This window comes from Corallococcus sp. CA047B, from assembly GCF_003612065.1.
Classification (GTDB): Bacteria; Myxococcota; Myxococcia; order Myxococcales; family Myxococcaceae; genus Corallococcus; species Corallococcus praedator.
The window spans coordinates 1-53,994 of the sequence record NZ_RAWD01000021.1 but is presented as its reverse complement, the minus strand read 5'-3'; the positions used below and the strand labels follow the sequence as shown (position 1 = coordinate 53,994).

The window sequence follows — 53,994 nt, the reverse complement described above, 5'->3', positions numbered from 1 at the left end:
GCATGGCTCCAGGAGGGGGCGGGGAGGGGGGCTCCCGAAGGGCCGGAGCCCGGCCGGACCTCCAGGCGCTGCTTGCAAGCTGCAAGGAAAGACCGCCCGTGATAGTTGGCCTCGGATCATGGCCAACGAGCTAGAGCGGGAGGTCGCACGGCGACGTACCTTCGCCATCATCTCCCACCCCGACGCGGGAAAGACAACCCTGACGGAGAAGCTGCTGCTCTACGGCGGCGCCATCCACCTGGCCGGCAGCGTCAAGGCCAAGCGGGCGCGGCGGCACGCGACCAGTGACTGGATGGAGCTGGAGAAGGAGCGTGGCATCTCCGTCACGTCGTCGGTGCTCCAGTTCACCTACCGCGACCACGCGGTGAACCTGCTGGACACCCCGGGCCACCAGGACTTCTCCGAGGACACCTACCGCACGCTCTCCGCCGCCGACGCGGCGGTAATGCTCATCGATGCGGCCAAGGGCGTCGAGCCGCAGACCAAGAAGCTCTTCAAGGTCTGCCGCATGCGCGGCATCCCCATCTTCACCTTCGTCAACAAGCTGGACCGCTACGGCCGCGAACCGCTGGAGCTGATGAACGAGCTGGAGCAGGTGCTCGGCATCCGCTCCTACCCGATGAACTGGCCCATCGGCATGGGGCCGGAGTTCCGGGGCGTCTACGACCGGCAGGCGCGCGTGGTGCACGTGTTCTCCGCCGAAGGCTCGCACGGCGAGTCTGAAGTGGCTGAGCGCTCGGTGTCCATCGACTCGCCGGACATCCTCAACTTCCTCTCCGAGTCGGAGCTGGCGAAGCTCAACGAGGACATCGAGCTGCTCGACATCGGCGGTGACGCGTTCACCCGCGAGAAGTCGGACTCCGGGCAACTGACGCCCATGTTCTTCGGCAGCGCGATGACGAACTTCGGCGTGCGGCCCTTCCTGGACGCGTTCCTGGACCTGGCGCCCGCGCCTTCCGCGCGCCTCACCACCACGGGCGAGCGCGAGCCGACGAACCCCAAGTTCGCGGGCTTCGTCTTCAAGATCCAGGCGAACATGGACCCCGCGCACCGCGACCGCATCGCGTTCATGCGCGTGGTGAGCGGCCGCTACGTCAAGGGCATGAACGCGTTCCACTCGCGCCTGGGCAAGGAGGTGCGGCTCGCCAAGCCCAGCCAGTTCATGGCCGCCGAGCGCACCTCCATCGAGGACGCGTGGCCAGGGGACGTCATCGGCCTGTTCGACCCGGGCCAGTACCGCATCGGTGACACGCTGGCCGAAGGCGCCACGGACGTGTCCTTCGAGGGCGTGCCGCGCTTCAGCCCGGAGTTCTTCGCCGTGGTGCGCTCCAAGGATCCGCTGCGCCGCAAGCAGATGGAGAAGGGCCTGGAGCAGCTGTCCGAAGAGGGCACGGTGCAGATCTTCCAGCAGCTGAGCATGGGCATGAAGGACCCCATCGTCGGCGTGGTGGGCGCGCTCCAGTTCGAAGTGCTGCAGTACCGACTGGAGCACGAGTACGGCGCGCGCATCGCGCTGGACCGGCTGCCCTTCAGCCACGCGCGCTGGGTGGTGGGTGCGAACTTCGACCCGCGCTCGTTCGACTGGGAAGGCAACCGGCAGACGGTGCAGGACCGCGACGGGCTGCCCCTGGTGCTCTTCCGCGACGACTGGGCGCTCCAGCACGCCGAGGACAAGCACCCGGAGCTGAAGTTCCTGGCCGAGGCGCCGATGATCCGCGCCACGACCCCGGTCGCCACCGGAAGCTAGCGCCGGCCCGGGGCAGGGAGGCGGCAGCGTGCGCCTCCCACCGCCCCGGAAGGCAGCCGGCTACTTGTGCGGCACCACGGTGCCGCCCCGGAAGGCGGAGTCGCGTAGCACGAGGCCGTCCTGCTTGAAGAGGCGCGCGGCCTTGGGGCCGACGAAGAAGTCCTTCGGGTCGCCTCGGCGGAAGGTCTTCTTGATGAACTCCTCCACCTCCAGGTAGAGGCGGCGGAACTTGTCCGGGGCCGCGTCGCGCCGGCCCGTCTGGGACGTCACCTCCAGCTCCACCCACATCTGGCCGCTGAGCAGCTCGCCCTCTTCGTTGCGGCGCGAGCGCCCGATGAAGATGACGGGCGAGCGCACCTCGTCGATGCGCCACGAGCCCTTGTCCGGCCCGCGCTTCACCTTGTCCACCAGCGCGGGGCCGATGTCACTGGCCACGAGGTACAGGTCCTCCTCCGGCAGGTGGGGGACGTTTTCCATGCTGGCGCGGAAGGGCTTCCAGTCCGCGGGAACGCGCCGGGGGTAGACCTCCAGCACGTGACGCTCCAGGAAACGGAAGAAGGCGACCTCATCGTCGGGTGCCATGAAGAATTGGAGGATGTTGGCCATCGCGGCGTCCTCATACCCTGGAAGCACGTTAGAAACACAGCCATGGACACCTGGCTGCGAACCCGGATGCACGAGCTGTGTGACTTGCACGGCGTCATCAACCTGGCCTCCTGGGACCGGGAGGTGTACCTGCCCGCCAAGGCCGCCACCGCCCGCGCCTGGCAACTTTCCACCCTCCAGGCCCTCCACCACGAGCGGCTGGTGGACCCGCGCCTGGGCGAAGCGCTGGCCCGCGCCAGCGAGCCGGGCCCTTCCTCCCAGGCCCTGACGCCCGACGAGCAGGCCATGGTGCGCGTGCTCACCCACGACCGGGAGCGCGCGGTGCGGCTGCCCGCCCGGCTGGTGACCGCGCTGGCCCAGGCCCAGGGCGCCGGCATCCAGGCCTGGCGCGAGGCCCGCGAGGCGAAGCGCTTCGCCCACTTCCAGCCCGCGCTGGAGACGCTGCTGGCCCTCAGGCGCGAACAGGCGGACGCGCAGGGCCACGACGGCGAGCGCTACAACGCGCTGCTGGAAGGCTTCGAGCCCGGCATGCGCGTCCAGCGCCTCACGCCGGTGCTCACCGCGCTGCGCGACGCGCTCATCCCCATGGTGGCCGCGCTCGCGCAGACCCGGCGGCCCGCGCCCGCGTTCCTCGACGGGCGCGCCTACGACACCCAGACGCAGTGGCGCTTCACGATGCGGCTGTTGGAGGCGGTGGGCTTCGACCTGGAGGCGGGCCGCCAGGACGTCAGCATCCACCCGTTCACCAACAGCCTGAACGCGCACGACGTGCGGCTCACCACGCGCCTGGACGCGGCGCACCCCATGTCCGCGCTCTTCGGCACGCTCCACGAGGCGGGCCACGGCCTGTACGAACAGGGCTTCGCCCCGGAGCTGTCGCGCACGCCGCTGGCGTCGGTGCCCTCCATGGGCCTGCACGAGTCCCAGTCCCGCCTGTGGGAGAACCTGGTGGGCCGCGGCCGTGCCTTCTGGGCGCACCACTTCCCGGCGCTGAAGGAGGCCTTCCCGAAAGAGCTCGCGGACGTGGACCTGGACGGCTTCCACGCGGGCATCAACCACGTGGCGCCCTCCCTCATCCGCGTGGAGGCGGACGAGGTGACGTACAACCTGCACATCGTCCTGCGCTACGAGCTGGAGCTGGCGCTCTTCCGGGACGAACTGCCCGCGTCGGAGCTGCCGTCCGCGTGGAACGAGCGCATGCGGCGCTACCTGGGCCTCACGCCCCCGGACGACACGCAGGGCGTGTTGCAGGACATCCACTGGGCCTGGGGCGAGCTGGGCTACTTCCCGACGTACGCGCTGGGCAACCTCTACGCCGCGTCACTGCACGCCGCGGCCCGGCGCGCGCTGCCGGAATTGGACGCGCACCTCGCCCGGGGAGATGCGTCTTCGCTGCGCGGGTGGCTGCGGGCCCAGGTGCACTCGCACGGCTTCCGGCTGCCCGCCGAGGAGCGCGTGCGGGCCGTCACCGGTGAAGGGCTGACGGATCGCGACTTCCTCTCATACCTGCGCGCCAAGTACGGCGCGCTCCATGGCGTCACGCTCTAACGGGGCCTGTCCCGCTCAGGCGGCGAACACCAGCGGCCGGCACGCGCGCGCCAGGTGCAGCGCGTCCCGCGCGAGCGTGTTGGAGGCGGGATCCTCCGCCTCCAGCCACGCGGCGCGAGCCACCTGGCTGCCCAGCTCGAAGCACAGGCTCGCGGTGCGCCGCGACAGCCGGCTCTCCTTCTGGAGGGCCCGGATGTTGAGCTCGCACAGCTCCGCGCACTGGCGCAGCAGCCGCACCGCTTCCGCGTCCGCCGGAAGGCCCTGGGCCTTCAGCCGTGCCATGCCCTCCTCGCAGGAGGTCTGGCACTGCAGGCTCGCGGCGATGCACCGGGAAACCTCTGTACGCGCCCCACCTGCCCTGGCTCCCAACATGACCACGCCCTCCCTGGGTGAGGCGACAAAGGTACGCATGCTCGCTGTGCCGGCAACCTGCACCCCGGGTCCAGATGGGGCTTGAACACCTGCTTCCGGGGGGCCTGGACACGGGGCGCCATGGGGATCCCCAGGAATCTCGCGCGATTCGCCCGGGCCCGTCTTTTCGTGCCGGGAAACGTCAGCTTCCCAGCACAGGGTAGGGCGCGAGCAGCGCCACGAGTTTTTCACCGTAGAGCCGCACGCGCTTCTCCCCGAAGTACGGCAGTTGGGACAGCGCTTCCGTGTTCGCGGGCGGCTGGGAGGCGAGCGCGTCCATCAGCGGGTTGGTGAGGATCACGCTGGGCGTCACCTTGCGCGCCGTGGCCTGGTCGATGCGGAAGGCCTTGAGGGCATCCTCGCGCTTGCGCCGGTGGGGGTCGCGCGGACCCTTGGGCTCGCGGTCCAGGTCCAGCTCACCCCGGGCGGCCTTCTCCTGCTGCTCGCGGATGAGGGTGAGGATGGCGTCGCCGTGCGCCCGCACCACGGCGCCGCGTACGCCGGCCGCGCGCGCCAGGTCCTTGTGGGTGTTGGGCTGCTTCAGCGCCAGGTCCGTGATGGCCATGTTGGACAGCATCCGGCCCATGGGCACGTTGTCCTTCTCCGCCCACTCCAGCCGCTGCTTGTGCAGCCCCTGCGCGATGGCGTGCGCCAGCGCGTACTGCGTCGAGGACAGGCCGCTGCGCGACAGCTTGGGCTTGTACTCGGCGCCGGTCTCCGGACGGGCCGCGGCCTCGTCGCACATGCGCGCGCAGTCCAGCAGCACCTCTTCCAGGATGTCCGCCTCGCGGCACGCGTCGCGCACCTGGCGGCCCAGCTCGCACAGGTAGCGCACGTCGTTGGCGATGTAGTCGCGCATGCCCGGGGGCAGGGGGCGCAGGGAGAAGTCGGACTGCTGGTGCTCCTTGGGCAGCTCGACGCCCAGCTTCTCCCGGGCCAGGTCCGCCAGCCCCACCTTGGGCCAGCCCAGCAGCGTCACCGCGCGGTGCGTGTCGAAGAGGCCGCGCACTCGCACGCCTGCTTCGGCGAGGAACTGGAGGTCGCCCTGCGCGGCGTGGAAGAACTTGGTGCGCTCCGGGTCCGCCATCAGGGGGACGAGCAGGCGCGGGTCCACGCCTGGCTGGAGCGTGTCGAAGAGGAAGATGTCAGCGTCGGTGCCCAACTGGAGGAAGCACAGCCGGGCGCGGAAGGCGTGCATCGCGTCCGCCTCCAGGTCCACCGCCAGTTCGGGCGCGGATTCGAGCACTCGCGTGGCCGCCTCCGCGCCGGCTGCGTCCACCACATCCAGGGCACCTTGAGGGAAGGTCGGCATCGCGGGGAGCAGGCTAGCGGACCGGCCCGCCCCTTTGACGTGTTTTTTCCCGAACCGCCGCTAGGATGGCCCCGCCGATGAACGACGCCCAACGCCTGGAAAAGAGCCTGCTTGGCCACATGGGCCGAGCCATCGCGGACTTCCGCCTCATCGAGGCGGGGGACCGCATCATGGTGGGCGTGTCGGGGGGCAAGGACTCCTACACGATGCTCCACCTGCTGCGAGAGCTGCAGCGGCGAGCCCCCGTGAAGTTCGACCTCCTCGCCGTGAACCTCGACCAGGGACACCCGGGATTCCCCGGTCACATCCTGGAGGGCTACTTCGAGCGCGAGGGGTACGCCTACAAGATGCTGAAGGAGGACACCTACAGCATCGTGTTGGAGAAGACGCCGCCGGGGAAGACGCAGTGCTCGGTCTGTTCGCGGCTGCGCCGGGGCATCCTCTACAACGCCGCCGTGCACCTGGGCTGCAACAAGATCGCCCTGGGGCACCACCGCGACGACCTCATCCACACGATGCTCCTGAACATGTTCTTCGCCGGGAGCCTGAAGGCGATGCCGCCGCTCCTGAAGAGCGACGACGGGCGCAACGTGGTCATCCGGCCGCTGTGCTACGCGCCGGAGAAGGAGATCATCCAGTTCGCGGCGGCGAAGGCGTTTCCCATCATCCCCTGCGACCTGTGCGGTTCGCAGGAGAACCTGCAGCGCAAGCGGATGCAGAAGCTGGTGGAGGACCTGGGCAAGGAGATCCCCAACGTCCGCCAGAGCCTGCTCAACGCGATGTCGAACGTGCGGCCCACGCATCTGTTGGACAAGACCCTGAACCCGGACCCGCTGAACGCGAATGAAGAGGGCCCCGTGGTTCCCCCCCCCACCGACGACACGCAAGGGAGCGCCAGTCCATGGCTCGAGACCAGGCAATAAAGACGCGCAAGGAGCGCAACGCGGCGCTGGTGGAGGCGATGCTGCTGGCCGCGATGGCCGACGGCAGCGTGTCCCAGCGCGAGATGCAGACGCTGCTGGCGCGCGTGCTGGAGCGCCCGGAGTTCGAGGGCACGCAGGCGGGTGAATTGAACCTGCTGGTGGAGTCCAGCGCGGTGCGGCTGGCGGAGGCGCGCAACCTGGAAGAGGTGCTCGCGTCCCTGCGGCGGCGGCTGCCGGACCACAAGAACCGGATGCTGGCGTTCGGGCTGGCGGCGGCGGTGGCGCTGGCGGATCAGCGGGCCACGCGCTCGGAGCTGGGGCTCTTGAAGACGTTCCAGGCGGCGCTGGGCATCTCCGAGGACGAGGTGGCGCAGATCATCGACGTCATCGAGCAGGGCGGCAGCCTGTCCGAGGCGCTCGGCGAGCCCCTGGAGCGGCTGTTCGCGGAGGTGATGGTGCTGGTGCTGGCGGCGGACGGCCAGCTCAAGGAGGCGGAGGCCCGGGCGATGGTGGAGAGCTTCGCGGCGGATCCGCTCTTCCAGAACGTGAGCCCGGAGCGGGCGCAGGGCTTCGTCAGCGAGTCGGTGGCGGCGCTGGCGTCGGACGGCCTGCCGCAGCGACTGCACGTGCTGGCGCACGGGCTGGCCACGCACTCGCAGCGGATGAAGGCGTACCAGCTGGCCACGAAGATCGCCCACGCGTCCGGGAGGACGAGTCACGCGGAGCAGCGGCTCTTGGACCTGCTCCAGGCGACGTTCGGTCTGGCGGACGATGAAGTGGCGCGGTTGGACCAGCAGGGGTAAGCAGGGAGTGGCATGACCCCGCACGTCCCCTCCGGTTCACGGCACTCCTTCCGTTTCGGCCTGCCGCCGTCGCTGGGCAGTGAGACGGCGCGCGAGCGCGCGGAACGGCTCGCATCCTTCCTCCAGCGCGCGCTGGGCAAGCTCGTGGAGGTGGGAGTCGCCACCAGCTACGAGACGCTCGCCAAGGACCTGCTGTCCGGGCGGGCGGATGCCGCCTGGGCGCCGCCCTTCGTGTGTGCGCGCATGGAGGCCATGGGGGTGCGGGTGCTGGCGCGCGGGGTGCGTCGGGGCATGTCCAGCTACCGCTCCGCGCTGGTGGGGCGGGCGGGCTCCGGGCTGACGCTGGAGAAGCTCAAGGGCGCCAAGGCGGCGTGGGTGGACCGCGATTCGGTGGCGGGCTACCTGCTGCCCAGCGCGTACCTGAAGACGCAGGGGCTGGAGCCGTCGCGGGCCTTCGTGTCGCAGCAGTTCACGGGCTCGTACCAGGGCGCGCTGGAGGCGGTGCTGGAGGGCAGGGCGGAGGTGACGAGCGTGTTCTGTCCGCCGGCCTCCACCGGGCTGACGTTCGCCACGGGCGTGGAGGACGTGCTGGGCAAGGGGATGGGTTCGCGCTTCGAGCTGCTGGCCTACACGGACGAGGCGCCCAACGACGGCGTGCCGGTGGCCATGGGGTTGCCGGCGCCGCTGGTGGCCTCGCTGGAGTCGGCGTTGCTGGGGTTGCCGGCCACGCCGGACGGTCAGGCGCTCTTGCGCGACATCTTCAACGCGGAGCGCTTCGAGGTCGCCCCGCGCATGGGATACCGCGCGCTGTACCGCGTGGCGCTGGCGAGCCTGTAGGCGCGGCGTTTCCGCAGCCGGCGGGGCAGGGCGCTCATGATGCGCCCGGGCCTACTTGTCTGAATCGGGGCCGTTGCCGCGCGTGGGGCGCCGGGCATTGGAGACGGAGCCCTCGGAGGAACGGGCGCCCTTCGCGGGCGCCTTGCCTCCGACGGAGTCCTCCGCCGCACGCACCGGCTTCGAGGCGGAACGGCTGTCGGCGGCACCTTCCAGCGCGCGCACCGGCTTCGAAGCGGACCGGCTGCCAGGGGCGCTCTCCGGAGCACGCACGGGCTTCGCGGTCGGCCTGAACTCCACGGGCCCTTCCGACGCCGGCTTCTCTCCCGTCCGGCCTGCGTCCTCGTCACCCCGAACGGGGCGCGTGTCCGCGTGGCTCAGGCCGGTGTTCTCCCGGGTGCGCACCGGCCGCGCTTCGGGACGGCTCAGGCCGGAGTTCTCCTTCGTGCGCACCGGCCGCTCCGGCGGACGGGCCACCCCGGCGTCCTCCGGCGAGGCCGCGGCCTTCGTCGACGACTGACTCACGGCGGACGGCTCCGGCGGAGGCGGCGGCTTCGCGGGCGCCTTGCCCTGGGCCGGCGGCGTCCCCGTCACCTTCGGGGCCGGGGCGCCCGGCCGGGCCATCAGGCGCGGGTCGAAGTAGATCATCGTCGGCTCGGCCGCGAAGCGCTCCTCCTCCAGCTCCTCCGCGTACACGTCGCGCATGAACGCGGCCAGGTGCGCGCTGGTGCCGTGCAGCTTCTCCTGCTGGAGGAACTCCTCCAGCGCCAGCTGCAGCTCGCCCGCGGTGGAGAACCGGTCGTCGCGCTTGCGCGCCAGCGCCTTGAACACGATGGCGTCCAGCGACTTGGGAATGCCCGGCACCGCCTCCGACGGCGGGACGATTTTAAAGCCCACCACCGCCTTGAGCGTGGCCATCTCCGACTCACGCTTGAACAGGCGCCCGTTGGTCAAGAGCTCGTAGAACACCGTCCCCAGCCCGAACACGTCCGAGCGCGCATCCAGCGGCTCGCCCCGCGCCTGCTCCGGGGACATGTACGCGTGCTTGCCCTTGATGGTGCCCACCACCGTCTGGGACAGCTTGCCCTGCGCCTTCGCCACGCCGAAGTCGATGAGCTTCACGCCGCCGTTGAAGCCCACGAGCACGTTCTGCGGCGACACGTCCCGGTGGATCAGCGACAGCTTGCGGCCGGACGGACTGCGCGCGTTGTGCGCCGCGTCCAGCCCCGCCGCCGCCTCCGCGATGATGCGACAGCGCAGGCCCAGCGGGAACCCTCCCGGGTGCGCCGACGCGCGCGGCACCAGCGACCCCAGCGGCTCGCCGTGCACGTACTCCATGGCGATGTAGTACTGCCCGTCCACATCCCCCATCTCGTAGATCTGCGCGATGTTCGGATGGTTCAAGAGCGCCGCGATGCGCGCCTCGTCCAGGAACATCTGGAGGAACTCGTCGTCCTCCGACAGGTGGGGCAACAGCCGCTTCACCACCAGCAGCTTCTGGAAGCCCACCGGCCCCTTCTGCCGGGCAAGGTAGACGGCCCCCATGCCGCCGGTGGCCAGCTTGCGCAGCAATTCATAGCGGCCGAACGTTTCCACTCCGACCGTGACGATAGCCGCGCCCGCGCGGATCTCAAAAGTCCGTCACCCCGGAAAACGCGAACCGGGCCGGTCCCCTTGGGAACCGGCCCGGCCGCGCTGCGTCACGAGTCTTCGCGAACCCCCTACGGCGTCGGGGCGCAGATGCTGCGGTAGCGGATCTCCACGGACTGACCCGGGGTAGGCACCGAGCCCTCGTTGAAGATGACCGCGTTGCGGCCCGCGTCGTACAGCCACTGGTTGCTGGGGATGACGCGGCCGTTCACGCGCACGCTCAGCTCCGCGGTGCCGTCCGGCTGGGCGGTGAGGGTGAAGTCGGCCTGCGGCTCACCGGCCTGCTGGATGATGGGGTCCAGGAACCCCCGGTAGTCGCCCTCGCAGATGGAGCCCACCGAACCGCCGGTGCCCTTCGCGACGGCGGCGAAGCGGTCCGCGCTGGCGCCGGCGGTGGTGCACGCGGTGCTGGTGGGGATGAGCGCGTGCAGGTTGCTGCGCTGGGACATGCCCGTGCCCTTCAGCGTCTGGAGGAACTGGATGTAGCTGTCCGGCTCGAAGCCCGAGTGGTCGTCCTCGTCCGCCAGCACCACCACGGCCATGCGGGCCGCGGCGCGGGTGAAGCCCAGGTTGCCGTCGTTGGGCTGCGCGGTGCGCACGTCGTCGGCCTGCTCGGACAGCGGAGCGGACAGGCCCTGGCGCATCGTCTCCAGGCCCTGCACCAGGTTGTGGCAGAGGCCCACGCCCAGGTTGGACTGGATGGTGGGGGCCGCGTTGGCGCTGGTGCCGGACACGACGCGGGCCCGGCTGCCGTCCACCGGGAAGAGGCGACCGGCCTCACCGCCGTTGGCGCCGCCGCCGCACACGCCCGTGCGCTGCACGAGGCCGGTGCTGGTGACGCCCACGCGCACGTCCACGTTCAGCTCCTTGGCGCGCTCCAGCCAGCCGGGAATCGCGGCCTTCAGGCGCTGCTGGTAGGTGTCCATGGTGGTGGTGTTGGAGACCACGAAGAGCACGTCCAGCTGGCTGTCGGTGCCCTGCGTGAAGCGGTCCACCTGGATGCCCTCGTGGTTGGTCTCCGCGAGCAGCGGGACGAGGAAGCCGTTGGGCTCCGTGTCCGCCCGCAGGTACATGGGGCTGAAGTGCTGGCCCAGCACGTTGCGGGCGTAGTTGACCTCCATCTCGAAGCCCTGGCCCGGCGCCAGCGTGACGGGCGCGGTGACGGGCGTCATCAGGGAGAACTGGTTGCTCGTGCCGTTGCCGATGACGGCGTCCGCCACGGTGAGCGGCTCGCTGCAGCGGTTGGAGATGAACGTCTTGCGAGGCTTCGCGGCGCAGTCGTAGCGGATGGGCCCGAAGTCCACGAAGGACGGCGTGGCCACCAGGCAGGACGCCTGCGACACGGCGTGGATGGGCAGCGTCACCGTGGGGAACGCGGGGTTGTTCACCGTGAGCTGGAGCTCGCCGTTGAACTCACCGCCCGTGGTGGGCGCCCGGAAGGAGATCATCGAGCTGAAGGCCGTGTCGTAGAGCACCACGCCGCCGGTGATGGGACCGCCGGGCATGGTGAACACGCCGCCGCCGTCGTTGGACAGGTGCACGTTCTTGATGGCGCACTCGGCCCGGCCGGGGTTGCGGAAGTAGAAGCCCAGCACCGCGCCGCGGCCCGGCGCCACGTTGGCGAACTCCAGGGACGGCTGGGGCAACAGCTCATACACGCAGGGGCCGCTCGCACGGGCGCGGCCCGTGAGGGTGATGGCGCGCTCGGGCGTGAACAGGTCGTTGGACTGCACGTAGAGCGTGGCGGTGAAGGGCCCTTCCGTCTTGGGCTCGAAGTAGACCTTCAGCTCCAGCGCGTCGTCGCCCGGGGCAATCTGGAGGCCGTTGGCCTCCAGCGCGGGCCACGTGCCGCCCTTCCACGGGTAGTTCTGCGTGCCGCGCGTGGGCGTGGCCACGGCGAACTGCACCGCGTCGCCGTCGGCGCGCACGCCGGTGAAGGTGAGCGGGCCGTTGGTGCCGGCGTTGGTGATGCGGATGACCTGCTCCACCTTGCCGCCCACCGGCAGCTCGCCGAAGTCGAGCGCCACCGGGGCCACGGCCAGCGTGGGCCGGCCACCCCGAGCGTCCAGCATCACGCGCGCCTCACGCGCCTTGTCGGACGCGTACGCCACGGTGAGGTTGCCCACGTTGGGGCCGGAGAAGCGCGCGGCGAACTCCATCCGCATCTCCACCACCTCGCCCGGCTGCACCGTGGAGCCCTCGGGCTTGGACAGGGGCGAGAAGGCGCGGTCGCTGGTGGCCAGCGTGGAGATGGTGACGGGGCGCCAGGTGATGTTGCGCGCCCGGGTGAAGGACTCGGTGCGCTCGTGCACCGGGATTTCGTCGAAGGGCACCGGCGCCGGGTCGAACGCGAAGGCGCTCGCCACGGAGTTGCCCTTCAGGTCCACCACGGACGGGGTGCACGTCTCGCACGAGACGACTTCCAGGCGGGCGCCCATCTGCCCCAGCGCGCGCGGCAGGTACTTCGTGCGGATGACCTGGGTGGTGTTGGGCGGCACCGTGATGGTGTCCGGCGTGAACGGATCCGCCTGGTCGCCCGCGACCTTCAGCGTCAGGGGCAGGTCCACCGGGTTGGTGACGGTGACCTCCAGCACGCGGTCGCTGTCCACCTCCAGCGTCTCGTAGTCCAGCACCGGCGGGTACACGCCAATGGGCGTGGGCGTGCCCAGGCCGCGCACGGGGAGCTGGTGGGTGGAGCCCACGTTGGCGTCCGTCGTCACGCGCAGCGTCTCTTCCACGGCGCCTTCGGCCAGCGGGTGGAAGCGCACCTTCACCACGTGCGACTCGCCCGGCGGCACGCGGCCGCCGCCTTCGGTCAGCTCCACTTGATAGGACGGATTGTCGCCCAGCCCCAGCGCCTCCAGCGCGGAGAACGGCACGTAGCCCACGTTGCGGATGCGCACCTCGCGCTCACGCCATTCGCCCACCGGCACCTCTCCGAAGTCGAGCGCCTCCATGTCCAGCACCGCGGTGGCCTGCACCCCGCGCGTCTGGTCTTCTTCGTGACACGCCAGCGTCCCCGCGACCAGCGACGCCAACAGGACGAACCGACCCCTCCACCCCATCACCATTGTCCGCTCCCCACCCTTCCCCACCACACGCACACGGATGCCCGGGACACGTGATCCATCTCGGGCTGGCTCTAATCAAGTCTCGTGCCGTCGCGGGGCCGGAGGGGGCGCCCACCTGAAATCAAGGACTTGGCGCGGGCCTTGGCGGCCAAGTGAGCGCTGGAGGGAACCAGGGTGCCCTGGAGGGTGAAAGGTTTTTCCCGACCTTTTGCCAACCCTCACCCCCATCTTTTCAGGGGGGATACCGGACGTTTCCCGCGACGAAGGTCGCGATCGCATCGGCCACGGCCTGCGGCTGCTCCAGGTGGACGTGGTGGCCGCCCTGGAAAACCTGGGGAGGGCCCACCAGGGTGCGCAACGCGTCCAGGCGCCCCTGGAGGAGGGGCGGGGAAGGGGACAGGCCGTCGCTCCCACGCAGGACCTGGACGGGGCAGGTGACGGCGGCCTCCAGGGCCAGCCACTGGTCCTCGTCGAAGCCCTGGCCGAAGCGGCGGCGGTGGCGCGGATCGAAGGTGAAGGCCTGCTCGCCCTCGGGCGTGGGGTGGGTGCCGTGGCGGGCAAAGAGCAGGGCCGCGTCCGGGGACAGGGTGGGGTTCGCCTGGCGCAGGCGCTCCGCGGCGGCCTCCACGGTGGGGTAGCGCTTGCGGTTGGGTGGGCGGCGCGCGTCGTCCAGGAAGCCGCGCAGCCGCTGCACGGCCCCCTCCGGGGGACCGCCGGAGGGGCCCAGGCTCTCGATGAGGGTCAGGCTCTGGATGCGCTCGTGGCGCGCGGCGGCGTACGCCAGCGCGACGATGCCGCCCAGCGAGTGCCCCACGAGGTGCACGGAGGGCAGGGCCAGCCCGTCCAGGGTGGCCTCCACGTCCAGCAGGTGGTCGCTGAGGTGGTAGGCGGCGCCGGGCCCCACGTGGCCGCTCTCCCCCATGCCCCGGAAGTCGAGCAGCACCGTGCGCCAGTCGTTGGGCAGGTGTTCGCAGAGCGGGTCGAAGCTGTGCGAGTGGTCCAGCCAGCCGTGGAGGAACAGGACGGCGGTCGTTCCGCCCGGGTGGCGCTGGCGCACGTGCAGCGGCAGGCCCTCGGCATCCAGGGTGAATGATTCGAAGGGGGCGGTGGGCATGAGAGCTCCTCATGCCCGTGTGTCAGCAACGGGGTGTGGGCCTCAAGGGGCCGCGCGTCCGCCCATGCGAGGTTGCCGAGCCCGTCAAGGCCGGGCGCGGCCGTGCGACAACGCTGGGTCGGCTCGGACCAGGGCGGCGCGCATGGCCGCCCGTGGCGCGAACTCAGATGGCGGTGGTGGACGACGCGGCGGGGCGCGGCGGGCCCCCCGAATCCGGACGGCCGAGCACCAGCGCCAGCTGCCGGGCCTGGCTCTCCGTGGCGCAGCGGTACTCCTGGACCTTGCCGTTGGGCCGTTCAATCCGAATCACCCAGACGTCATTCTCCTTGGTCACCACAGGCGCTTGGGACATTGCTTCCCTCCTTGCCCGGACAGAAAGCATCCTTCGTGCCGACACCTGGGCTTGAGCCAAATGCCTGATTTCCGGCCGTCTCCCCGTCTGGCGGCGGAACGAGTGACAAAATTCGTTCAGCGAGCCGACAATTTTCGGGCGTCCGGGTCGCACTCCTTGCGTAGCCCCGCAGGGCAATCCGAAGTCGTTGGAATGACAAACATGCTTCAGGCCGGGTCAGGCCACTCCCAGGCGGAGCGGTAGCCGCCGTCCGTCTGGGTGCCTTCGATGAAGCGCGCGTAGAACGCGTGGCTGCTCAGGGTGGCGGAGTCGCCCACGACGAACAGGTGCCGGCGAGCGCGGGTGAGCGCGACGTTCATGCGACGCAGGTCGTTGAGGAAGCCCAACTGCCCCTCGCTGTTGGAGCGGGTGAGGCTGACCAGGATGGCGTCCTTCTCCCGGCCCTGGAACGCGTCCACCGTGTCCACCTCCACCTCCGGGTGGACGGCCTCCAGCGCCTCGCGAAGCTGGCGGGCCTGGGCGCTGTACGGGGCGATGACGGCCACCTCGCGTGGGGACAGGCCCAGCGCCAGCAACTGGCGCACGCGGGCGACCACGTAGTCCGCTTCACCCGGGTTGAAGAGGCTGTGCGTGGTGGGCTCCACCTCCTCGTCGAAGCCCTTGCCCGCCGTGTCCAGGAAGAGCACCGGCGGGGCGTCCACCTCCGCTCCGGGCGTCAGCACCTCCCCGAGCGTGCGCTCCGCCACGGACGGGTGGGCGCGCAATTCGTCGGCGTACATCTCCCGGGAGGGGAAGGCCATGATGGTGGCGTTCATCCGGTACTGCTCGCGCAGCATGCGCTTCACGTCGTCGCCGTGGTCCTTGAGCAGCCGCTCGAAGAGGCTCACGCCCAGGCCCGCCTTGGACGCCTCCTGCGACAGCACGGTGGGCGGCAACTGCTGCGGATCTCCAGCGAGCACCACCTTCGGCGCGCGCAGGAAGCCCAGCAGGGCCAGGGGTTCGGTGGCCTGCGTGGCTTCGTCCAACAGGGCCCGGTCGAACTCCTCGCCGGCGAGGATGCCGGAGCCCAGGCTCGCGAGCGTGACGCACACCACGTCCGAGCGCGCGAGCACCGCCCTCACGGCCTTCTTCTCCAGCTTGCGCGCCTCATCCATCAGGTCCTTCGCCTCCGCCGTGGAGGAGCGGGCGTTGGAGAAGCGCTCGCGGCTGCGGCCCTGGCTGCGCTGGCGGCGCGCGTAGCCGAACAGGTCGAAGGCTTCATCGAACAGGTCACGGCTGATGATGCGGTCCGGGTGCTCCTCCACCACGATGTCCAGCGTGTGCTCCTGGAGCCGCGCGGCGACGCGGGCCGGGTGGCCCACGCGGATGGCCCTCAGGCCCTTCTCCAGACACAGCTCCAGCAGGTGATCCACGGCGGCGTTGCTGGCCGCGGTGCACAACAGGCGCTCCCCGCGCGCGACGGCCTGCGCCGCCACCTCCGCGAGCACGGTGGACTTGCCGGTGCCGGGCGGGCCGTGGACCAGGAAGAAGTCCTCCGCGGCCAGCGCGCGCTTCGTGGCGTCGAGCTGCTCCGGGTTGAGCGGGCGGCTCGGCGTGAAGTCCTTCGTGTTGTCGAAGCGCGGGGGCTCGTTGCCCAGCAGCACCTCGCGCTTGTGTCGCTCGGCGCCCTTGTCCAGGGCCTTCACGCGCTGGAGGCCCGCGCGCACGCGCTCATACGTGATGTCGTTGGGGACGACGTCCAGGCGCAAGAGCCCTTCGGAGATGTACGCGGGCGGGTCGCGGTCGAACGCGAGCTGGATGCGGGTGGAGGAGGCGCGCGACACGAGCGCCTTCGCCGGGTCCTTCACCTCCGCGCGGCGGGGCAGCACCGCCACGAAGTCGCCGTTGGACAGGCGCGTGGGCAGGCGTCCCCGGTCCGCGCGGGCGAGCGTGAGGAGGATGCGGCCGCCCAGGCCCACCTCCTCCTCGACGGTCTCCAGGTCCAGCACCGACAGGCCCTGCTCCTCGCGCTCACGCAGGGACAGCCCCTGCGCGAACGCGGCGGTGCGGGCCTTCTCGGCCTCGCGCTCCTGGGCGAGGAGCGAACCGAGCTTGTCGAAGAACGAGACGTCACGGGCCATGGGGCAGGTCATGCCACCACAGGCGCCCCGGCGGCCAGCGTGCCGTCACGGCCCGTGTCGGGCAGGGGCCCCTACTGGCAGGCGTACGTGTACGAGGAGGGGGTGCTCCAGGTGCCGTCCGCGTTGATGAGGCGCACGGTGTAGCCGCTCGTCGGGTAGGTGGTGCCCCAGCAGTCGCGGGCGCGCACGTCGTTGCGGAACGCGGTGCCCAGGCTCCAGTTGCCCACGCGGCGCTGCTTCTCGTACGCGGCCACGCGGTCCACGGCCTCCGCCCAGGTGGCGTCCGCGGCGAGCACGTCCCGGCGCTTCTCCAGGAACTTCTGGAGCCAGGCGTTCTCCGTGATGCCGTTGTAGCCAATCACCGGCGCCACCTGCCCGCTGTTGCCCAGGGCCGTGTTGGCGCTGCGGATGATGGCCTTCACGCCGCTCTCGCCGTGGTTGATGGCCGCGTCGTACAGCGCCGCCTTGGTGAGCGCCTGGGTGAAGCCCCAGCGCGTGGCCTCGTTCATGATGGGCGTGTAGTAGAGCGCGTCGCTCACCTGGTCCTGGCACTGCTTGAAGTCCGCCTGCGTCGCGACGGTGTTGAAGCTGGCCGCCCAGTCCGCCGTCCAGTTGCCCACCGCGTCCAGCTCCGCCGTGGAGGCCTGGTCCTGGCCGGTGGACAGGAAGCGGTTGTTGATGACGTTGAGCGCGGACCAGTACTTCGCGAGGCGGTTGCCATTGGCCTCGGTGCGCAGCGCCCGGTAGCACTGCACGACCTGGATGGCGTCGCCGGTGCCGGTGCAGAAGCCCGCGCGCCCGTTGGTGTAGCCGCGCCCGTCCTGGATGTTCTCCGAGTAGGCGTAGTTGAGCGTGGGCGTGTCGTTCTCCCAGATGCTCGTCAGGGCCTCCGCGACCTTCTTCTGGTTCGCGGTGAGGCCGGAGCCGCCCGGGGACGTGGTGCCGCAGCTGTCGGACTGGACCTTCACGTTGGCCGCGGTGAACGACGTGTTGGAGGTGGTGGAGTAGTAGAACGTGTGCGACGCATTCACCGCCACCGTCAGCGCGGAGGTCCGCGTGAAGGTGCACGTGCGGTTCGACTGCGTATGCGTCCAGCCGGGTTGATCATCGTCACACGTCACGCCCGACGGCACGTCGATGGAGATTTGAGGATTGGCGATGGCCACCGTGCCCGTGTTCTTGAACACGAGCGTGCCCCAGTAGTCCGCGCCCACGTACGTGTTCGTGGTGACCGAGTGCGTGCACGCGCCCAGCGCCTGCTCCACCGCGGCCGGTGCACCTCCGGCGTCGACTTCCTCCGCCGCACCACAGCCGACGGCCAGCGCCGCCAGCCCCGTGAGGACGAACAACCGACGGGCTCCACCCTGTGAACGCTTCGCTTCCATGTGCCTGCTCCCTGTCGTGGACGGTGAAGGCCGGTCGTGAGGCCGCATCCCCGCGAAAGCTGGAATATTGGAATTTACTGCAAAGTCCAAGTCCTCCCTGTGCGCGGGAACGCGAAGGCCGCGCCTACCCTGGCGCAGGCGCCGGAGCGTCCGGCAGCGGCAGCACCCGCCACAGTTGGGGCTTGTCGTACTGGGGCGGAATCATCCCCAGGGGCCAGCCGTCCGCGGTGAGCTCCGCGTACTGGTAGCCGCGTCCCCCGAAGGGGATGCGGGTGCCGGTGCCGGGCAGGCCCACGCCGATGGCCGCGTGCGCCAGCGCATCCGAGTACAGCATCACCGCGTCCACGCCCACCTGCCGCAGCAGCATCAGCGCCAGGACCGCCTTGGAGTCGCAGTCGCCGCGGTCCTGCGCGGGCACCAGCCCCGGCGGGACGATGCCGAACGGTTCGTCCCCGGGCAGCTCGTAGCGGATGCGGCGCACGAAGCCGAGGATGAGCTCGGTGGCCTGCGCCGCGTCCAGGTCGCGCTCGCGGATGGAGACGGCGAAGCGCTCGCCCAGCACGCGCACCGGCTCCGCGTTGCTGTGCATCAGCTCCGCGTAGATGCAGCGCATGTCCGTGCCGCACCCTGGCGGCGCCACGTACGTGAAGCGCTCCGGGCCCATGGAGCGGTAGCGCAGCCGCACGCTGTAGTCGCGGTGCGCCTCTTCCAGCCCGCGCTCCACCGACTCGCCCAGGCCATAGGCCACCAGTTGCCGCGCGGGCGCGAGCCCCTCCACGCGCCAGTCATACGCATGGGCCCGGTCCGGGGGCGTGTCCTCCGGCACCAGCACCGTGCCCAGGTCCAGCGTGGCCTCCACCGGGGCGCCCGTGCCTGCTTCCGTCGGCGCGGGCGCCGCGAGCCGGCCCGCCTTGCGCAGCTCCACGCGCCACACGGCGGTGATCAGCACCGCGCCCACCAGCGCCAACACCCACCATCGGATCCAGGAGCGCGGGGCCATGCGAACTCAGGCGGGCGCGCGCAGCATGCCGGTGGGAAGCTGCGGGAAGGGGATGAGGCCGTTGAGCGTGGCCTGCAGGCCGGGCGCGGTGAGCAGGGCGATGACGAGCAGGAAGGCGCACAGGATGAGCGCCGCGGCGATGTTGCCCTTGCGCACCTCCGCCAGCTCATCGATGCCCGGCGTCATCCGGTCGAACAGCCGCACGCCCAGCGCGAGCACCGCCACGCCCACCGCCAGCGACAGCGCGACGTGCACGAGCGACAGGCCCATCAACTGGAGCACCGCGATGGGCGGCACGGGCGGGTTCTGCACCGCGATGTCCACCGCGTCCCCGGTGGCCTTCAGCGCGTGCTGCACGAGCAGGCCCAGCGACACGAGGCTCGTCGCGTGCACCAGCCCCGCGGCCACGTTGCCCTGGCGCAGCTCCTCCACCGGGTGGCTGTCCAGCAGGCGGCCAAGGCCATGCATTCCCAGGCCGATGCCGAGCGCGGCCACGAGGCCACCGAAGACGACCTTCACGAGTCCGACGACGAAGAGGGTGAGGTCCATGGGGCGTGCGAGGGACTGTAGCGGAAGTCCCCCCCGCCGCCATGCCGGATGCTCACGCGTCGTGCTCGGTGCCCTTCTTCCGGCGGCTGAGCGTCCAGCCAAGGAGGAGCAGCGCCGCCCAGCCCGCGCCTGACGCCGGCCCGCTGCCCACGGAGCACCCCAGGCTGCGCGACATGTCCGACGTCGGGTCGTACTCCACGGCGACGTGGAAGTTGCACAGCGCCGCGTTGCCGGCCCGGTCCAGGGCGGTCACCTGCACCGAGTGCATCCCCGGCGCCAGCGGCGTCCCAAGCTCCGGGGTGTAGAGGATCTCCGCCGGGGACACGGTGTCCTCGGCGGTGGCCAGCGGGTAGTCGGCGCGGGTGCCGGACATCACGGCGGTCTTGAGCGTGACGTCCTCCGGGCAGGTGAGGGCGGGCGGCCGGGAGTCGCGCACCTTCACCTGGATTTCACACGCGCGGCTGTTGCCCGCCTCATCGGTGCGGGTGAGCTGCACGCGGGTGATGCCCAGGGGGAACAGGTCGCCGGGCGAGTGCGTGCGGGAGGTGGTCGTCCGCGCGGAGACGTTGTCGCTGGCGTCAGCCTCCGGCCACCACGCGCGCGCGCCGTCAGGCCCTTCGGCCTCCACGCGCACCTCGGACACCTTGCACGCGGCCGCGGGCGGCTGGCCGTCGCGCACGGTGACGGGGAAGGCGCAGGTGGACGTGTTGCCCACGCGGTCGCGGGCCGTCATCGTCACCAGCGTCGTGCCCACGGGCAGGGTGCTGCCGTTCTCCGGGATGACGGAGGTGATGACGTCGCCGCCCGACTCCTCCGTCACCGTGAAGGGCGGGTAGTACACCGTGGCGCCCTGGGACGAACGGGTGTTGACGATGAGCTCCGACGGGCAGCCCTGGATGGTGGGCGGCGTCAGGTCGGCCACGGTGACGTCCATGGCGCACGCGGCGACGCGACCCTGCGCGTCCTCGGCCTCGTAGTAGACGCCGAAGCCCATGGGCATGGACAGCGGTGTGCCCTCGGGATGGCTGGTGCGCACCGTCAGGGGCGCCTGTCCGCCGGTGAGCGTGGGCACCGGGAGGTGCATCTCCGTGCCCTGCGCATGCGTGGCGGGCACGTCCAGGTGGGCCGGGCAGTCCCGGAAGGCGGGCGCCGTGGCGTCGCGGTCCAGCCGCCACAGCGACAGGCCCTGGAAGTTGCTGTCATCCGGCACCAGCAGCGAGTCCCCGAAGGACACCACCGTCGACGGTGAGTAGGTCCGGCTCGACGGCACGCGGGCCAGGCGGTACGTGCCCTGGGCGGTGCCGTCGGTGCGCCACAACTCCGCGCCCCACTCATTCGGGGCGCGGTAGAAGACGAGCTCATCCCCCCAGGCGGCGAGGAAGCTCGGCACCCTCTGCTGACCCGCGTCCTCCAGCGGGACGACCGTGGTCTTCTCCGCCGTGCCGTCCGTCATCCACAACTGGCGGCCGGAGCCCGTGCCCTGGGTGAGGTAGTAGACGCGCGCGCCCGCACGGACGAGCGTGACCGTCCCGGTGATGTCCCTGGGAAGCGCCTTCACCGGCAGGGTGCCCGCTTCGGTGCCGTCCGTGCGCCAGAGGTCCACCTGCTGGCCGTCCTGCGCGAGGAACAGCAGGGTGTCACCCAGCGCGGTGAACTGGCTCAACGCCGGCTCGAAGCGGCCCGCGACGAGGTCGCTCACCAGGGCGGTGCCCTTCTCCGTCCCGTCCGTCTTCCACAGGGCCCGGCCGTGCTGGACGTCGTCCACGGTGAAGAAGCAGGTGGAGCCCATCGCGGTGATGGCGCTGGGATTCGAGGACCCTACGCCGGGATGGATGTCGCGCACGCGCCAGGTGCCCGCTTCGGTGCCATCCGTGCGCCACAGCTCGCGGCCCTCGGGACCGGCGGCGCTGAAGAGCATGGCGTCGCCACACCGCCCCAGGATGGAAGGGAAGGAACCCTGGGGGCCGGGCAGCACGTCCTTGATGCGCACGGTGCCCGCTTCGGTGCCGTCCGACTTCCAGATCTCGCTGTCGCCCTCGCTGCCCTCCGCGACGAACAGCACGGAGTCGCCGAAGGCGACGGGCAGGTTGGGCGAGCGCACGCCGCTGGCCACCCCCGGTTGGATGTCGCGCACGACGTGGGTGCCCTGGGCGGTGCCGTCGCTCGTCCACAACTCGCGGCCGCTGGCCGAGTAGCTCCAGGCGGAGAAGAACAGGCGGCCGGGCACCGCGGCCAACGTCATAGGGTCCATGACGGCGGAGGCCGGCACCAGGTCCTGCACGGAGCGCGTGCCCTGGGCGGTGCCATCCGTCGCCCACAGCGTCAGGGGCCGGTGCTCGTAGGACTCCACGCGCGGGCCGGTGAAGAAATAGAGCTGCCCGTTCAGGAGGGCCCGGGGCTGGGACTCGAAGTTCGTGACCAGGCTGGAGAAGACGTTCTCGTCCGGCAGCTTCGACAGCTGACGCACGCTCACCGAATCCGGGCCGTCACCCGCCGCCAGCGCGGGGCCGCCGACCGCCACCAGTGCCAACGCCGAAAGCCACGCACGACCGCTGACAGTCATCATCCCGACCCCTCCCCGCCACAACGCCCGTGACACCGACTGCTTGGCGACCGCCGTCCGGTGGATCCACGCGGGACCCGCCTGACGTCACCCACACTGGGTGCGCACCGTCCGCACGGTCCGGCGGATCCACAACCCGGGGGCCGGCTGACTGTTCGCAAGCCATCGCTGGGAAGCGGTGTCACACCTGTTTCATGTGTTCACCACCGGCCGGCCGGGCCCGGATTCCCATTCGCTGAGACTGGCAACTGTCGCGCCCTGGAATCCCCCGGTAGAGTCCGCTCTGACGCATGGCGTCGTGCGTCTTCGGGTACGAGACAAGGTGCACCATGAGACAGCTTCAGGTCCGAGGCCTCTTCGAAGGGTATGGCATCGCGCCGGGCACCTGGGACGAGCTGTTGGGCACCGGGGAGTCACCGCGCGAGGACGTGCTGCGGCTGTTGGAGCGACTGGGCGCGCGCACTCCGGCGGAGTTCTCGCGGATGCAGGCGCTGGCGGAGCGGGCGCTGATGAACCAGGGCGTGACGTTCTCCGTGTACGCGGATCAACGGGGCACGGAGCGCATCTTCCCCTTCTGCCTCATCCCCCGGCTGGTGTCGGCCTCCGACTGGGAGCACGTGGAGCGCGGGCTGGAGCAGCGCGTGCGCGCGCTGGGCCTGTTCCTGGATGACATCTACGGCGAGCAGCGCATCTTCGCCGGGCGGCCGGAGCTGCGGGACATGGTGCTGGGCACGCCGCAGTACCTGCCGAAGCTGCGGGGCGTGCGGCCCGCGGGTGGGGTGCGCATCCACATCGCGGGCATCGACCTCATCCGCGACGGGCAGGGCACCTTCCGGGTGCTGGAGGACAACCTGCGCACGCCCTCGGGCGTGTCGTACGTGCTGGAGGGCCGCGTGCTCTCCAAGCGCGTGCTGCCGGAGGTGCTGGAGCGCACGCGGGTGCGGCGCGTGGACCACTACCCGGCGAAGCTCGCGGAGACGCTGCGCGCGTCGTCCCCGGAGGACCCGGAGCGCTCCACCGCGGTGGTGCTGACGCCGGGCCCGTACAACTCCGCCTACTTCGAGCACAGCTTCCTCGCGCGCACCATGGGCGTGGAGCTGGTGCACGGCGCGGACCTCTTCGTGGACGACGACCGCGTCTGGCTGCGCACCACGCGCGGGCCCAAGCGCGTGCACGTCATCTACCGGAGAATCGACGACGCGTTCATCGACCCGGAGGCCTTCCGGCCCGACAGCATGCTGGGCGTGAGGGGCCTCTTGCGCGCCTGGGCGGCGGGCAACGTGGCGCTGGCCAACGCGCCGGGCAACGGCGTGGCGGATGACAAGGCGGTGTACGCGTTCGTGCCGGAGTTCATCCGCTTCTACCTGAACGAGACGCCCATCCTGGAGCAGGTGCCCACGTACGTGTGCGCGCGGGAGGCCGACCGCCGCTACGTGCTGGACCACCTGGAGGAGCTGGTGGTGAAGGCGGTGGACGAGGCGGGCGGCTACGGCATGTTGATGGGACCGCAGTCCACGAAGGAGGAGCGGGAGGACTTCCGCCAGCGCATCCTCGCGCAGCCCCGGCGCTACATCGCGCAGCCGCGCGTGGAGCTGTCCACCTGTCCCACGTGGGACGCGGCCTCCGGGACGGTCGTCGCCCGGCGGGTGGACCTGCGTCCGTACATCCTCACCACGCCGCAGGGTCCGTGGGTGCTGCCGGGCGGCTTGAGCCGCGTGGCGCTGCGCGCGGGCTCCTACGTGGTCAACTCCAGCCAGGGTGGCGGTTCCAAGGACACCTGGGTCCAGAAGGAGGATGCATGATTGCCCGCATCGCGGAGCACTGCTTCTGGTTGGGGCGCTACCTGGAGCGGCTGGAGAGCGTCGCGCGGGTGTTGCAGATGACGGATCAGCTCGCGCTGGACGCGGACCTGCCGGCGGACCAGTGCTGGGTGCCGGCGCTGGCCATCTTCGGGGAGCGGTCCACCTTCGCGGGGAAGCACGGCGTGAAGGCCGAGTCCGACGGCGAGGCGGTGCAGCACTTCCTCACCTGGGAGCAGGACAACGGCTCCAGCCTGGTGCACACGGTGCTGGCGGCGCGCGACAACGCGCGCACCATCCGCGAGGTGGTCAGCCGCGAGTGCTGGGAGGTGACGAACGAGCTGTACCACTTCCTCACCGGCGAGACGGGCCGGGCGGAGTACGCCGCGTCGCGCTTCGGCTTCTACCAGCACATCCGGCGCATGGTGCAGCTGTGCCTGGGCCTCTTGGACAGCACCATGCTGCACGACACGCCCCAGGAGTTCGTCTGGCTGGGCGTGATGCTGGAGCGGGCGGGGCAGACGTCGCGTCTGCTGGACGTGCACCACCACGTCTTCAGCGAGATGAAGCACGGGCACCGGGTGGTGGAGACGGCGCTGTGGCTGTCGCTCTTGCGCGCGTGCTCCGGCTTCGAGCCCTTCATGAAGAGCCACCAGGGCCGGGTGACTGGCGACGCGGTGGCGGCGTTCCTGCTGTTCGAGCCGCGCTTCCCGCGCTCGGTGCGCTTCTGCCTGGAGTCCGCGTACCGCTATCTGGGGCACCTGTGCCCGGTGGTGGCGAAGGGGCAGCCAGGAGAGGAGTGCCTGTCCCGGCTGGTGCCCCTGGTGGAACAGCTGACGCCCCAGTCCCTGGCGGGCGAGGGTGACGCGGTGCACGCCCTGCTCACGCGCATGGTGGAGGGCACGGACGCGCTGTGCACGCTGATCTCCCGCGATTTTTTCGGACGGGCCCCCGTGCAGGTGGGCACCCAGGAGATGGCCGGGTAGAGTCCGCGCCCATGTTGAACCTGCTCGCGCTGTCCTTCGAGGGAGAGCTCGCCCCCGGTCTGGACCTGCGCTGCCTTGCCCCCGGACGCAAGCCGCCGGACGGCTGGGGCGTGGGCTACTACCCGGGCGGCGAGTTCGCGGCCACGGTGTTGAAGGAAGCCGCGCCCCAACTGCACAGCACCCGCAGCGAGCTGGTGCGCACGTGGGATCCGCTGGAGTCCTCGCTGATGCTGCTGCACCTGCGCACGGCGACGTGGGGGCCCATCACGGAGGCCAACACGCAGCCGTTCTGCCGCAGCGCCTGGGGCCGGGACTGGCTGCTCGCGCACAGCGGCAGCCTGGAGCAGCGGCTGAAGATGCCCGTCGGCGCGCGCTTCGAACCGGTGGGCTCCACGGACTCGGAGACGCTGTTCTGCCGCTTCCTGGACTGGATGCAGGACCAGGGCTGGCGAAGCCTGGGAGAGGTGGACGCGTTCCGGCTGCGCGCGTGGCTGGAGGAGCTGAACCAGCTGGGGCCGTTGACGCTGGTGGTGTCGGACGGCCGGGACCTGCTGCTCTACGCGGACTGCACCGGCGCGACGCAGGGCTGGGTGTGGCAGGTGTCGCCGCCCTACGAGCGGCTGGTGCTGGGCGACGAGGACGTGGAGTTGGATCTCACGCGCCGCGGGGCCAAGAGCCGCAAGGGCGTCATCGTCGCCACGCAGCCCTTGGACTCGCGCACGGACGTGCCGGCGAACTGGACGCAGCTCACGCCGGGAGGCCTGGTGCTGGTGCGCCAGGGGGCCATCCGCGTGGAGGCGCTGCCGCCGGGGGCGCAGGGCACGGTGGCGCCCGCGATGGCGGCGGAGTTCGAGGCGCGAAGCCGCCTGCGCCGTCCGCCGGAGACGCCGGTGCGGGTGATGGACGTGGTGCACCGCACCGTCTACCGCTACCAGAACCCGGTGGAGCGCAGCTCGCACCTGTTGCGGCTGACGCCCCTGCATGACCGGCTCCAGTCGCTCCTGTCGCACGACGTGACGCTGTCGGCGGGTGTGACGCGCTCGGAGTACGAGGACGTCTTCGGCAACCGGGTGCGCCGGGCGATGGTGGACATGCCCTACACGGAGCTGGTGATGGAGGCCCGCTCGCGCGTGGAGCTGCGCGACACGGATCCATTGGGTTACCGGCCCCTGCACGTGCGCTCGGTGCTGCCGCTGGTGTGGATGCCGTGGCAGGCGAACATGCTCCAGCCGTACCTGCTGCCGCCGGAGCTGCCGGACACGCAACTGGAGGAGCTGTCCGAGTACGCGATGAGCTTCGCGCGTCGCAACGACTTCGACCTCTTGGACACGCTGCTGGACATCAACTACTCCATCTTCAAGGAGTACCAGTACGCGCAGGGCACGACGACGCTGAACACCACGGCCTTCTCCGTGTATTCGGCGCGCAGGGGCGTCTGCCAGGACTTCGCCAACGTGTTCATCTGCCTGGCGCGCCTGTTGGGCGTGCCGGCGCGCTACGTGTGCGGCTACCTCTACACGGGGCCCAAGCACGCGAACACGGCGCAGGCGGAGGCGTCCCACGCGTGGGTGCAGGTGTATCTGCCGGAGGTGGGGTGGAAGGGGTTCGACCCGACCAACGGCATCCTCACGCAGACCGACCACGTGCGCGTGGCGGTGGGCCGGCAGTACTCGGACGCGACGCCGACCACGGGCACCATCTACCTGGGAGGCGGGGGCGAGCAGTTGGAGGTGTGGGTCCGCTGCGAGCCGGTGATGCCCGAAGGACAGTGATGTCTCACCCGTCCCGGGGTCGTGTTTCACGAAGACGGATCCGCGAATCCCTCGGGTCCTGATCCACCGGCGTCAGGGGTTGCCTCCCCCGGTCCTCGTATGGAGACAGGCCGGTTCCTAGACTGTCTTTCCCCCTCAGTTGGAGAAAGACAGACATGGAAGCCAATTCCAGCCCTCCCGCGCGCCGCGTGCGGGTGGAGTCGCCGGAAGCTGTTCCGTTCCTGCTCGTGCCCGAGTCCCTCCTCCCGGAAGTCGACCACCCGTGTCGCATCCCGGTGAAGAACGTGGAGGAGGCGGAGTTCCTGGCGGCGGCGCTCCAGGAGCACTGTGGCGTCTACCTGGGCGCGCGCGCCTCCGAACACCGTGAGCTCGCGGACTGGGCGGACGCCACGCCGGTGGGCGTCTGCGTGGGCGGTCCCTGGAAGAAGGATCCGCCCGCGAACCTCACCGAGCTCCTGGGCCGCGTGCCGGTGAAGAACCCCATCTCCGAGGGCCGGCAGTTGTTCGCGGAAGGGGACACGCGGCCGATGGAGCGCACGGACGCGGTGCTCGTCCACAAGCGCGATCCGGCGAACGTGCTGCTCGCCAACGGCTGCCGGGTGGGCGCGCTGCACCAGTTCAACGCGTTCATGGAGTCGCCGGAGTTCCTCTTCGACCATCCCTCCGAGCACGTGCAGGGCATGCTCCTCACGGAGATCGCCCGCCAGGCGAGCCTCGCGAGCATCCACGGGGTGGGGCTGCCGTTCGACTGGGTCACCATCCTGACCCGGCTCACGTTGGAGTTTCAGCGCTTCGTGCGCCTCGACGCACCGCTGGTGATGCGCACCTTCGTCAGCTTCCGGCTGCCGGAGTGGGCGGAGCCGGTGCGAACCGAAGGCCGCAAGGGCCGCATGTGGATCGCCGTGCAGGGCTGGCAGGACGGGGTCTGCTGTTTCTCGGGGCTGCTCGGGGCCGTCAGCAAGGCGGCGTCATGAAGCACCTGCACCGGTGGATGCCCACCCTGCTGATGGTGACGGGGCTGGGGTTGCTCGTCCCGCTGGGCCTCCGGCAGCTTTCGCGCACGCCGGAGGACAGCCGCGTCGTGGCGGGCCTGATGCTCGCGGCCTACGTGGCGTGGATGTTGATTGAGAGCCGGGTGACGCTGCGTGAGACGAGCAAGCCCACCGCCGAGCGTGACGGCTCCACGCTCGAACTCTACGCCGTGGCGCGGCTGACCACGCTGCTGCTCGCGCAGGTGTTCCCCACGCTGGAGGTGGGCCCCGGGATTCGGGCCGGGGGGCTGGTCTGCTTCATCGGCGCGGTGGTGCTGCGGTTGACGGCCATCCGCACGCTGGGGCGGGCCTATTCGCACCGGGTGCGGCTGCCGGATGCGAGCCTGCTCGTCACGGGCGGCGTCTACCGGAAGCTCCGGCACCCGGCGTACACCGGCATGTTGCTGGCGCACGTGGGCTACCTGTTTGTCTTTCCCAGCGTGCCGGCCATCGCCGCGTTCACGGTGCTCTTCGTGCCGGCGGTGCTGCTGCGCATCCGGCACGAGGAGAAGCTGCTGCTGGGCTCCTTCCCGGGCTACGAGGCCTACGCGGCGACGCGCAAGCGGTTGGTCCCATGGCTCTGGTAACGGGCGGGGAGGGCTTTGACGTCGTGCTGCTCGGTGCGACGGGCCTCATGGGGCAGGCCATCCTGCGCCAGCGCGGCGCGCATTCCGTGCACGCGCTGGTGCGCTCTCCGGATGGGCGCGCGTGGGGCGAAGACGTCCACGTCCATCGCGGAGACCTGCACGCCATCCCGGAGGCGTTGTTCCCGTCGCACCCCTACGTGGTCCTGCACTTCGCCACGAAGCCCCGGGACACCGACGGCACGGGCTTCGAGCGGACCAACGTGGAGGGAACGCAGAAGCTGCTGTCACGCCTCACCAAGGACTGCCGGGGCGTCATCCACGGCAGCTCCATGTCCGTCTATGGGCCGGGTCCGCACCTGGGCGTGACGGAAGCGCATCCGTTGAACCCCGTCACGCCCCTGGCCCGCTCCCGCGTGGCGTCCGAGGCGCTCATCACGAAGCACGCGGCCGCAGCCGGCATGGGCGCGGCGTTGCTGCGCACGCGCTTCCTCATCGGACAGGGCGACCGGTTCGTCCTCCCCGCGATGGTGAAGATGCTGGAGCGCAGGCGCCAGCTCGGGGCGGACACGGTGGCCTGCTCGGTCATCGACGTGGATGACCATGCGCGCATCATCTGGAAGCTCGCACGCCGCATGATGGACACGCCCCGTCCCGAACAGCGGGCCTACAACGTGGCGTATTCGCGCCCGCTGGTGCGCTCGGAGTTCCTGGGCACGCTGGTGCAGGGGCTCGGGTTGCCCCCGCCGGTCGTGAAGGTGCGCGTCCCCGACCTGCTCCTGAAGGCCCTGCGTGATGCCCCCAGTCGCCGTGCCCAGGCGCTGGCCGAACGTCTGGAGTTGCTCACCCGCTCGCAGTGCCTGGACGTCGCGCGGCTCAAGGCGGTGCCCGGCATGCGCGCACTCCTCGCACGGTCTCCGGTGGAGGCCCTGCGAGCCGCCCTCGACACCTTTCGTTCCTGAAGGAACCCCCGCCATGTCCGCCCCCCTTCCACTTGTGTCCATGACCGAGGCCGGAGACCCGAGCCACGTCGGTCAGAAGTTCGCGCGCCAGCAGCACCTGGCGCGGCACGGCTTCCCGGTTCCCGAGTTCTTCTGTCTCACCACCACGATGTTCCAAGAGGTCGCGAGCCCCATCCTCTCCGCCATCGAGCAGCTCACCTCCACGGTGGACCGTTCGTCCCAGCAGGACATCCGCCGCGTCGCGGAGGAGATTGAGAGGCTCTTCGTCGAAGTGCCCCTGAGCGCCGAGCGGGAGGCGTCCATCCTGGACGCGTTCGACCGGACCTTCGGAGCCAACGCGGTGGTCGCGGTGCGCGCCTCCGTGGTGGGCCGCGCGCTGGGGGAGAGCGAGGACTCGGAGAGCGACCCGTTCGCGGGGGTGAGTTCGACGTTCCTCTACGTGCGGCGCGACGCGCTGCTCGAACGGATCCGCCGCTGCTGGGCGTCCGCCTATACGCCCGAAGGGCTCATCTACCGGCTGTCCCAGGGACGTGAGGTCCGGGGGCTCACCGTGGCGGTGGGCGTCCAGCGGATGGTGCCGGGGCGCCGCTCGTTCGTGCTCTTCACCTGCGACCCGAAGACGACCGAGCGCAAGACGCTGATTGTCGCGGGGCACGGGATTGGAGAGGGCGTCGTCCAGGAGAAGGTCGGCGTGGACCACTACTTCATCCACCCGCAGACGGGCCGCATCGACCGGGAGCTGGGCCACAAGGCGGAGATGCTGTGTGAGAACCCCGAGCCCGGCGGCGGGTTGCTGGAGCAGCCCGTCCCGGAGGCCCTGCGGGACGCCCCATGTCTCTCCGACGCGGAGCTCCAGCGGCTGGCCACGCTGGCGAAGGACATCGAGCGCACCTTCGGCGTGCCCCAGGACATCGAAGGCACGTTCACGGAGGACGGGACGCTGCACGTCCTGCAATCGCGGCCCATCGCCTTCGACTTCCGGAAGATTCGTGTCTGGGGTTGCGGCAATGTGTCGGAGAGCTTCCCGGGTGTCACCACGCCGCTGACGTATTCGCTCGCCAGTCACTTCTACGAGGTCATCTTCTATGACCTCCAGCGCCGCATGTGGGGCGCGGACGCGCGGACGCTCCACGACCACGGGCCCGCGTTCCAGAACATGCTGGGCTTCATCGACGGGCGCGTCTACCACTCGCTGTCGAACCTGATGCACGTCAATGGCATCAATCCCTTCCTCGCCATCACCTCCATGCGGGACCTGGAGGACGTGCTCCAGTTGGATGCCTCGCTGGTCATCCGACTGCCCGGCCACCGTGAGAGCTTCCCCAGCACCGCCAGCTACGCGTTCGCGCTGGGTCGCTCCGCGGCGGGCGCACTGGCCGCCACCGTGTCGTTCCAGCGTGACTTCGAGAAGTACGCCGCATGGTGGAAACAGACGCTCGCGGGGCTGCGGACCCTGTCCCTGAATCGGGAGGATCCGCTGGTCCTCATCCACCACTTCCGTCAGGTCTGGCGCGAGGTGGGGAACTGGTGGGGGCTCACGCTCATCAACCATTGGTACATCAATTCGTTCTACGGGCTGGCGAGCCGGTTCCTCCGCAAGTGGACCGGTGAGGACCCCAGCGTCCTGCTCGCGGGCCTGCTGTGCGGGGCCAAACCGGATGAGGGCAGTCATGCGCTCTTCTCCGCGGTGGCGCTCGCGGAGACCGTGCGCGCGGATGCGGCGCTGGCGAAGCTCTTCGCGGCCGAGGAGGCGGAGGCGGTGTGGCGCCGGATCGCCTCCGGGGAGGTGGCGCCCGCGTTCGCCCGGGCCTTCCGCGAACACCTGAGCGAGTACGGCGACCGGGGCGTCCAGGAGCTGAACGTGGAGCGCCCGAACCTGCGGGACACGCCGTGGGAGCTGGTGCGCATCGTCCAGTCCTACGCGCGCACGTCCGTCACCCGGGCGGAGCTGCGGACCTCGGATGCCATGCGGCGCAATGAGGCGGAGGCGCAGCTGGCGGTGCTGCTGAAGGGACAGCCGCTGCGGAAGCTCGTGGTTCAGCAGTTGCTGGAACGGCTGCGCACGGTGATTGGCCTGCGTGAGGACAGCCGGTTCTGGCGCGGCCAGCTCTTCGGCTTCAGCAAGAGCGTGTTCGCGGCGCTGGGGCAGCGGATGGCGGAGCGTGGCGTATTCGACTCACCGCTGGACGTGCACTACCTCACGATGAAGGAGGTGTTCGACCACTTCGAGGGCCGCAGCGTCACCCGGAACCTGGGGGAGCTCGTGCGGCTGCGCCGGCGGGAGCAGCAGGACAACCAGGAGCGCCAGCCACCCCGCGACTTCACCACCGTGGGCAGCGTGGCGGACGGTGTCCCCAGGGCGGTGGAGGTCGCCAGCGATGACGCTTCCCTGCTCAAGGGGCTCGGTTCGAGCGCGGGCATCGTCGAGGGCTTCGCGCGCATCGTGAAGGACCCGGGAGCGGTGGGCTCGCTCTGCAAGGACGACATCCTCATCGCCAAGGAGACGGATCCAGGCTGGCTCTTCCTGATGCTGGCCTCGGGCGGCATCGTGGTGGAGCGTGGGAGCATGCTGTCGCATACGGCCATCGCGGGCCGGAAGTTCGGCATCCCCACGGTGGTGGGCGTGGCCCATGCGACGACACGAATCCCCGACGGCGCGCGGATCCGCGTGGACGGTTCAACAGGCACGGTCACGGTGGTGTCGACATGAGCAGGACCGCGACGTCACGGATCCGGGCCGTGCTGCGCTACTCCTGGCAGCGCTACCCGCCGCTGTTCTACCTGGTGGTCGTCACGCTCTGGTCCCTGAGCCTGGACGGCATGCTCCGGACGCTCGGAGGAGGGCAGGGGCTGGCGTTGTCGTGGGACCTGCTGCACGTGGCGCTGAGCGTGTTCGGCGTGGGCTACTTCATGCGCATCGTGGATGAGCTGCGCGACTACGAATACGACCGGGTCCACAACCCGGAGCGGGGATTGGCGAAGGGCGATGTCAGCTTCCAGGACCTGTACGTCGCGCTCGCCGTGTGCGCCGCCATCCTGCTCGGCTCCAACCTGGCGGTGTCGTGGATGCGAGCCCTCATCCTGCTCGGCATCATGGTCTACAGCCTGTTCCTCTGGTGGCTGGAGCTGAACAGCACCACGTACCAGGGGAGCATGTTCCTGACCATCGCGGTCGCCATCCAGTTGCACGTGGGGCAGGGCGCCTACGTCTGGTTGGCGCAGGCGGAGCGAGCGGGCCGGGCTCCGGAGGCGCAAGGGCTGCTCGTCGTGCTGGGGCTGGTGTTCATCTACCTGCACTGGGAAGTGATGCGGAAGACGGCGTGGCCGGGCTCCACGAAGCCGGGGGAGAAGCTGTACTCCGATGAGGTGGGGTCGGTGGCCAGCAGCCTCCTCGCCTTCGCGCTGGTCGTCGGGGCCTCGGGCCTGATGTTCCATCTGTCGCATGGAGCGGCCTGGCTCTTCCTGGCTCCCGTCGCGGTGGGCGTCCTGAACGTGGCCTTGTTCTTCAAGACCCGCAGTCCTCGCGGCCGGTCGGGGCGGTTGGCGGGGATCAGCTACTTCGCGTTCCTCTTCGCCATGCTCGTGCATGCCTTTGTGGGCAGGTACTCCTGAGAGGAAGTCTTCAATTGAGGGCGACCTCCGGGCCATGCGGCACCGGGCTTCGCTGCTTCAACAGCCTGCTAGGTTCCCTGCGATTTTTTCTCCGAGGGGGACCCCATATGCACCATCCATCGTCACGACTGTTGTTGCCGTTGCTGCTCATCGGGCTCGCGTGCGGCGATGACGCTGTACCCACCACCAACACGCCCCCGACCCTCATCGGTCCGACAGCCCAGGCGACGCAGTCGACCGCGGGCGGCCCGGTGGCGTTGACGCTGCAGGCGTCGGACGCGGACGGTGACATGCTCACCTACGCCTGGACGCAGAGCCCTGCCTCCCCGGAGGGTGCGTTCGATGACGCCTCCCTGGCCAGTCCCACCTGGACCGCTCCGCAGGTGAACAGCAATCAGCGCTTCACGCTGACGGTGACGGTGAGCGACGGCCGGGGTGGCTCCGCGCAGGGCTCGGTGGCCGTGGATGTCACGCCGCCCGTGGCGGGGAACAACCCTCCGACGGTGACGGTGCCCACGGCCACGCCTTCCACGCTTGGCGAACATCAGTCCCTCGCCCTGGCGGTGAGTGCCTCCGACGCGGACAACGACACGCTCACGTATGCCTGGGCGCAGGTGACGCCCGTCACTCCCAAGGGGACCTTCAGCGCCCCTGCGTCCAGCAACCCCACCTGGACGGCCCCGGCTGTGACCTCCAGCGGGACGTACACGCTGCGCGTCACCGTCACGGATGGGAAGGGCGGCAGTGCGCAGGGCACGGTCGACGTCGTCGTCCAGAAGGTCAATCAGGCGCCCACCGTGACCGCGACCGTCTCCGGGCCCGCGGCGTTGGTGGCTGGCGCGACGGGCTCATTCTCCATCACCGCGAGCGACCCTGAGGGAGACCCGCTGACCTACGCGTGGTCGCAGACGGCCCCGGCGTCACAGGGCACCTGGGTGGGCGGGCGCACCGGCGCGAGCGCACAGTGGTACTCGCCCGCCGTGGGCACGCAGACGTCGTTCACCCTTTCCGTGAGCGTCACGGATGGGCAGAACCCACCCGTGGTCCGGACGCTCACCGTGCCCGTCTCGGTGCCCCGGTACGCCACGGATGTCCAGGGCGTGTGGAACTCCGTGCCGTGCACGAGCTGCCACGGCGCCAACGGGAGTGGTGGCCTCAACCTCTTGTCGGGGAGCAGCTACAGCAACCTGGTCAATGTCACCGCTAATGTCTGCGGTCCGACCACGCGTGTCGTTCCCGGCGACCCGGACAGCTCCGCGCTCGTCCAGAAGATGGAGGGCACGACGTGCGGGAGCCGCATGCCCAAGGGTGACACGGACTACTTCGATCAGAACCCGGGGCTGGTCGTCCGCGTCCGTTCGTGGATTCTCGCGGGCGCGGCCAACGACTGACCTGGGCTGCACTGGGATTGGAAGTGTCCAGCCTGTGTTCACTCGGAGTGTGTAAAGCGTTGGGTTTCTCTGCGCATTCATGGTCCGCTGCTCCGCGTAAACCCATACGAGGAGTGGCTGCCCATGAAGCGCATCCTGCCGTTGATTCTCGCTGTGTTCGCCGTGGCCTGCTCGGGCCCGGACTCCCAAGAGGCGGAGGCCCCCGACGACGCGGCGCTGGCGTCCAGTGAAGGGGCGGCCGCGGCGCAGACGATCGTTGTCTGTGGTCTGTGTCCCTCGGGCTACACGCGGGTGTCCTCGACGTGTTCCGACCGGTGCAACCCGGTGGAGTTCCCGTGTCTCCCCCGCCTGGGGAATGAGTCCACGTGCGTGCTGACCCCCTCTGGGACGGTCTCCGCGAACCCCACCACCGTGCGCATCAACACCAACGTCACCACGGTGGGCACGACGAATGTCTGTTGGAGCGTCACCAACGCCACCACGGGGGAGGTGTGGGTGAGCATGAACGGCCAGCCCGAGGCGCTCATGTCCCGAGGTCCGAGCGGTTGCGTGTCCGTGCCGTGGATCTACGTGGGCAGCTCCTACGACTTCCGGCTCTACGCGGAGACGGCGCACGCCACGTTGCTCAACACCGTCACCGTCGTCGGACAGGCCTATACGCCTACGCCCCCGACCTGTGGCCCCTGTGCGACGGGCTACTCGTGCTTCTGCGGAGACCGGGTGTGCCGCCGCGAAGGCACGAGCTGTCCGTGATGCGCACGTAGACCCGGGCACGCCCCCGGACTCTCCGGGGGCGTGGATGCGGCGTTCTCAGTAGAAGCAGACGCAGACGTCGCCGGAGCACCGGCCGAGGTTGAACCCGTCGGCGATACAGTCGTTGACGCAGGTGCCGCCCTGGCTGCCCTGGCAGAAGGACAGCGGCTCCGCCGGACGGGAGTAGGCCGCCACGGTGGAGCCAAACGACACGGCCGCGCCCACGGCGACGGCGAGCATCAGCTTTCCAGCCTTCTTCACGGAGGAGTTCATCTCAACCTCTTGGGAGTAGGGGTTTGATACAGCAACCAAGGATAGAGAGGAGTCCACGGAAAGTCAGCCGAAGTGGAGCGCTCGGGTCACTCCCGCGCGCGCAGCCGCCACACCGTGAACGTGTGCAGCCTTCGGCCCCGGAAGTCGCCCGTGAGTTCCACCGGGCCTTCCACCGAACCGAAGCGCTGCACCAGTTCCTCGGGCGGGGGGGCGCCGTTCTCCGAACACCAGAGCACGTCCTGCCCGGGCTTCAGCTCCAGCGGAGGCCAGACGTCGTACTGGCTCTTGCGCCGGGACGGGCCCACGGTGTCCGTCTCCACGCCCGCGTAGTACGCCACCTGCGAGGCGAGCTGGTACGTGGGCGCGTACACCGCCGTGCGCACCGGCGGCATGCCGGCAAAGAGCTGCTCGGGAGCGGACAGCCGCTCCAACGGACTCCAACCGTGCGTCCGTGACAGCAACACGTCCCGCTCGAAAGGCAGCACCGGGAACAGCAGGTGCGATGCCACCGCGAGCGAGATGAGCGCTCCGCTCCAGGCTGTCTCCCGCTGCCAATGCAGCTTCATGCCCGCGACGCCAATGCACGCCGCCAGGTACGCCGCCGCAGGCCAGTTGGCTTCGCCCCGTGTCCGCGCCGCCGCGTAACCGAAGAACACCAGCGGCACCACCGCCGCCATGCGCAGCAGGAACTGCTCGCGTGGACCGCGCACCGCGTACAGCACCGCCAGCGGGAACAGCAGCGGCCCGCCCATGGCCAACTGCCCCGCCACGAACTCCCCGAACGTCTTCCACCCGCCGGTGCCGCCCAGGCCGTGGTTCAACTGGAACGCGAAGCCCACCCACTCATGGCTCGCGTTCCACAGCACCACCGGCAGGAAGCACAGCAGCGCGATGCCCGCCGTGAGCCACGCCCCCGCGGGCAGCCTCCGCGCCCGCAGCGCCGCCAACATGAACGCGAGCCCCAGCAGCACGGACGGATACTTGGACAACAGCGCCAGTCCACACGTCAGGCCCGCCAGCACCCACTTCTCGCGGTACAGCGCCCACAACCCCAACGCCCAGAACAGCAGCATCGGCGAGTCGGGCGTGGCCCAGACCCCGGAGATGATGCCCACCGGCACCACGCTCCACAGGGCCAGCGCGCGCCACGCCACGTCCTTCGAACCGTAGACGTCCCGCGCGAGCCCCCACACCGCCGCGCCCGTGCCCAGGCCGCACACGAGCGCGGTGCCCCGGATGCCCAGCCCCGCGATGAGCCACGCCACCAGCGGCGGGTGGTCGAAGTACCCCCACGCGAGGTGCCGCGCCCATTGCCAGTAATAGGTTTCGTCGAAGTAGACGTCCGTGCCCACCGCCAGGGCCAGCCGCAGCGCCACGCCCAGGGCCACCAGGGCGACACAGGCCCTCATTCCCAGGCCGGAGGTGGAGTCGGCGGACGCACGCACGCCCCTGGACAAAGCGCACCGGAAGGCCGTTGGCCAGCGGCGAGTGAGGCCATTTCGGCTTGCTCCCGAGCACCCAGGCTCACAATGTGATGGGTCGCGAATTCGCCGCCGCTCCGGGAGCCCTCCATGGCCGTACATCCCCCCTCTGGCTCCACCAACCGTCTGGCTCGGGAGCCTTCGCCCTACCTGCGCCAGCACGCCACCAATCCCGTGGACTGGCACCCGTGGGGCGACGAGGCCCTGGCCCTGGCCCGCACCCAGAACAAGCCCATCCTGCTCTCCGTGGGCTACTCCGCGTGCCACTGGTGCCACGTCATGGCGCACGAGTCCTTCGAGTCCCCCGACACCGCGCGCCTGATGAACGACGGCTTCATCAACATCAAGGTCGACCGCGAGGAGCGCCCGGACCTGGATCAAATCTACCAGGGCGTCGTGCAGCTCATGGGACAGGGCGGAGGCTGGCCCCTCACCGTCTTCCTCACGCCCGACCTGCGCCCCTTCTACGGCGGCACCTACTTCCCGCCCGAGGACCGCTACGGCCGGCCCGGCTTCCCCCGCCTGCTCACCGCGCTGCGCGACGCGTGGGACACCAAGGCCGACGAAATCGAGGAGCAGGCCCGCCGCTTCCAGGAGGGCCTGGGCGAGCTGTCCTCGCACGGCCTGGATGCAACTCCCGGCCACCTGTCCGCCGAGGACATCGTCGCCATGGGCCATGCCATGGCCAAGCGCATGGACCCAGTGAACGGCGGCTTCGGCGGCGCGCCCAAGTTCCCCAACCCGATGAACGTGGCGCTGCTGCTGCGCGCGTGGCGCCGGGGCGCCGGTGAGCCCCTGAAGGCAGCGGTGTTCCGCACGCTGGAGCGCATGGCGTTGGGCGGCCTCTACGACCAGCTGGGCGGCGGCTTCCATCGCTACTCGGTGGACGAGCGGTGGCTGGTGCCCCACTTCGAGAAGATGCTCTACGACAACGCCCAGCTCCTGCACCTGTACGCGGAAGCGGAGCAGGTGGAGTCGCGCCCCCTGTGGCGCAAGGTCGTGGAGGAGACCGTCGAATACGTGCGCCGCGAGATGACCGACCCGGCTGGCGGCTTCTACGCCACGCAGGACGCGGACAGCGAAGGCGAGGAGGGGAAGTTCTTCGTCTGGCGTCCGGAGGAGGTCCGCGCGGTGCTCTCCCCCAGCCAGGCCGACACCGTGCTGCGCCACTACGGCATCACCCCGCAAGGCAACTTCGAACACGGCGCCACCGTGCTGGAGGTCGTCACCCCCGTGGAGACGGTCGCGACCGAGCAGGGCCGTCCGGTGGAGTCAGTGCAGCAGGAACTGGCTGAAGCCCGCCGCCTCCTCTTCGCCGCGCGCGAGCAGCGCGTGAAGCCGGGCCGCGACGACAAGATCCTCGCCGGGTGGAACGGGCTGATGATCCGCGGCCTCGCGCTCGCCGCGCGCGTCTTCGACCGGCTGGACTGGGCGAAGCTCGCGGCGAACGCGGCGGACTTCGTGCTCGCGAACCAGTGGGACGGCACGCGGCTGCTCCGCTCGCACCAGGACGGCAAGGGCCGCATCGACGGCTTCCTGGAGGACTACGGAGACCTGGCCGCCGGCCTCACCGCGCTCTATCAGGCGACGTTCGACGCGAAGTACCTGGACGCGGCGGATGCGATTGCCCACCGCGCGGTGGCGCTCTTCTGGGACGAGGAGAAGCACGCGTACCTGTCGGCACCCAGGGGGCAGAAGGACCTGGTGGTCGCGGCCTACTCCCTCTTCGACAACGCCTTCCCCTCCGGTGCCTCCACGCTGACGGAGGCGCAGGTGGCGCTCGCGGCGCTCACGGGCGACGTGGCCCACCTGGACCACCCGGAGCACTACGTGGCCAAGCTGAGAGATCAGCTCGTGCGCAACCCGCTGGGCTACGGGCACCTGGGGCTCGCGGCGGACTCGCTGCTGGACGGCGCGTCCGGCGTCACCTTCGCGGGCACGCGTGAGGCCGTGGCGCCGCTGCTGGCCGCCGCGAACCGCACCTACGCCCCCGCGTTCTCCTTCGGGTGGAACGACACTTCCGCCCCGCCGCCCGCGCGCCTCCAGGAACTCTTCGAGGGGCGCGATCCGGTGGAAGGGCGGGGCGCGGCGTACCTGTGCCGCGGCTTCGTCTGCGAGCGGCCGCTGACGGACGCGGCCACGCTCGCGGAACGACTGGTGGCGCCCCCGGGCCACTGAAGCGGGCCCGGGACGCCGCCGACGCCTACTTCACGTCGGTGACCTGGAGCGAACCGATGAGGGGCGTGATTTCAGCGTTCCCCTCGTAGCCCACGGCGAAGTGCGTGGCGTCCGCGACGGGCTGGTTGAAGGTGGGGTCCAACTGGGTCCACTCGCCCACCCAGGCCTCCACCCACTCGTGCCAGTACAGCGCGGGCACGCCGTCGGAGTTCACCATGTAGATGACGCCGTCCACGCGCCGCGCGGGGATGCCGGACGCGCGCAGCATCGCCACCGTGAGCAGCGAGTGCTCCGTGCAGTCGCCCTTCTTCTGGCGCAGCACGTCCGTGGCCCGGTCCGCGCTGGCGCCGTAGTCCTTCTGCAGGTTGCTGTACACCCACGCGGACAGCATCCGCGCCGCCGTGTACGCGTCCTTCTCCTCCCGGATGATGCTCTTGGCCTGCGCGACGATGGCCGGCGCCTCGGACTCCACCGCGAGCGTGGACTTGAGGTTCTCCCCGCCGTCGGGGTCCGCCACCGGCCGGGGCTTGCGGCCCCTGGGCGCGGGCGGCGCCGCCATCAGCGTCACCTCCACGCGCCCGTCCGGCAGCGGCTTGTACTTCTGCCGGTACGTGTCCTGCTGGAACTTCGCCGGCAGGTTCTTCATCACCAGCGTCACCTGCCCGGGCACCTCGCGCGCCTTCGCGGGCAGCGGCTTGGGCAGCACCACGCGTGTGAGGCCGAACACCTCCACCAGGTCCATGCGCTTGGCCACGCTCTCGGACTCGGCTCTCGCCTGCATCGTCTGGCCGAAGTCCACGCGCACCATCTTCCCGTCCGTCGTCAGGAAGGCCGCCACCGGCACCTTCTCCTTGTCGGACAGCGTGCTCACGCGCGCGAGCTTCACCTTCACGCCGCCCAGCACCTGCTCCTCCGGGGCCTCCACCGTCGTGACGGTGCGGTAGCCCTCCAGGTCGGTGCCATCCAGCAGCACGCCCTCCACCTTCTTGCCGCGCAGGAGCGCCACGCGCGCCTGGTCGGCGTCGTCCACCGTCTCCTTGGGCGCGGGCATGGGCTTGAGCACTTCCTCCGGCTGGCCCGGCCGCTTGCGCACCACGCGCAGGCCGTCCGCCGTCACCGTGCCCACCAGCTCGTTGTCCCCGCCGTCCCCGCGCTGGGTGACGGTGAAGGACAGCAGGCGCCCACCCGGCTTCGCTTCGTAGACGCGCACCTCGCGGTGCACGCGCTCCGACACGCGCGTGCCCACCTGCGCCTTGAAGATGAGCTCGTTGACGCTCTGCACCTTCCCGCCCGGCAGCGCCGTCAGGTCGGTGAAGAACCAGCCCACCTTCTTGTCCATCAGGTACAGGCCGAAGTACTCGCCGCCCTTGGGGCGGGGGGCCTTCAGCGCGTCGGAGACCTCCTGCGCCTGCGGGGCGGGGGACTCCTGGGTCTTCGCCTGGGCCTTGGCCGCCGCGGCCTTCGCCTGGGACTTCAGCGCGGAGGTGGAGGGGGCCTGGGCCCAGGCCGGGGAGGGTGCCCCCGTCAGCAGGGCGAGCAGGCTCAACAATCCCAGACGGGTGCGTCGCATCGGTCGGTTCATGGAAGGCATCTGCCCCCTCCTGACGGGGACCCGGGCGGCGTCTTCACGCCCAGGGGTGGTCCGCTACGGACTGCCAGCTACAGGCGCTTGGTCAGGATGATGAGGTCGTCGCCCTGCTTGTAGAAATCCCGCAGGCGCGCCTCCTCACCGTACTTCATGGACGCGTAGAAGCCGCGCGTGGGGCCGTAGGCCTCCGTGGCGCTCGTCTCCACGCGGATGATGCGCGCACGGCGGCGGCGCAGGTCGCCTTCCATCGCGGACACCAGCGCCGCGCCCACGCCCTGGCCCCGGACGCGCTGCGCGGAGGCGATCCAGTACAGGTCGAAGGCGTTCTCCGTCATCGGCGTCGGGCCGTAGCACGCGTACCCGACCAGCCCGCCCTCCTCCGGACCGCGGTCCGCCACGAGGATGGAATAGTCCCGGTTGCCCGCGGTGAGCGCGATGTCAACCAGCTCGATGGCGCAGTCCTTCTCCTCCTGCGAGAAGGTTTCGATTTCCCGGATCAGCGCGGCGAGCGGTTCCCGGTCCTTTCTTTCGAGTGTGCGGATTTCCATGGGTTCTTTCGAGAGCGACCTCCACCAGTCGTGAGGCCAGGGTCGCGTAATCCATCCCAGCGGCTTGCGCCGCCTTCGCGAACCCCGCGCCCGGGTGAAGGTCGCAGTTGGGGTTGATGTCGATGACGTACGGCACACCCTCGGGCGACACCCGAAGGTCCACGCGTCCATAGTCCTGGCAGTCCAGCGCTGCAAATGCTTCCAGCGCCGTCTGGATGCAACGGGCTTCCTGCACTGCGTCGAGCTTGCACGGCCCGGAGGTCGAGTCCCGGTACTCCGGCGACTCCACCTCCCACTTGGCCCGGTACGACACGATGTTCGGACGGTTGTCGAACGCGTGGCCGAAGTGGATCTCCGTGAGCGGCAGCGCCTGTCGCGGGGTGTTGCCCAGGAGCGGCACATACACCTCGCGGCCCGGGATGTACTGCTCCACCAGCGCGGGCTGGTGGAAGGTCTTGAGCACCGCCTCGCACGCACGCACCAGCGCCGAGCGCTCCGTCACCACGGAGTCGAAGTCCATGCCCACGCTCGCATCCTCGCGCGCGGGCTTCACGATGAGGGGCCAGGGCAGGTCCACCGCCAGGGCGTCCTCGAGGCGGCGCACCACGCAGGAGGCGGGCGTGGACACGCCGTTGGCGCGCAAGAGCTCCTTCGCCTTGGGCTTGTGCAGCGCCAGGCCCAGCGACAGGGCGGACGAGCCGGTGTACGGCAGGCCCAGCGCGTCCAGGAGGCACGGGACGGCCATCTCCCCGCGGCTGTCGGCGGCCAGCGACTCGCAGAGGTTCACCACGAGGTCGGGCTGGAGGAAGCGCAGGGCCTCCACGAAGTCCAGCCGGTCCCCCTCGATGGCGAGCGGCTCGGCGTTGACGCCGTCCCGGCTCAGCGCCTGGGCCAGGCCTTCAGCCACCCGGACCACGTCCTCGCGGGCTTCTCGCCCCGGGTCTTCTTCAAGCAGCTCGTGGTCGCGATTGTGCAGCAGGATGATGTGCATTCGGAGTGGGTGAAGGGTTAGCACGTCCCCAGGGACCTTCCCAGCTTGAGACACGGTGGCTGGTCGGCCCCTCACAGGGCTACCGCCCGCCAGGGTCTGCGGTACGGTAGGTGACCTCCAAGGTGGGCGACCGCCTGGAGGAGGTCCGGGATTCCCGAAGCCCGGCAAGGACGACATGCGGATTCGCGACCCCATCCACGGCGTCATCCCGGTGAGCGACCCGGAGAAGGCCGTCATCGACAGCCGCTTCTACCAGCGGCTGCGCTACGTGCGGCAGCTGGGCTTCGGGGACATGGCCTTCCCGGGCGCCACCCACACCCGCCACGCCCACAGCCTGGGCGCCATGTTCGTCGCCTCGCGCGTCTTCAGCGCCGTGGCCAGCCGGTCCGACCTGCCGGACGATGTGCGTGAACATTTCTGCGAAGCCGTGAGATTGGCGGTGCTGTGTCATGACCTGGGGCACATGCCGCTGTCGCATGCGTCGGAGCGCATCGCGCCCCGGCGGTCGCTGCTGCGGCTGCCCGGCTGGCTGGATTCCGTGGCGGAAGGGGAGCAGGCGAACCACGAGGACTTCACCGCCAAGCTCATCCTGGACAGCTCCCTGACGGAGGTCATCCAGCGCGAGTTCAGCCCCCGGGGCATCACCCCCATGGCGACGGTGGCGCTCATCTCCGGCGCGAAGCCGCCCAAGGACCCGGGCTTCACCCACAAGGGCGTGGACTGGACGCCGCTCTTGCGCGCCATCGTCTCCGGGGAGCTGGACGCGGACCGGATGGACTACCTGTTGCGCGACTCGTTCTACACGGGCGTGAACTACGGCCGGTACGACCTGGATTGGATCGTCTCCAACCTGAACCCGGCGGTGAAGGACGGCAAGGCGGTGCTGGCCCTGTCGCGCGCGGCGGCGTTCGCGTTCGAGGACTTCCTGCTCAGCCGCTACCACATGTTCGTGTCGGTGTACCTGCACCACACGTCGGTGAACTTCGACCACATGCTGCGCCGGTACTACGAGGAGACGCCCAGCGAGTTCGAGATCCCCGCGGACCCGGAGGCCTTCCTCCTCTGTGACGACGCGGCGCTCTGGTACACGCTGCGCCGTTCGAAGAACCGGTGGGCGGAGCGCATCAGCCGCCGGCAGGGCTTCAAGCTGCTGGCGCAGTTCACCGAGCGCGACACCGGCTACGACCTGGAGGTGCTCAACAGCGCGCTCACCAGCGAGGGCTTCGAGCACTACACCGTCCAGTCCAAGGGCGCGCTGAGCAAGTACGTGGGGGCGGCCGGGGGCAACCCGGGCCTGTTCATCCTGGATGTCTCCACGGGCCGGCTCACGGAGGTGGCGCGGTACACGCCGCTGTACCAGCGCTACAGTGGCGCGGTGCGACTGACGCGGCTCTATGTCCGGCCAGACCAGGCGGAGCGGGCGCGCGAGATGATGGGCCGGCTGCTCGGCCAGACGACGCAGTCCTGAAGGATGGTGCAACCATGAGCGAGCCCCTTCCCGGCATGGGCCTCTTCGCGCCCTACGCCCCCGTCGAACCCCGGGCGTCCTCGGTGGTCATCCTCTACCGCCGCGCCCGCGATGGCGTGGGCGTGGAGGTGTTCTGGGTGAAGCGCGAGCGGGCGCTGGCCTTCGCTGGCGGCTTCTACGCCTTCCCCGGCGGGAAGCTGGACCGCGACGACGCGGACGTGCCCGTGCAGGGCGCGCAGGGCGAAGAGGCCGCGCTGCGTTCGGCGGCGGCGCGCGAGCTGTTCGAGGAGGCGGGCGTGCTGGTGGCGGAGGGGGCGCGGGCCCTGTCTCCGGAGGCGCTGGCGGAGGCTCGGACCGCGCTGCTCGCCGGGTCGCTGAAGTGGAGCGAGTGGCTTTCGCGCCACGCCCTCTTACTGCGCGCGGAGGACCTGAAGCCCGCGGGCCGGTGGATCACCCCGCCTTCGATTCCCGTTCGCTTCGACACGCGCTTCTACCTGGTGGAGCTGCCGGAGACCGCGACCGCGAGCATCGTCCCCGGCGAGCTGTCCGAGGGCGCGTGGATCCGTCCGGAGGACGCGCTGTCGCGCTGGGGTGACGGCACGGCGCTCCTGCACCCGCCCGCGCAGCACGCGTTGCAGGTGCTGTCGGAGTTCAAGGACGAAGCGGACGCGCGCGCCCGGCTGAACACGCCGCCGTACTGCCCGGGCTACGTGGCCCAGCGCATCGAGTTCCAGCGCGGCGTGCGCGTGGTGGCGCTGGAGACGCCCACGCTGCCGCCCGCGACGCACACCAACGCGTACGTGCTGGGCACGGGCGACCTGCTCATCGTGGACCCCGGGTCGTCGGACGTGAAGCAGTACGCGAAGCTGCTGTCGCTGGTGTCCAGCCTGAAGGCGGAGGGGATGCGGCCCCTGGCGGTGGTGCTCACCCACCACCACGGCGACCACGTGGGCGGGGCGCTCGCGGTGAAGGAGCGGCTGGGCATTCCGCTCTGGTGCCACGCGCGCACGGCGGACCGGCTGGACTTCCAGGCGGAGCGGCTGCTGGAGGACGGCGAGGTGCTGGAGCTGGGCGGCCCGCTGCCGCAGCGCTGGCGCGTGTTGCACACGCCGGGGCACGCGCAGGGGCACCTGTGCCTGGTGGACTCGCGCAGCAAGGCGGCGGTGGTGGGGGACATGGTGGCCAGCGTGGGCTCCATCGTCATCGATCCGCCGGAGGGCAACATGGTGGACTACCTCACGCAGCTGCGAAGGCTGCGCGACTGGCCCGTCACCACGCTGTACCCCGCGCACGGCGCGCCGGTGCCGGATGGCCCGGGCAAGCTGGACGAGTACCTGCGCCACCGCGCCCAGCGCGAGGCCATCATCCTGGAGGCGGTGCCCTCGACGGGCGCCACGCTGGCGGAGGTGGTGGCGACGGCCTACGCGGACACGCCGCCGCTGCTGCATCCGGTGGCGGAGCGCAGCGCCCTGGCCACGCTGGAGAAGCTGGTGGCGGAGGGGCGCGTGCGCGAGGAGTCCTTCAGCTGGTTCCGCGTGGGGGCCTGACGCGGTTAGGCTGGGAGGTGCTCATGAGCACCTCCTCTCCTGGCGGACCCGTCACGGTCATCGTCCACCGGCGCGTGAAGCCCGGCACCGAGGTCCGCTTCGAAGCGTGGCTGCACGGCGTCACCGCCGAGGCCATGCGCTTTCCCGGCAACCTCGGCGTCAACGTCCTGCGTCCTCCGAGCGCCGCCACCGGGGACTACGTCCTCATCTTCCGTTTCGACTCGTATCCCCACCTCCAGGCCTGGGAGGAGTCGCCTGTCCGCGCCGAGTGGCTGGCGCGGGCCCTCGAGTTCACCGTGGGCGAGGTGCGCATCCGCAAGGAGACGGGGCTCGAGTACTGGTTCGACGCTCCCGGCCAGTCCCGTCCTCCGCCGCGTCACAAGATGGTCCTCGTGACGGTGCTCGGCATCTACCCGCTGCTCATCCTCGTCATGCCGCTGCTGCGCAGCGTGTTCCGCGGCCTGCCGGAGCTGCTCGCGGCGCTGATGTCGGCGGTGGTGGTGGTGTCCCTGATGACGTACGCCATGATGCCGCTGCTCACCCGGCTGCTGGCCCCCTGGCTGTTCCCCAGCGCCCCCAAGGCAGCCCCTGAACCCAGGCCCTGAAGGCCTTGAGCGAAGTGGCTTCGAGGGACGCGGACCCGGCCTCCACGGACCTGCCTGACGCGGGTCAGAAGCTGCCCAGCAGGCCCAGGTGCGGGCCCTTCGCGCCGTAGGTGGCCACGGGCATCAGGCGCACACCCTGCGAGCGGGACTGCCGCGACGCTTCCTCCACGCGCAGGGCGCTGCTGTGCGTCAGCTCGTAGCCCACGCTCGCGCCCACCACCGGGAGGATGAAGAGCGCGGCGTTCACGGCCGGGGGCGCGTCGGAGCCGCCGCTGTTCACCAGCGAGAGGCCCAGCAGCGTCGCGCCCCAGCCCACCATGCTCCCGGCCACCGTGGGGCCCAGCCTGCCGCGCCCGTTCATGAACCGGCCGCCCGCGTACGTGCCCACCGGGATGCCGATGAGCGCCCCGGCCGCGGCGCCCGCGACGGCCACCACCAGGCACTCGTCGCAGCCCACCGTGGCGGAGCCCAGCAGGTAGCCGAAGGAGCCCAGCACCGTGGCGCCCACGACGCCGCCCGCCGCGCCGCCCAGCACCTCCAACGCCACGCGCGGCACGGGGTCCTTCGACGGCGGGGGGCGCGCTTCCGGCAGGGCCCCGGCGGTGACGGAGGGGCGCGACACGGCGGGCTCATCCCCCCGGGGTTCGACTTCCGGCGGCGGCGGCACGTCCTCTTCCGCCGCGCCCACCAGGGGCGGCGGCGTGAGGTTCCCGGTCGGAGCCGTGGCCGGCTCGGCGGGGGCTTCCTGGGCGGAGGCCAGGCCCGACACGAGCAGCAGGGCGAGGAGTGGGAACAGTCGGGAGCGCTTCACCACGTTCCACGCTACCGCAAGGGCGGCGGCTGCGTCGCCCCGTCCCCGGCCCCGGCCGCATCCACGCGCGCCCGCCGGCGCATGACGGCCCGGTAGAGCAGCGGCGCCACGGCCAGCAACACCTGCGGCACCAACGACAGCGCGTCCGGGTACAGGCCCAGCATGTCCACGGTGATGAAGCGCACCGGCACCAGCGGCAGCGCGCCCACCTCCTGCAGCGAGTGGATGCCCTTGCCCAGCAGCATCACCGCCGTCACCACCAGCACCACGGTGGAGAGGTTGAAGAGCGCCTTCATGGGCAGCCGGTAGCCCATGCGGTTGATGAAGAGCACCAGCACCGCCAGCGCCGCGATGCCCGCTGCCACGCCCCAGGCCACGCCCGCGGCGGAGTCCACCGCGAGCCCCTGTAGGAAGATGGCCGTCTCGAAGCTCTCGCGCAGCACCGACGTGAAGGCGATGGCGAACAGGCCGAAGGTGCTCCCCCGGCCCAGCGCGCCCTGCATGCGCTGGCGCAGCTCCCCCATGAAGTGGCTCACGTTGGCGCGCGCGTTGAGCCACAGCGCCGCGTACAGCAGCATGCCCACGGCGACGAGCGCGGTGACGCCCTCCATCCACTCGCGCTGTGCCCCGGCCAGCAGCTTGCGGCCCAGCACGTAGGCCAGCGCGCCGACGATGAGCGCGGACACCCAGCCCGTGTGCACCACGCGCACCTGGTCCATGGCCTTCATCTTCTTGAGCGCCGCCAGCAGGGCCGTGACGATGATGGTCGCCTCGAAGCCCTCGCGCAGCAGGATGAGCAGCGTCAGCCACATCACGGACAGCATGTCCGTCGTGCCGCCGTTCGCCTTGCGCGCCTGGTCGAGCAGCGACAGCAGCTCCCGTCCCTCGTCCTGGAGGTGCGGGCTCTTGCGCTCGGCGGCGAGCCGCGCCTGCATGAAGGCCTCCTCCAGCTTCTGGGTGAGGACCGGGTCGCGTCCGCGCAGCTTGGGCTCCACCGGCTCCAGGCCGTTGAGGTACGCGTCCAGCAGCTCCGTCTTCGCGCCGAGGTAGTCGCCCGCGGCGGCCATGCGCATCGCGTTGCCCACCGACTGCCGCGCGGCGAGCAGGGCCTTCTCCTCGTCCTCGTCCGGCATGTCCTGGCGCAGGCACGCGACCTTGTCCGCGCCGTACTCCTTCGCGAGCTCCGCGTCGGTGGCGGTGGCCAGGCGCTCCAGCGAGGCGCGCGGCGGCTCGCCCTGGCACGGCGGCTGGCGCAGCGTGAAGACGAAGAAGGCGAGCGACCAGCGGTCATCCTCGGAGAGGGTGGGGTAGGCCGGCATCGCGGTGCCGGGCACGCCGAAGCTGGTGGTGTTGAACGCCTTGTAGGGCGTCAGGCCATCCTCCATCAGCTCCGGGTCCTGGAAGTTCGCCGGAGCGGGCTCCATGTTGGCCGCGATGGCCACCGCCGCCTTGCCGTCCACCCCGTGGCAGGCCGCGCAGTTCGCCTGGAACAGCTTCGCGCCATGCTCCAGGTCCGGCGTCTTGCGGGGACTGCGCGCCAGCCCCCCCGCCAGCACCAGGCTCTCCACCAGCTCACCGCAGTCGCGGCTCACGCCTTCGGGATCGATGGACTGGTCCACGCGCGCCTGGATGGCCTGCACCCGCGGCACGAAGGTGGCCGCCGCCGGGCCCAGGTCCTTCGCCGCGTCCAGCGCCTCCGCCGCGAAGCTCTTCTGCTCCGTCAGCTCGAACTCCGAGCGCGACGACACCGCCGCCGGATAGTCCGCCTGGAGGTACTGGAGGATGCCCACCAGCCGGTGCCAGGTGCGCCCCTCGTCGGACGCGGGCGCTTCAGCCCGGACGGTGGAGGACAGCGCGAGCAGCAGGCACAGCGTGACGGAGGCGGCGCGATTCACGCCCGACTTCTACCAACGCCCCCTGGGGCGTTCAATTCTGAGAATCAATATCAGGAGACAGCGCCCCTTCGGTGACGCATGCGTGCTCCTTGGGGGTGAGGAACGCGCAAGGTGCGTCATCCGAAAAACACCCGGAGTCAGGGCTATTCCTGGCGCTCGTAGGTGAGGAAACGGAAGGGGAGGTCTGCTTCCGGGTGGGGTTCCTCCTCCACGAGACTCCACGCGGACAGGTCCACGGGCGGGAAGCAGGCGTCGCCCGGGAAGTCGCGCGCGATGAGCGTGAGGTAGAGCCGGTGCCACCGGTCCGCGGTCTGTTCGTACAGGTCCGCGCCGCCCGCGATGAAGACCTCGGTGTCGGCCCGGGCCTGCTCCAGCGCCTCGTCCACGGAGCGCGCCACCTGGACGCCGGGTGGGGCGGCCCAGTCCGGCTGGCGGGTGAGGACCACGGTGGTGCGGCCGGGCAGGGGCCTTCCGATGGACTCGTACGTCTTGCGGCCCATGACGAGGGTGTGGCCCATCGTCAGGCGCTTGAAGCGGGCCAGGTCCTGCGGCAGGCGCCAGGGCAGGGTGTTGCCCTGGCCGATGGTCCGGTTCGCCGCCATGGCGACGATGGCGGACAGGTGCGGCGTCGTCATACGGCCACGGGCGCCTTGATGGCGGGGTGCGGGTCGTAGCCTTCCAGCGTGAAGTCCTCGTAGCGGAAGGCGAACAGGTCCTTCACGTCCGGGTTGATGCGCATGCGCGGCAGGGCGCGGGGTTCGCGCTTCAACTGCTCCCGGGCCTGCTCCACGTGGTTCAGGTACAGGTGCGCGTCGCCCAGCGTGTGGATGAACTCGTGCGCGACCAGGCCGGTGGCCTGCGCCACCATCATCGTCAGCAGCGAGTACGACGCGATGTTGAAGGGCAGCCCCAGGAAGATGTCCGCGCTGCGCTGGTAGAGCTGGCAGGACAGGCGGCCGTCGGCCACGTAGAACTGGAACATCACGTGGCAGGGCGGCAGCTTCATGGCGGGCAGGTCCGCCACGTTCCACGCGCTCACCAGGTGCCGGCGCGAGTCCGGGTTCTTCTTGAGCCCGTCCACCAGTTGCCGCATCTGGTCCACGGGCGTGCCGTCCGGCGTGCTCCACGAGCGCCACTGGTGGCCGTACACGGGGCCCAGGCTTCCGTCGGCGTTGGCCCACTCGTCCCAGATGGTGACGCCGTGCTCCTGGAGCGAGCGCACGCTCGTGTCCCCCCGGAGCATCCACAGGAGTTCGTGGAGGATGGACTTCACGTGCAGCTTCTTCGTCGTCACCAGCGGAAAGCCCTGGGCGAGGTCGAAGCGGAGCTGATGGCCGAAGAGGCTCAGGGTCCCCGTGCCGGTCCGGTCACCTTTCTTCGTACCGTGGTGCAGGACATGGTCCAGCAGACTCAGGTATTGCTGCATGGGCCCATCTTGCTGGGGTGAACACGCAGCGCAACTTCCTTCTCTTGCCGGTGGGCTTCGAACGCGAAGCGCCGTTACAGAGGGTGAAATGAAGATTTATACGAAGACCGGCGACGCGGGAGAGACAGGCCTGTTCGGTGGTGGACGCGTCGCGAAGGATGACGCGCTGGTGGACGCCTACGGGGAGGTGGACGAGCTCAACGCCACGCTGGGCCTCGCGCGGACCTTCTCGCTGCCCGCGGACCTGGACCACTTCCTCCAGCGCCTGCAGGACCAGCTCTTCACCGTGGGCGCGGTGCTGGCCACGCCGCCGCACACCAAGGCGGCGGCGCACATTCCGGAGTTGAAGCTGGAGTGGGTGGAGGAGATGGAGCGCCACATCGACCGGTACGAGGAGGAGCTGCCGAAGATGACGCACTTCATCCTGCCCGGTGGCGCGCCCGCGGCGGCGGCGCTGCACCTGTCGCGCACGGTGTGCCGCCGGGCCGAGCGCCGGGTCGTGACGCTGCTGCGCGAGGACAAGGCCCCGCCCGCGGTGGCCATGTACCTCAACCGCCTGTCGGACCTGCTCTTCGTCGTGGCGCGGCTGGTGAACTTCCGCGCCGGCCTGCCCGACGTGAAGTGGATCCCCGAGAAGCCCTCGAAGTAGCCGTGACCCCGCTGCCTACCGCCCGGCTCCGGGACCTCGCCCAGCAGGTGGGCTTCGACCTCATCGGCTTCGCTCGCGCGGAGCCCATCCCCCCGTCGTCGCTGCTGTCGTGGCTGGAGGCCGGCTACGACGCGGACATGGACTGGATGGGGTCGCGCGCGGAGGAGCGGCTCGACGTGTCGGTGCTGCTGCCGGGCGCGAAGACGGTGCTGTCCTTCGCGAACAACTACTACCGGGACGACGCGCCGTCGCAGGGCTCGCCCATCGCTCGGTACGCGCGGGGCCGGGACTACCACTCCACGCTGCGCGACCGGATGAAGGCGTTCCGCAAGACGATCAACGAATGGTACCCGGGGCTGGGCACCTACGGCGGCGTGGACAGCGGGCCCATGATGGAGAAGGTCTGGGCCGCGCGCGGAGGCCTGGGGTACGTGGGCAAGAACGGCTGCCTCATCACCGAGTCCCACGGTTCCTGGGTGCTGCTGGCCACGCTCATCCTGGACGCGGCGGTGGACGAATACCCGCCAGGTCCCGTGGCGGACCGCTGCGGTTCCTGCCGACGGTGTCTCATGGCGTGTCCCACGGGCGCGCTGGTGGGCAACCGGCAGGTGGATGCGCGGGCGTGCCTGTCGTACCAGACCATCGAGAACCGCGACCGTGACGTGCCGGAGGCGTTCCGGTTCAAGTTCGACAATCTCATCTTCGGCTGCGACATCTGCCAGCAGGTGTGCCCGCTCAACCGCAAGCCGGTGCATGCGGAGGACGCGCGCTTCACGCCCCGCGCGGTGGCGTCGCTGGGCACGGCGGAGCTGGCGGCCCTGACACCCGAGCAATACAAGGAACTCATCCCTGGCACCGCGCTGGCCCGCGCGCGCTACGACGGTTTGAGGCGCAACGCTGTCTATGCGCTGGGGGTGGCACGGCAGACGCAAGCCCGGCCGCTGCTTGAAAAACTCAGCGACGACTCCAGCGAACTGGTACGCAGCGCCGCGAAATGGGCGCTTCTCCAACTGGAGTCGTGACACCGGGTGCCGTCGCTGCGCCGCTCGGGCGGGTGTACGCGGCGCTCGGGTTGCAGGTGCTGATCAGCGCGGGCACGTACCTGGCGGCCAAGCGCGCGATGACGGAGCTGTCGCCGTTCACCGTGGTGCTGTGGCGCTTCCTGGTGTGCGGCGTCGCGTTCACGCTGCTGCTCGCGCTGACGCCGGGGCCGAAGCTGCCACCGCGCAGTGCGTGGAAGCGCGTGGCGCTGCTGGGCCTGATGGGCGGGCCGGTGAACCAGACGCTGTTCTTCTCCGGGCTGTCGCGCTCCACGTCGGCGCACGCGGCGCTGCTCTACGCGCTGACGCCGTTGGGGGTGTACGTGGCCAGCCTCGTGCTGGGCCGCGAGCGGGCCTCCCGCCGGGCGACGCTGGGCATCCTCACCGCGCTGGTGGGCGTGGTGGTGTTGCTGTTGGGCCGGGGGCTCGCGAGCGCGCAGGGTTCGGTCCAGGGCGACCTGCTCATCCTCATGGCGGTGGTGGCGTGGGTCATCTACACGACGGAGGGCCGGCCGCTGGCCTCCGAGTACGGAGCGCTGCGCGCCACGGCGTGGACGATGACGGTGGCGACGGCGCTGCAACTGCCACTCATCCCGTTCGTGCTGGAGCCCGCGCAGGTGTGGGCCGCGAGCTTCGCGGCGAAGGCCGCCATCGTGTACCTGGGGCTGATGACGTCGGTGGTGGCGTACCTGCTCTGGTACTACGCGCTGTCGAAGGTGCCCGCGTCGAAGGTGGCCATCTTCTCCAACCTGCAACCGGCGGCGACGGCGCTCGCGGCCTGGGCCTTCCTGGACGAAGCGCTGCACTGGGAGCTCGCGTTGGGCGGCGCGCTGGTGCTCCTGGGGGTGCGGCTGACGCAGGCCGCGCCGGTGAAGCCTGCTCCGGTGGTGGTGCGCGCGGGTTGAGGTCGTGGCCTCCGTCCTCGCGTCAGGAGCCGCAGCTCCGCGCATCCGTCCGGACGAAGACGCGGACCGGTCCCGGGTCCGCCACCTCCTCGAACCGTGAATCGCGCACGAGTGTGTCCAGGAACGCCTCCCGCGAGGCGGCTCCCAGCAGGTGGGGCTCCACGTGTGGGGGAACGAGCACGACCTGGGCCCGCTCATGGTGGTGCAAGAGGAAGCGGTCGTAGCCGTTGGGCACGAAGACCACCGAGCGGAAGTCCGTGGCCACCGCCCGCCGTGAAGCACAGGCCTGGACATGGCGCGCGAAGGCCTGGCGGAAGTCCTCATCCACCGAGGGCATGGGACGCAGGGGCGGGGACCCCACGGTCCGGTCGAAGCGCGTGACCTGGATGAGCGCGAGCCCGGCGAGCAGCAGCGCGGGCGCCATCGCGGCGCGGGCGGGGACCCATCCGCGTGCGAGCACGCTCCGCCAGAGCACGGCGAGCTGGCCAAAGCCCGCCGCCGCGCACACGCCCAGCCCGGGCAGCAGGAAGGCGGAGTTGTAGAACCAGAGCAGGCGCTTGTCCGGCGCATCCGCCATGAAGAAGAAGGTGCCCGGCAGGGTGCTGAGGAGCGCGGCCGCGGGCGCGAGGAGCTGGATCCACAGGAAGCTTCGCTGGAACACAAGCAGCCCGCTGGTGGACACGTCGTGCACCACCCGCCCGGGGTCGCCCATCGCGGTGAGGGCCACCTGCCCCCAGGTGTCGCCGTAGTGCGACCAGAACCGCGTGCCGGAAGGTGTCCCGAGCGCCGGCAGCACCACCGCGACACAGAGGGCAAGGTAGCCGAGCGACAGCGCGGACACCCCGAGCGCCCTGCGCGTGAGCTGCGAGCGCGGCGGACGGGCCACGGCTGGCAGCAGCAGCAGCGCCGCCGACTGGAAGGCGAGGAACAGGCCTCCATCCGGGCGCACGCCCAGCGCGAGCAGCGCGATGAGCACGATCCACCGCATCCGGGCACCCCGGAGCAGGAGCACGAGCACCGCCGTGGCGCCCAACTGGAAGAAGACCTCGAAGTGCGCGGAGAGCGCGACCGTCTTCACGAAGGGGTTGAGCCCCAGGTACACCGCGAAGGCGACACAGGCCCAGGGCCGCCACGCGGCGGGAAGCAGCTCCCGCTCCTCGAACATGCGCTCGAAGCACCAGACCTGGAGCGCGACCGCCCCATACAGCGCCACCAGTCCCAGCACGACGAACAGGAACTGCGAGTCACTGAGCAGGAACAGCGGCGTGAGCAGCAGCAGCGTCGGGGTGAAGTGGATGGTGAGGTGGTTGAGGTCCGCGTCCGTCACCCAGAAGGGACGGCCCCGGTGCACCGCGTTCGCGAACAGGTCGTTCAGCAGGCCGAGGTCGTGGAACGCGAACACCCCGCCCCGGAAGGCGCTCCAGACGCAGACGAGCGTATAGACAAACAGGGCTCCGAGCACGAAATGCCAGGCGCGGACCCGATGCGCGAACGTGAAGGAAGGCAAGCGGCGGGACTCTGCCACACGCTCGCGGGGAGGACACGGCTTGAAGTGGCCCGGCGCGGGGACGCGATGGCGCCCCGCGCGCGCGGATGCACGGACTTGCTAGTCGCCGTTCGGATCCCAGTCGGAGATGTCCTTCTTCGGCTCCGGCGGCGGCTTCGGGCGCGGCGCCTCCACGGGACGGGGCGGGGGCGCCTTCTTCTCCAC

The 53,994-nt window shown here is 70.4% G+C and carries 44 protein-coding genes; 22 read left to right on the top strand and 22 right to left on the bottom strand.

All coding sequences use genetic code 11. The features are described 5' to 3' along the window. Nucleotides 1-118 precede the first annotated feature (118 nt). Nucleotides 119-1,747, top strand: a complete 1,629-nt coding sequence (locus tag D7X74_RS06055) for a peptide chain release factor 3 (RefSeq protein WP_120531959.1) — start codon at nt 119-121, stop codon at nt 1,745-1,747. A gap of 60 nt (nt 1,748-1,807) precedes the next feature. Here the strand turns inward: D7X74_RS06055 and D7X74_RS06050 are convergent, their stop codons facing one another. Beyond that, entirely contained in the window at nt 1,808-2,353 is a 546-nt protein-coding gene (locus tag D7X74_RS06050) for a hypothetical protein (RefSeq protein ID WP_199732852.1), read from the bottom strand. 42 nt (nt 2,354-2,395) lie between these two features. Here D7X74_RS06050 and D7X74_RS06045 point away from each other — a divergent pair, with 42 nt between their 5' ends. After that, nucleotides 2,396-3,901, top strand: coding sequence for a carboxypeptidase M32 (locus tag D7X74_RS06045; RefSeq protein ID WP_120531957.1), 1,506 nt, complete (start codon nt 2,396-2,398; stop codon nt 3,899-3,901). A gap of 15 nt (nt 3,902-3,916) precedes the next feature. Here D7X74_RS06045 and D7X74_RS06040 read toward each other — a convergent pair whose 3' ends face one another. After that, on the bottom strand, nt 3,917-4,183 hold the full coding sequence (locus D7X74_RS06040; protein ID WP_233601993.1) for a hypothetical protein: 267 nt from the start codon (nt 4,181-4,183) through the stop codon (nt 3,917-3,919). Between the two features lie 271 nt (nt 4,184-4,454). Beyond that, a complete protein-coding gene (locus D7X74_RS06035) occupies nt 4,455-5,624 on the bottom strand; it encodes a ribonuclease D (RefSeq protein WP_120531955.1) in 1,170 nt (389 codons plus the stop codon). Nucleotides 5,625-5,689: 65 nt separating this feature from the next. Between D7X74_RS06035 and ttcA the strand changes: the two genes are divergently transcribed. Genes ttcA through D7X74_RS06020 form a run of 3 tightly spaced genes read left to right on the top strand, consistent with a single transcriptional unit; the run spans nt 5,690 to nt 8,187 of the window. Continuing rightward, nucleotides 5,690-6,547, top strand: coding sequence for a tRNA 2-thiocytidine(32) synthetase TtcA (gene ttcA / locus D7X74_RS06030; protein WP_120531954.1), 858 nt, complete (start codon nt 5,690-5,692; stop codon nt 6,545-6,547). Beyond that, the gene (locus D7X74_RS06025; RefSeq protein ID WP_120531953.1) at nt 6,526-7,350 is read left to right on the top strand and encodes a tellurite resistance TerB family protein; all 825 of its coding nucleotides are present in this window, start codon (nt 6,526-6,528) and stop codon (nt 7,348-7,350) included. The genes ttcA and D7X74_RS06025 overlap by 22 nt, the downstream gene beginning before the upstream one ends. A 12-nt stretch (nt 7,351-7,362) precedes the next feature. Continuing rightward, nucleotides 7,363-8,187: a phosphate/phosphite/phosphonate ABC transporter substrate-binding protein gene (locus tag D7X74_RS06020; RefSeq protein WP_120531952.1), complete on the top strand. Its 825-nt coding sequence runs from the start codon at nt 7,363-7,365 to the stop codon at nt 8,185-8,187. A 51-nt stretch (nt 8,188-8,238) separates the two neighbouring features. Here the strand turns inward: D7X74_RS06020 and D7X74_RS44025 are convergent, their stop codons facing one another. From D7X74_RS44025 to D7X74_RS05975, 9 genes are all read right to left on the bottom strand, one after another. Continuing rightward, a complete protein-coding gene (locus D7X74_RS44025) occupies nt 8,239-9,780 on the bottom strand; it encodes a serine/threonine-protein kinase (protein ID WP_233601992.1) in 1,542 nt (513 codons plus the stop codon). Between the two features lie 125 nt (nt 9,781-9,905). Beyond that, entirely contained in the window at nt 9,906-12,905 is a 3,000-nt protein-coding gene (locus tag D7X74_RS06010; protein ID WP_120531951.1) for a choice-of-anchor D domain-containing protein, read from the bottom strand. A gap of 232 nt (nt 12,906-13,137) precedes the next feature. Continuing rightward, nucleotides 13,138-14,019 carry an alpha/beta fold hydrolase gene (locus D7X74_RS06005; protein ID WP_120531950.1) on the bottom strand — a complete coding sequence of 294 codons (882 nt, stop codon included), beginning with the start codon at nt 14,017-14,019 and terminating at the stop codon, nt 13,138-13,140. 163 nt (nt 14,020-14,182) lie between these two features. Then, a complete protein-coding gene (locus D7X74_RS06000; protein ID WP_120531949.1) occupies nt 14,183-14,371 on the bottom strand; it encodes a hypothetical protein in 189 nt (62 codons plus the stop codon). A 206-nt stretch (nt 14,372-14,577) separates the two neighbouring features. Beyond that, on the bottom strand, nt 14,578-16,491 hold the full coding sequence (locus D7X74_RS05995) for an AAA domain-containing protein (RefSeq protein WP_120531948.1): 1,914 nt from the start codon (nt 16,489-16,491) through the stop codon (nt 14,578-14,580). 71 nt (nt 16,492-16,562) lie between these two features. After that, nucleotides 16,563-17,876, bottom strand: a complete 1,314-nt coding sequence (locus tag D7X74_RS05990; protein WP_120531947.1) for a chitosanase — start codon at nt 17,874-17,876, stop codon at nt 16,563-16,565. A gap of 124 nt (nt 17,877-18,000) precedes the next feature. Beyond that, nucleotides 18,001-18,876, bottom strand: coding sequence for a hypothetical protein (locus D7X74_RS05985; RefSeq protein ID WP_120531946.1), 876 nt, complete (start codon nt 18,874-18,876; stop codon nt 18,001-18,003). Between the two features lie 6 nt (nt 18,877-18,882). Continuing rightward, nucleotides 18,883-19,425 (bottom strand): DUF350 domain-containing protein, encoded by a 543-nt coding sequence (locus tag D7X74_RS05980; protein WP_120531945.1) that lies wholly within the window; start codon nt 19,423-19,425, stop codon nt 18,883-18,885. Between the two features lie 52 nt (nt 19,426-19,477). After that, a complete protein-coding gene (locus D7X74_RS05975; protein ID WP_120531944.1) occupies nt 19,478-21,991 on the bottom strand; it encodes an HYR domain-containing protein in 2,514 nt (837 codons plus the stop codon). A gap of 326 nt (nt 21,992-22,317) precedes the next feature. Between D7X74_RS05975 and D7X74_RS05970 the strand changes: the two genes are divergently transcribed. The 10 genes from D7X74_RS05970 (at nt 22,318) to D7X74_RS05925 (ending at nt 34,878) form a co-directional block, all read left to right on the top strand. Then, nucleotides 22,318-23,790, top strand: a complete 1,473-nt coding sequence (locus D7X74_RS05970; protein ID WP_120531943.1) for a circularly permuted type 2 ATP-grasp protein — start codon at nt 22,318-22,320, stop codon at nt 23,788-23,790. Further along, nucleotides 23,787-24,773, top strand: a complete 987-nt coding sequence (locus D7X74_RS05965; RefSeq protein WP_120531942.1) for an alpha-E domain-containing protein — start codon at nt 23,787-23,789, stop codon at nt 24,771-24,773. Before D7X74_RS05970 ends, D7X74_RS05965 begins: the two co-directional genes overlap by 4 nt. An 11-nt stretch (nt 24,774-24,784) precedes the next feature. After that, nucleotides 24,785-26,545, top strand: coding sequence for a class II glutamine amidotransferase (locus D7X74_RS05960; RefSeq protein WP_120531941.1), 1,761 nt, complete (start codon nt 24,785-24,787; stop codon nt 26,543-26,545). A 155-nt stretch (nt 26,546-26,700) separates the two neighbouring features. Beyond that, complete coding sequence (locus D7X74_RS05955; protein ID WP_120531940.1) at nt 26,701-27,519, top strand: AfsA-related hotdog domain-containing protein; 819 nt, start codon at nt 26,701-26,703, stop codon at nt 27,517-27,519. After that, complete coding sequence (locus D7X74_RS05950) at nt 27,516-28,163, top strand: isoprenylcysteine carboxylmethyltransferase family protein (RefSeq protein WP_120531939.1); 648 nt, start codon at nt 27,516-27,518, stop codon at nt 28,161-28,163. The genes D7X74_RS05955 and D7X74_RS05950 overlap by 4 nt, the downstream gene beginning before the upstream one ends. Further along, nucleotides 28,151-29,122: an NAD(P)-dependent oxidoreductase gene (locus D7X74_RS05945; protein ID WP_120531938.1), complete on the top strand. Its 972-nt coding sequence runs from the start codon at nt 28,151-28,153 to the stop codon at nt 29,120-29,122. Before D7X74_RS05950 ends, D7X74_RS05945 begins: the two co-directional genes overlap by 13 nt. Nucleotides 29,123-29,135: 13 nt before the next feature. Then, nucleotides 29,136-31,832, top strand: coding sequence for a PEP/pyruvate-binding domain-containing protein (locus D7X74_RS05940; protein WP_120531937.1), 2,697 nt, complete (start codon nt 29,136-29,138; stop codon nt 31,830-31,832). Next, nucleotides 31,829-32,734, top strand: coding sequence for a hypothetical protein (locus D7X74_RS05935; RefSeq protein ID WP_233601991.1), 906 nt, complete (start codon nt 31,829-31,831; stop codon nt 32,732-32,734). The genes D7X74_RS05940 and D7X74_RS05935 overlap by 4 nt, the downstream gene beginning before the upstream one ends. 107 nt (nt 32,735-32,841) lie before the next feature. Beyond that, the gene (locus tag D7X74_RS05930; protein WP_147446483.1) at nt 32,842-34,125 is read left to right on the top strand and encodes an Ig-like domain-containing protein; all 1,284 of its coding nucleotides are present in this window, start codon (nt 32,842-32,844) and stop codon (nt 34,123-34,125) included. 123 nt (nt 34,126-34,248) lie between these two features. Further along, nucleotides 34,249-34,878 carry a hypothetical protein gene (locus D7X74_RS05925; protein WP_120531935.1) on the top strand — a complete coding sequence of 210 codons (630 nt, stop codon included), beginning with the start codon at nt 34,249-34,251 and terminating at the stop codon, nt 34,876-34,878. Nucleotides 34,879-34,935: 57 nt separating this feature from the next. Here the strand turns inward: D7X74_RS05925 and D7X74_RS05920 are convergent, their stop codons facing one another. Together D7X74_RS05920 and D7X74_RS05915 are read right to left on the bottom strand one after the other, a co-directional pair. Next, nucleotides 34,936-35,151, bottom strand: coding sequence for a hypothetical protein (locus D7X74_RS05920; protein ID WP_120531934.1), 216 nt, complete (start codon nt 35,149-35,151; stop codon nt 34,936-34,938). 86 nt (nt 35,152-35,237) lie between these two features. Next, a complete protein-coding gene (locus tag D7X74_RS05915) occupies nt 35,238-36,596 on the bottom strand; it encodes a glycosyltransferase family 39 protein (protein WP_233601990.1) in 1,359 nt (452 codons plus the stop codon). A 126-nt stretch (nt 36,597-36,722) separates the two neighbouring features. Between D7X74_RS05915 and D7X74_RS05910 the strand changes: the two genes are divergently transcribed. Next, on the top strand, nt 36,723-38,810 hold the full coding sequence (locus D7X74_RS05910) for a thioredoxin domain-containing protein (RefSeq protein ID WP_120531933.1): 2,088 nt from the start codon (nt 36,723-36,725) through the stop codon (nt 38,808-38,810). 25 nt (nt 38,811-38,835) lie between these two features. On the opposite strand, the gene D7X74_RS05905 is transcribed toward D7X74_RS05910, so the two are convergent. From D7X74_RS05905 to D7X74_RS05895, 3 genes are all read right to left on the bottom strand, one after another. Further along, a complete protein-coding gene (locus D7X74_RS05905; protein WP_233601989.1) occupies nt 38,836-40,380 on the bottom strand; it encodes a transglutaminase family protein in 1,545 nt (514 codons plus the stop codon). 89 nt (nt 40,381-40,469) lie between these two features. Beyond that, on the bottom strand, nt 40,470-40,946 hold the full coding sequence (locus D7X74_RS05900) for a GNAT family N-acetyltransferase (protein ID WP_120531960.1): 477 nt from the start codon (nt 40,944-40,946) through the stop codon (nt 40,470-40,472). Further along, complete coding sequence (locus tag D7X74_RS05895; protein WP_120531931.1) at nt 40,837-41,937, bottom strand: ATP-grasp domain-containing protein; 1,101 nt, start codon at nt 41,935-41,937, stop codon at nt 40,837-40,839. Before D7X74_RS05895 ends, D7X74_RS05900 begins: the two co-directional genes overlap by 110 nt. A 175-nt stretch (nt 41,938-42,112) precedes the next feature. Here D7X74_RS05895 and D7X74_RS05890 point away from each other — a divergent pair, with 175 nt between their 5' ends. Genes D7X74_RS05890 through D7X74_RS05880 form a run of 3 tightly spaced genes read left to right on the top strand, consistent with a single transcriptional unit; the run spans nt 42,113 to nt 45,557 of the window. Next, the gene (locus D7X74_RS05890) at nt 42,113-43,405 is read left to right on the top strand and encodes an HD domain-containing protein (RefSeq protein ID WP_120531930.1); all 1,293 of its coding nucleotides are present in this window, start codon (nt 42,113-42,115) and stop codon (nt 43,403-43,405) included. 14 nt (nt 43,406-43,419) lie between these two features. Continuing rightward, complete coding sequence (locus tag D7X74_RS05885; RefSeq protein ID WP_120531929.1) at nt 43,420-44,952, top strand: MBL fold metallo-hydrolase; 1,533 nt, start codon at nt 43,420-43,422, stop codon at nt 44,950-44,952. Nucleotides 44,953-44,975: 23 nt separating this feature from the next. Next, nucleotides 44,976-45,557 carry an antibiotic biosynthesis monooxygenase gene (locus tag D7X74_RS05880; protein ID WP_120531928.1) on the top strand — a complete coding sequence of 194 codons (582 nt, stop codon included), beginning with the start codon at nt 44,976-44,978 and terminating at the stop codon, nt 45,555-45,557. 64 nt (nt 45,558-45,621) lie between these two features. Here D7X74_RS05880 and D7X74_RS05875 read toward each other — a convergent pair whose 3' ends face one another. From D7X74_RS05875 to D7X74_RS05860, 4 genes are all read right to left on the bottom strand, one after another. Then, complete coding sequence (locus D7X74_RS05875; protein ID WP_120531927.1) at nt 45,622-46,368, bottom strand: GlsB/YeaQ/YmgE family stress response membrane protein; 747 nt, start codon at nt 46,366-46,368, stop codon at nt 45,622-45,624. An 11-nt stretch (nt 46,369-46,379) separates the two neighbouring features. Then, nucleotides 46,380-48,263 (bottom strand): FTR1 family protein, encoded by a 1,884-nt coding sequence (locus tag D7X74_RS05870; RefSeq protein WP_120531926.1) that lies wholly within the window; start codon nt 48,261-48,263, stop codon nt 46,380-46,382. 143 nt (nt 48,264-48,406) lie between these two features. Then, on the bottom strand, nt 48,407-48,898 hold the full coding sequence (locus tag D7X74_RS05865) for a dihydrofolate reductase (protein ID WP_120531925.1): 492 nt from the start codon (nt 48,896-48,898) through the stop codon (nt 48,407-48,409). Then, nucleotides 48,895-49,689 carry a thymidylate synthase gene (locus D7X74_RS05860; protein WP_120531924.1) on the bottom strand — a complete coding sequence of 265 codons (795 nt, stop codon included), beginning with the start codon at nt 49,687-49,689 and terminating at the stop codon, nt 48,895-48,897. The genes D7X74_RS05865 and D7X74_RS05860 overlap by 4 nt, the downstream gene beginning before the upstream one ends. An 88-nt stretch (nt 49,690-49,777) precedes the next feature. Here D7X74_RS05860 and D7X74_RS05855 point away from each other — a divergent pair, with 88 nt between their 5' ends. Genes D7X74_RS05855 through D7X74_RS05845 form a run of 3 tightly spaced genes read left to right on the top strand, consistent with a single transcriptional unit; the run spans nt 49,778 to nt 52,283 of the window. After that, nucleotides 49,778-50,338, top strand: a complete 561-nt coding sequence (locus tag D7X74_RS05855) for a cob(I)yrinic acid a,c-diamide adenosyltransferase (protein WP_120531923.1) — start codon at nt 49,778-49,780, stop codon at nt 50,336-50,338. Between the two features lie 2 nt (nt 50,339-50,340). Continuing rightward, nucleotides 50,341-51,360, top strand: a complete 1,020-nt coding sequence (gene queG, locus D7X74_RS05850; RefSeq protein WP_120531922.1) for a tRNA epoxyqueuosine(34) reductase QueG — start codon at nt 50,341-50,343, stop codon at nt 51,358-51,360. Beyond that, nucleotides 51,333-52,283 carry a DMT family transporter gene (locus tag D7X74_RS05845; protein ID WP_120531921.1) on the top strand — a complete coding sequence of 317 codons (951 nt, stop codon included), beginning with the start codon at nt 51,333-51,335 and terminating at the stop codon, nt 52,281-52,283. Before queG ends, D7X74_RS05845 begins: the two co-directional genes overlap by 28 nt. Nucleotides 52,284-52,305: 22 nt before the next feature. Here D7X74_RS05845 and D7X74_RS05840 read toward each other — a convergent pair whose 3' ends face one another. Beyond that, a complete protein-coding gene (locus D7X74_RS05840; protein WP_158622190.1) occupies nt 52,306-53,790 on the bottom strand; it encodes a DUF2079 domain-containing protein in 1,485 nt (494 codons plus the stop codon). Nucleotides 53,791-53,994: the final 204 nt, after the last annotated feature.

What these genes read in the sequence shown, in the direction of transcription:
- D7X74_RS06055 (WP_120531959.1), top strand. Translation starts at nt 119, where the DNA reads ATGGCCAACGAGCTAGAGCGGGAGGTCGCACGGCGACGTACCTTCGCC.
- D7X74_RS06050 (WP_199732852.1), bottom strand. Translation starts at nt 2,353, where the DNA reads ATGGCCAACATCCTCCAATTCTTCATGGCACCCGACGATGAGGTCGCC.
- D7X74_RS06045 (WP_120531957.1), top strand. Translation starts at nt 2,396, where the DNA reads ATGGACACCTGGCTGCGAACCCGGATGCACGAGCTGTGTGACTTGCAC.
- D7X74_RS06040 (WP_233601993.1), bottom strand. Translation starts at nt 4,183, where the DNA reads ATGGCACGGCTGAAGGCCCAGGGCCTTCCGGCGGACGCGGAAGCGGTG.
- D7X74_RS06035 (WP_120531955.1), bottom strand. Translation starts at nt 5,624, where the DNA reads ATGCCGACCTTCCCTCAAGGTGCCCTGGATGTGGTGGACGCAGCCGGC.
- ttcA (WP_120531954.1), top strand. Translation starts at nt 5,690, where the DNA reads ATGGCCCCGCCGATGAACGACGCCCAACGCCTGGAAAAGAGCCTGCTT.
- D7X74_RS06025 (WP_120531953.1), top strand. Translation starts at nt 6,526, where the DNA reads ATGGCTCGAGACCAGGCAATAAAGACGCGCAAGGAGCGCAACGCGGCG.
- D7X74_RS06020 (WP_120531952.1), top strand. Translation starts at nt 7,363, where the DNA reads ATGACCCCGCACGTCCCCTCCGGTTCACGGCACTCCTTCCGTTTCGGC.
- D7X74_RS06010 (WP_120531951.1), bottom strand. Translation starts at nt 12,905, where the DNA reads ATGGTGATGGGGTGGAGGGGTCGGTTCGTCCTGTTGGCGTCGCTGGTC.
- D7X74_RS06005 (WP_120531950.1), bottom strand. Translation starts at nt 14,019, where the DNA reads ATGCCCACCGCCCCCTTCGAATCATTCACCCTGGATGCCGAGGGCCTG.
- D7X74_RS06000 (WP_120531949.1), bottom strand. Translation starts at nt 14,371, where the DNA reads ATGTCCCAAGCGCCTGTGGTGACCAAGGAGAATGACGTCTGGGTGATT.
- D7X74_RS05995 (WP_120531948.1), bottom strand. Translation starts at nt 16,491, where the DNA reads ATGGCCCGTGACGTCTCGTTCTTCGACAAGCTCGGTTCGCTCCTCGCC.
- D7X74_RS05990 (WP_120531947.1), bottom strand. Translation starts at nt 17,876, where the DNA reads ATGGAAGCGAAGCGTTCACAGGGTGGAGCCCGTCGGTTGTTCGTCCTC.
- D7X74_RS05985 (WP_120531946.1), bottom strand. Translation starts at nt 18,876, where the DNA reads ATGGCCCCGCGCTCCTGGATCCGATGGTGGGTGTTGGCGCTGGTGGGC.
- D7X74_RS05980 (WP_120531945.1), bottom strand. Translation starts at nt 19,425, where the DNA reads ATGGACCTCACCCTCTTCGTCGTCGGACTCGTGAAGGTCGTCTTCGGT.
- D7X74_RS05975 (WP_120531944.1), bottom strand. Translation starts at nt 21,991, where the DNA reads ATGATGACTGTCAGCGGTCGTGCGTGGCTTTCGGCGTTGGCACTGGTG.
- D7X74_RS05970 (WP_120531943.1), top strand. Translation starts at nt 22,318, where the DNA reads ATGAGACAGCTTCAGGTCCGAGGCCTCTTCGAAGGGTATGGCATCGCG.
- D7X74_RS05965 (WP_120531942.1), top strand. Translation starts at nt 23,787, where the DNA reads ATGATTGCCCGCATCGCGGAGCACTGCTTCTGGTTGGGGCGCTACCTG.
- D7X74_RS05960 (WP_120531941.1), top strand. Translation starts at nt 24,785, where the DNA reads ATGTTGAACCTGCTCGCGCTGTCCTTCGAGGGAGAGCTCGCCCCCGGT.
- D7X74_RS05955 (WP_120531940.1), top strand. Translation starts at nt 26,701, where the DNA reads ATGGAAGCCAATTCCAGCCCTCCCGCGCGCCGCGTGCGGGTGGAGTCG.
- D7X74_RS05950 (WP_120531939.1), top strand. Translation starts at nt 27,516, where the DNA reads ATGAAGCACCTGCACCGGTGGATGCCCACCCTGCTGATGGTGACGGGG.
- D7X74_RS05945 (WP_120531938.1), top strand. Translation starts at nt 28,151, where the DNA reads ATGGCTCTGGTAACGGGCGGGGAGGGCTTTGACGTCGTGCTGCTCGGT.
- D7X74_RS05940 (WP_120531937.1), top strand. Translation starts at nt 29,136, where the DNA reads ATGTCCGCCCCCCTTCCACTTGTGTCCATGACCGAGGCCGGAGACCCG.
- D7X74_RS05935 (WP_233601991.1), top strand. Translation starts at nt 31,829, where the DNA reads ATGAGCAGGACCGCGACGTCACGGATCCGGGCCGTGCTGCGCTACTCC.
- D7X74_RS05930 (WP_147446483.1), top strand. Translation starts at nt 32,842, where the DNA reads ATGCACCATCCATCGTCACGACTGTTGTTGCCGTTGCTGCTCATCGGG.
- D7X74_RS05925 (WP_120531935.1), top strand. Translation starts at nt 34,249, where the DNA reads ATGAAGCGCATCCTGCCGTTGATTCTCGCTGTGTTCGCCGTGGCCTGC.
- D7X74_RS05920 (WP_120531934.1), bottom strand. Translation starts at nt 35,151, where the DNA reads ATGAACTCCTCCGTGAAGAAGGCTGGAAAGCTGATGCTCGCCGTCGCC.
- D7X74_RS05910 (WP_120531933.1), top strand. Translation starts at nt 36,723, where the DNA reads ATGGCCGTACATCCCCCCTCTGGCTCCACCAACCGTCTGGCTCGGGAG.
- D7X74_RS05905 (WP_233601989.1), bottom strand. Translation starts at nt 40,380, where the DNA reads ATGCGACGCACCCGTCTGGGATTGTTGAGCCTGCTCGCCCTGCTGACG.
- D7X74_RS05900 (WP_120531960.1), bottom strand. Translation starts at nt 40,946, where the DNA reads ATGGAAATCCGCACACTCGAAAGAAAGGACCGGGAACCGCTCGCCGCG.
- D7X74_RS05895 (WP_120531931.1), bottom strand. Translation starts at nt 41,937, where the DNA reads ATGCACATCATCCTGCTGCACAATCGCGACCACGAGCTGCTTGAAGAA.
- D7X74_RS05890 (WP_120531930.1), top strand. Translation starts at nt 42,113, where the DNA reads ATGCGGATTCGCGACCCCATCCACGGCGTCATCCCGGTGAGCGACCCG.
- D7X74_RS05885 (WP_120531929.1), top strand. Translation starts at nt 43,420, where the DNA reads ATGAGCGAGCCCCTTCCCGGCATGGGCCTCTTCGCGCCCTACGCCCCC.
- D7X74_RS05880 (WP_120531928.1), top strand. Translation starts at nt 44,976, where the DNA reads ATGAGCACCTCCTCTCCTGGCGGACCCGTCACGGTCATCGTCCACCGG.
- D7X74_RS05865 (WP_120531925.1), bottom strand. Translation starts at nt 48,898, where the DNA reads ATGACGACGCCGCACCTGTCCGCCATCGTCGCCATGGCGGCGAACCGG.
- D7X74_RS05860 (WP_120531924.1), bottom strand. Translation starts at nt 49,689, where the DNA reads ATGCAGCAATACCTGAGTCTGCTGGACCATGTCCTGCACCACGGTACG.
- D7X74_RS05855 (WP_120531923.1), top strand. Translation starts at nt 49,778, where the DNA reads ATGAAGATTTATACGAAGACCGGCGACGCGGGAGAGACAGGCCTGTTC.
- D7X74_RS05845 (WP_120531921.1), top strand. Translation starts at nt 51,333, where the DNA reads ATGGGCGCTTCTCCAACTGGAGTCGTGACACCGGGTGCCGTCGCTGCG.